The organism is Chitinophaga oryziterrae, from assembly GCF_009758125.1.
Lineage (GTDB): Bacteria > Bacteroidota > Bacteroidia > Chitinophagales > Chitinophagaceae > Chitinophaga > Chitinophaga oryziterrae.
The window spans coordinates 57,672-115,342 of record NZ_WRXO01000009.1; the positions used below are offsets into that span (position 1 = coordinate 57,672).

A 57,671-nucleotide genomic window follows, 5' to 3' on the forward strand; every position below is an offset into this window, starting at 1 on the left:
TAGTTCTCTGATGTAGCTTTGGAATATGGGCTCAGCATTTGTTTTTCAATTTAACTTCACCTAATATTCACGTCAGATAAGGTGTATTTATCGATCAACAACATCTGGCGCGAAGATTATGTAATCAACCTGAGGCACTACCGAAATTTTCACTATTTTCCAGTATAATAATTTTCAATATACTTTAATGTGTTGTTAATCAGTAATAAAAAAGCATTGAAACATTAATGACTACTGATAACCTATTGATACTCTGTGCATTCAGGTATATAACCCGTATATAAGCCCTATATAACCCGTATATAACAGGTATATAAGCCGTACTTATATAGATAGGGCTTATATACCACTTATATAGGGGTCTATTAACAGTTATAAAAAGTTTATAGGAAGGTTTATGCTCTTTCTCTGTTTTGTTTAAGACATATCAATACAAACAAAAAAGGCTCCCGAAGGAGCCTTTCAAATAAAGTAAGTTGCTGGTTAGTTATATGCCCGCGAACCGCGATACATTTCTATTTCCTGTACAATGGCCTCAATATCCTTATCCTCATCCCTGTCATATTCACTTTTGAGATTACCGCCAAAGAAGAAGGCGACGGTTTGCCATATGCGGGCAGAGAACCCACCTTTTAATTCTTTTATGATCTCATAACAGTTCTCCCCTGTTTCCCTGTTAATCAGTTTCATTAATATCTTCCCCTGGTAAACAGACAGGTTCTCCAGTTTATCTCCAAACTGGGCTTTCATCTGCTTTTCTATGGTAGCCAGGTAAGCTTTGCGCTCCCTTTTATCATGCAGGGAAGCCAGGTGGTTGTTCACATCTTTTAATATCTTGGCGGCCGCTTTTGCATATGGGTAGGTCACGTATACGGCATTCCTCAGCCTTGTCCATTGTTCCCGCTGTTTACGGAACTTTTTAGGCAGCTGGTCCACCACCTCTACAATCCTGAGCGTAATAGAAGGAATCGTATCCCCGTTCACTACGATGGCACTGACAGGGATGCTATCCACACCATGACGAACCTGGGCATTGGCCCCGACGCAGCATAGGATGCATAACAATATGGTAAGCAAGGAAATAGCAGATATCAGACGGCGCATAGTTCTTAAAATATTCCTAAACCTTTCATAAAACCATGCTAAAGTTAAGGTTTTTATGCTAGATGCGACTTCTTTACAGAACGGCAGGGACCAGCTTTAATTTCTTCTCTGCAAAAGCATCTATAGCCCTTTCCACACCCGGCACATCCTTAGATGTCATCGGACTGCCCAGCACATGCGCCCCCGCTCCAGGTATCGCAATCGCTTCTTTCAGGCTATCGGGGGTACCCAGTTGTTTCTCCATCCGGAGAATAGCAGATACACGCACCGTTTTATCCTGGTGCTGAGGGTCCTTATAATAATAGAGATTGAGTACAGGTTGTTTTACTTTCCGGAAAGTGGCAGGGTCCATGGTCGTTTCCAGCAGGTTCTCCAGTTCACCTACTGCTTCCAGCCGGTAACGGCGGTTCCAGTATTTTGCTCTCAGCGTATCCTCGTCCTTGCTGACATTATACTTACTTTTCTTTGCTAATCGGGAGATTTCCAGCCCCCAGGGATTGTTGGTCAGGAAAACAAGATTATCATTGATCTCGATATTGGGAGACATATTAATGATGGCAAAGATGTCATTAGGATAAGTGGCTGCCAGTTTCAATGCCAGCGTTCCACCGGTAGAAGTCGTCATCAGGATGACCTTCTCACCCAACACCTTGCCAATGGCCAATGCCTGCTTGGCATCTTCCCAAAGGCCATCAGCGGTCATTGTTGCTAAAGGATCACTGGTATCTATGCCGTGGCCGTCCAGCCGGGAAAGGTATAAGTTACAGCCATAACGCCGGGCAAAATTCAGGTGAACAGGATCACCTTCTTTCTGACTGGCAGAGAACCCATGCAGGTACACCACGCTGTACCTGGTCTTGCGGGGAACAGAGTCGTACCACACAATATGGGCTCCATTATCCGGCTTCAGCCTGTGCCGGGCTTCTTTGCTGTTAACATATTGTTCCAGCAAGCCAGCTTCCTGTGGTACCACAGGAAGAATAGGGTCATATACCGGTACTTTGGGACGGGGACCCAGGTAATAAATAATCACCAGGACCGCCACCACCATCAGTAATATGCGAGGCCATTTACGCTTCATAGGGGATATATTTCAAAAACGTTATTTCTTCCTTAACGCTTTCACTTTCTGATAAATGCTCATCAGGAAACCTGCGATCATTACCAGCACTCCTATCCACAATACATTGATAAACGGAAATACAAATGCTTTCATTACAATATAATCTTTAAATGTGGCAGATTCTTTCACCTGCAACTCGATCTTATTGTCTTTAGGCAGTATTTTGTTGAAACGTACATACAATGACAGCGGAGATACGGTATCAGGTACATTGTACTGATAACTGCTGTCACGGATATAATACACCGGCTCCATGGTATATTGCTCGTTGTTCTTGGTATAGACTTTCAGTCTTGCCCCCACTGCCAGGTCGCCCTTTTCAGCAACATAATTATGATTCGCCGGCTGAGGTACCAGGGATTCCAGAATAAAGAACCCATTGGAGAAGAATACGGAATCACCCGGCTGTATTTCGTGCGATGTATACTGTGCGGTATCGCTGGCATCATCTTTAATAGGCACAGCCGTGATATAGGTAAAGATATCCTTGGTAAGATAATGTTTTGAATCCGGGTTAGGCGTCAGTGCCTGTTCTCCCCTGTTACTGAGGAACGCGTCCGGATGCAGGGTAAAGCTTTCAATCACTTTACCGCTGGATGGTTCCCTGCGCTCGTAGCGTACCAGGTAATAAGTTTTGGCATCCCCTTCAGCCGTAGAGTCACCTGCATAGGTAACATGGTAATCGCCCATCTGTACCGGGAAGTGCGTAGGCAGCATCAGGTTCTCCCGGGGATTCTCCTTGCTGTCTTTCCCAAAGAAACCACCGTCCAGCATCTTCATCCTGTCTATGGAAATCACTTCCTTTTTGGAAGAGGTGATGAGGATACCCAGTAATACCAGCCCGAAACCGATATGTGCTACAGAAGCTCCCGCCACTCTCAGTTTGCCTTTATGCACAATGAAGATATAAGACACATTGGCGATCACTGCGTACACACTGGCAAACAGCATGAGGTAAATAGCCACCAGGAACCCGGCGCCATATGTATCATAGGTGATATGTCCCAGCCAGCCGATCAGTCCTGTAGCTACCAGGCTGATGATAGTAGGGATGGCTAATTTTTTGGTCATCTCCCCTCTTGGCGTATCCTTATATTTCAGGTACTGCACCATAGCGGTAAGCAGGCCCAGTACAATAGCGATCCAGATCTGTATCTTATTATAATGGAATAATGGATCAGAAGGAGGAGCGATATCATGGTCCATATTGAATACCTTCTTAAGACCAGTGAGCTTAAGCAGTGTATTCCATACGGGAATAGAAGTAGTAAAGCTGATCTGGATAGCGGCTACCAGTAATATCAGTGCGCCGATGAACAGCCAGAATTCTCTTGAATAGGTGCTTTCTTCTTTTACGATAGTCGGGATATCCTTACGTCTGATGAACATCAGACCGAAAGCCGGGATCACGAATATCGCCATATATACCAGCAGCTGTCCGCTCATTCCCAGATCTGTAAAGGAGTGTACGGAAGTATCGCCCAGGATACCGCTACGGGTAAGGAAGGTAGAGTATAATATGAGGATAAAGGAGATAAAGAAGAAGAAGAAAGTAGCTTTCAAAGCCTGACCGGTAGCCCGGAAAGCCAGCAGGGTATGGATACCTGCTACCAGCGTCAGCCAGGGTACCAAAGAGCCGTTCTCTACAGGGTCCCATGTCCAGTAACCCCCAAAGGTCAGGGATTCATAGGCCCAGGCAGCGCCCATCATAATACCTGTGCCCAGCATCATAGCGGAGAACAGTGACCATGGCAGTGCAGCTTTGATCCATTCTTTATATTCTCTTGTCCATAAGCCGGCGAAAGCAAAGGCGAATGGCATAATAGTAGAAGCAAATCCCAGGAATAGTATGGGCGGGTGTATCACCATCCAGTAATTCTGCAGGGAGAGGTTTAAGCCATTACCATCTTTTACAAAGGTGAGGTAATCCGGACGGGCTACCCATGGCAGGCCCTGGTTCTCTTCTGCAAAACGTAGCAGCAGGAAAGGGTTGCTACCTACTTTATATCCAAGGATGAAGATCCCGATGATCATGCTGGACAGGCAAACCTGTGCCAAAGACAGCACGGCCATTACCGGCGCTTCGAATTTCTTAGCAGTACGCATCACTACCAGTCCGAGGATACTCTGCCAGATGGACCATAAGGTGAAACTACCTTCCTGGTCGGCCCAGAAACTGGACAACAGGTAACTTACCGGCAGGCTGCGGGAAGAGTTACGCCATACGTATTTATATTCGAAGTAGTGATTATAAAGGGCAAAGTATAAGCAGGTGAATACGGCAAATACGGAAGCCGCCTGGATAACGAAAGCCCAGCGGCCCAGTTTTTTCCAGGAGGTTTGTGACGCGATGTCTTTATTCTGTACACTTGCTACAAAGCTGACGGTGGCTACCATGGAGGCCACAAATGCCAGCACGGAGAAGAAATGTCCTAATTGTCCGGGTAATAAATGTTCCCCTATGTATTTTGTTTCCAATACTAAGTCACTAATAAGTTAAAATATGGGCTGGATTATACCTTATTGCCTGTTACTACCTGATCGTTCTTATACTTGGAAGGACACTTCATCAGGATCTTACTGCATTTGAACTCACCGTTTTCGGCCATTTTGCCGGTCAGTACCACGCTTTCTGCCTTTTCAAAGTCAGTAGGTTTAGTACCATAGAATATTACGCGACGGGTTTCTCCCGTTTTATCTTTTACATAAAAGCTAAACAGATTCGCATCCCTGATGGGATCATAGTGCATAGTCTGTGTTGTATCCAGCTTCCCGATGATCTGGAACTCCTTTCCTTCTTTCTGTCGTGCCGTAGCAAATGTTTCATAAGTACTGAAATCTCCAGCCACCGTCACAATCACTCCTATGGCTACAGCAATCAACACCAGCAGAACAATGTTTGATTTCTTCATATCGTAAAAATATTAAGCTTCTTATCTTTCGCTGCGCAAAATTAACTCAAAATGACCTTCGGAAGTCATTTTTTATATAAATGGAAACATGATTCTTATCATTTAATATATGACAGCCTCTTGCGGAACCCGAAAAGCAAGGTGTTGAACCTATAAAGTACTATCTTTGCCGCCGAAATATTGAATAGAACAACAATATCATGGCCGATTTAACTCAATTCGATCCCAATTCGGTAAGCCTGGTATCCAATAACGTCTTTGGGTTACCTTTTTCTGAAGAAGATGCCGCACTCGTACTGGTGCCGGTTCCATGGGAAGTAACTGTTTCTTATACCCACGGAACTGCAAGAGGTCCGGAACAGATTTTCAGGGCCTCCCTACAGGTAGATCTGTACGATGCGGATGTAAAAGACGGCTGGAAAAGCGGCTTTTATATGCGGGAACAGGATAAACATATGCTGCTGCGCAGCGATTACCTGCGGAAAGAAGCTGAGTTATACCTTAAATTCCTGACAGAAGGCGGGAATATTTCCGAAAACGTGTTCCTGAAGAAAACGCTGGTAGATGTAAATACCGGTACTAAGCTCATGAACGAATGGGTGTACAGCCAGACAATGGAGCTGCTGAACAGAGGAAAACTGGTTGGATTGATTGGCGGAGACCATAGCACTCCCCTGGGTTTCTTCAAGGCCATTGGTGAAAAGAAAGGTGATTTCGGAATTTTGCAGATAGATGCCCATTGCGACCTTCGCAACGGATATGAAGGATTTCAGTACTCTCACGCCTCCATTATGTATAATGCACTGAATGAAGTGCCTCAGCTGACCAAACTGGTACAGGTAGGTGTGCGCGACTACTGCGAGGAAGAACTGGACTACGTAAAGAACAGCAACGGAAAGGTAAAGACCTTCTTCGATAAAGATATTAAAACCCGTCAGTACGAAGGAGAAACCTGGAAAGCCATCTGCGATGATATCATTTCCGGCCTGCCACAACAGGTATATATCAGTTTTGATATCGACGGACTGGACCCTAAGCTCTGCCCCCATACCGGGACCCCGGTAGCCGGTGGTTTTGAAGCAGAACAGATGTACTACCTGTTCAAAAAAGTGATAGACAGTGGTCGCAAACTCATCGGATTCGATCTGATGGAGGTAAGCACTTCCCATGATGAATGGGATGCCAACGTGGGCGCAAGAGTGCTTTTTAAACTTTGTAACCTGCTTGTATATTCTAATAAATAATGAAAAAGTACAAATTACGTATACTTCATCCGAACACACTTACACGGCTGCGCCTCCAACCGGTAATGCATATGCTGATAGGCATCCTGTTCCTCCTGAACGGGATAGGTATCTATAAAACGCCTGTACCCAACTGGGGCATGGCGGTGTTTTTCCTGGTACTGGGATTTGCCAGCATTGCATTCCCCTTCTTCATGAAAAAGTTCAGCAATATACAGGCCGCCAACAGCCTCACCCGCATGATACAGGCTTTTACCTGTTTTACCGGATGTCTGTACTTCCTGGAGAATAAAGAGCCGCTCATAGGCTTACTGTTGCTGCTTACTGGCGTTGCATCCGCCTATATCGGTTATGCAGAATACAAGATCTTCCAGCCGGCTTTTGCCAGGATAGATACCATGGGGATTACCCTGCCGACCACTTTTTCGGAACGTCTGATTGGCTGGAACCAACTGAATAACGTAGTTTTGCGGGATGACCTGCTAACGCTGGACTTTAAGAATAATAAAGTAATGCAGCTGGAAGTCCTGGATGAAACAGGGCTGGTAACAGCAGAAGAAATGAATGCGTTCTTCAAAAGCAGGCTCTGATAACATTAAACGAATCAACTCATTTTGAAACAGTCTCCATACATACTATACTCAGACGGGAAAGGGAATATTTTCGAGGACCTTACTATGCACACCACCGGCCGTAGTGGCTGGGATGCATGGCCTATTGATCCGGATGAATGGATAGAACTGCCCGAAGGTGGTTCTCTCTATGAATTACCCGGCCGTCGTGGGATCGGTTTGAATGCCCTGACCGGCGAAATGGAACTGTGTGATAAAGGATGGGCCGTAGCCGCCTTCATCCCCCCTGCACATACAGGATTTTACCTGGCAGCCTACGAAACCATGCCGGACGCACCTACCCTGCCGCTGTTCTGTTATACGGCTGTGGGTTGGTTAGATGGCAAGTTTTATGTGCCTGCTACCCGTATTGAAGAAGATATCCGCCAGGAATGTGCCGGTTTTGACGACAAGAAGGTAAAGGAAGGTGTGAAAACCTTAGTGGAAGCATATCCGCATAACCGCCTGGTACAACACCTGGCAGACAATTGCGCCCTGACATACCACTGCCCTGCTGCCCGCAACTATTTTATGGGACGCTGGGAATGCCCGATCCCTTCCTCTCCGGCCTGTAATGCCAATTGTATCGGTTGTATCTCTTTCCAGCCGGAAGAAGAAAGCATCGTATCCACCCAGGACCGTCTGCGCTTTAAACCAACTGCACAGGAGATCGTGGAATATACCGTGCCTCACCTGGAAACAGCGCCTTTCCCGATTGTGAGCTTTGGTCAGGGTTGTGAAGGGGAACCCCTGTTAATGTGGGAAACCATCCGCGAATCCATTATAGAAATACGCAAGCATACGCCTAAAGGCAGTATCAATATTAATACGAACGGCAGTAAACCTGATGCGGTAAGAGAACTGTGTAAAGCAGGGCTCAACAGTATCCGTGTAAGTACCAACTCTGCCCGTGAAAAGATCTACACTCCTTACTATCGTCCCAATAACTACACTTTTGATGACATCGTTGAAAGCCTGAAAGTAGTACGTGAATTTGGTGGATGGACGTCCATCAACTACTTCGTGTTCCCGGGCATGACGGACAGTGCGGAAGAATATGAAGCACTGCGTAAGCTGATCCGTGATACGGACCTCAACATGATACAGTGGCGCAATTTCAATATTGATCCCGACTGGTACATGGGCCGTCTTGGTATCACTGATTCCGGAGAATGCCTCGGCATCAAACAATTACAGGACCTGATCCATGAAGAATTCCCTCACCTGAAATATGGCTATTTCAATCCGCCTATTGAAAGGATTAAAGGGGATTACTCACAGGATTTTGCACACCTGTAAGTTTCCTGAATAACAGGTAAAACCCAATCCCTGTTGATGCACATATTATTGCTGTTGTATACCACCAGGTGGTAAATCCGAAATGCTCTACCATGTACCCGCCTAAGGTGGGCCCTATGATGGTGCAAAGCGCATATGCAATGGTGTATAGGGAAGCGTATTGCCCGCGGTTATGTGTTTTACTGCGACTGATCCAGAAAGAGTTCATGAATGGCAGGCAAAGCATTTCTCCGGCCGTAAATACCAGTATAAATATGGCAGGTCCCGGCAAAGCTAAGGGGAACAGATTAAGGCAGAGAAAAGAGAGTCCGCCCAGCAATACCCCCCATGTGATAAACTGTAACGGATGTCTTTTCCCTTCCAGTTTATATACCATCACCATTTCCAGGAAAGCAATGATCAACCCGTTTGCCCCCAGCGTGATCCCTATCCTGGCTTCCTCCATGTGAAGCACTTTGGCAAAGTACAGCGGTACAATATTGGATAACTGGAAGAAGCCAATGGCAAATATTGTTATCAGTACAATGAAAATGAGATAAACACCATCTTTATAAACACTATCTCCTTTTACTTTTACCGGCGCAACATGTTTTTCTCCTTTATATGCCTTCATCGGTGGCAGGAAAATACGCATGATCAATACAGCAAGGACGCAGGTAGCCCCATCTGCCCAGAACAATAAATGATAACTGTAACCAGCCAGGATACCACCGATGGCAGGGCCTACAGACCATCCCAGGTTCACGGCCAGCCTGTTTAATGCATAAGAGCGGGTACGGTTGCTTTCTGAACTGTAATGTGCCGTTGCGGCGGAGTTAGCAGGTCTGAAAGCTTCTCCCACAGAGCTTAATATGAAAATACAAATGCTGATCTGGGCCATAGTTTCCATCTGCCCCAGTACCATGAATAACAATCCCTGAAGGAATAAACTCCAGAACTGTACCTGGTAAAACCCTATTTTATCAGATAATCTTCCGCCTATGAAAGCGCCTATTACAGAGCCTGCCCCAAAACAGGCCATCACCCATCCCGCCTGTTCTATAGTAAAATGAAGTCGCTGTGTGAGATATACCGTCATAAACGGGATCACCATAGTACCACTACGGTTAATTAATAATACAACAGATAATAACCAGGTAGAAGCAGATAATCCGGAGTAAGCCTTTTTGTACAAAGAAACGAGCGGGAAGTTCATGATATGGGTCTCAGATTTCAAAAGACAAAAATAAATCTTAATTTTGATGTATGCAGAAAAAAGAGAACAATACAGATAAACAGATCAAAGCCTTGGGGGTGACTATTGCCGTACATGCTTTAGTGTTAGTAGTGCTGTTCCTTGTAGGCTTCTCTGCACCGCCACCATTACCAAACCAGGACCTGGGAATGGAGGTGAATTTAGGTACTTCGGATGAAGGCATGGGTGATGAACAACCGATGAACCCGAATCCGCCCAGCAGCGGCGCTGCTACGGCTTCCACGCCACAGGCGGAGCCTGTTGTTGCCAATACGAATGCTCCCCAGCAGGATATTGCCACACAGGATGAAGAAGACGCACCTGAAGTTACCAAGCCCACAAAACCAGTAGTGGAACCTAAAGAATTTCCTAAAACGATAGAGCCTAAACCGGCCAAAACACCAAAGAAACCAACTGAAGCGCCTCCTGCTCCGGTCCCTCCCGCACCTAAACCCAAAGCGGTTTTCACAGGTGGTACTTCCAACAGCAGTGCCAGTGGTAACAGTGCAAATGGTTCCAATACTTCTACAGGTGAAGGTAATACCGGCAAACCCGGCGACCGTGGTTCCATCAATGGGGACCCTAACGCCAGCGGTTATACAGGCAGCGGATTAGGAGGTGGTAAGTCTGATTTCCGTCTGAACGGACGCTCCCTGTTAAGTCGTCCTTCCCTCACATATGACGGAGATGAATCCGGTTATATTGCTGTCAATATTAAAGTTGACAGACAGGGAAATGTAATTGAAGCGACACATTCTTTAAAAGGATCTACCCTTAATAATCCCCGTCTCATAGAAATCGCCAAAAAAGCAGCCAGAGAACTGAAATACAATGTAAACAGCGATGCCCCCGAAGTACAGTTCGCACTGATAAGATTCTATTTTAAAGTGCAGTAAGCTTCTAATTTCCAGGTCATTCCCAATAAGATAAATCTCATCTATTATATATTATTTTAAAGTAAATAATATATTTGAATATATTTGCACTTGTTATTCTTTTGTAGCGCTTGCCAATATATGGCATCTTTTTGCGTTATAGGGGGGAGAAACCGAATTGCCAACTAATTAGAGTTATGCCTTTTAGAGTAATGCTTTCAAGAGCCGCAGGCTTCCTATGTATTATTACCATTTCTTTACTGCAGCCTCATAAGGTGCAGGCACAGTTGTCCTTTGGAGGATATGCCGGTAGCCACTACGCTGGTATTCACGGTGTTCCGTCCAATCCGGCATCAGCCGCAGCCACCCATTATAAATGGGATGTCAATATTGGCGGCCTGGACGCATCTGTTGGTAATACATATGCACGCTTTCCCCGTTCCATCATCTTACATCCTCCTGATTCAACAGGGGCGATGAAACGCAATGTGAATTATTTCCTGGATTCTGCTGCTAATCCCGGCAAGAAACAGTTTGGCTGGGGTAATATGGATGTAATGATGCCTTCCGTATTATACTCAATAGATGAAAATCAATCTGTTGCCTTCACATGGCGGATACGTGCAATGGGTAATGTAGGGAATGTAAAGACAGATGTTGCTAACTTCTTCGGGCTGGACTTCCCCAACAAACAACTGATTGGTCAGAATTATGATATGGAACTGGCCAATGGCAGCTTTCACTGGTGGAACGAGTTTGGCTTTACCTATGCCTCTGTGATCAAGGATGACGGCGAACACCGTCTGAAAGGGGGCGTTACCCTTAAACTGCTCTCGGGTATCGCTGCCGGTTATGCACAGGTAGAAGGTGCTTCTTTTGTGATGAACGCCGCCCACTCTGCAGATATCACCCGTGGTACAATGAAAATGGGTTACAGTCAGGGTTTGAACGACTGGGAAAAGCCTACCCTCAGCAACTACAAGATGTTCGGGAACCTGGGCTTTGGGATGGACCTGGGTATAGTATACGAATGGCGCGACGAAGTAGATGGTTTACAGGGATACGATGATGACCAGTGGAATCCTGAAGCCGACGATTACAGAATGCGTTTAGGCGTTTCCATCACCGACCTGGGAGGTATTACCTATAAGAAAAACCCAAACAGTAAAGATCTTGATCTCCGTACTACCGGCATTGATCCTTCAAATATTGGAATAAAGAAAGGCGAAGGCTGGCAACAGTATTACCGCCGTATCAGTCAGTACTTCACTCCTATTGCTTCTAAAGACAAGTTCACCATGAACACTCCGGCTGCATTGAATGTAATGCTGGATTATAACGTGGATGGCCGCATCTTCGTGAATGCGAAAGGTGTGATGGCCCTTACTTCAGGTAAATCTGACCCCAGCAAAACATACGCGATGACACAGTTACAGGTAACGCCGCGTATCGATGGTCAGCATTTCGGGGCTTATCTGCCACTGGAAATTAATGCTCATGGCCAGTTTGATGCAGGGGTAGGCTTCCGTGCCGGTCCCCTGGTAATCGGTTCTTCTACCATGTTGTCCAACCTGTTCCAGAAGAACAAGAACCGTATGGATGGATTCATTGCCCTGCGCATTGTACCTATCCGCTTTGGTCAGACCAAACTGGGATGCCCTGCTGCACAGTTCTAAACAACTACAAAATATTAATAGTAAAGGGAGAAAGGGTAATGCCTTTTCTCCCTTTCTCTTTTCTACCTATATTTGTCCTGCATTCAATGTATATGGACTACCAACAAACTCTGGACTATCTATACGAGCGTCTTCCCATGTTTACCCGGGTGGGCGCAACTGCTTTCAGAAAGGACCTGCATAATACCATAGAACTCTGTGAACAACTGGGCAATCCCCAGCATAAGTTCAAATCAATACATGTTGCCGGTACTAACGGTAAAGGTTCTACCAGTCATATGCTGGCAGCTGTCTTCCGGCAGGCCGGTTATAAAACAGGACTTTACACCTCTCCTCATCTCAAAGATTTCCGGGAACGGATAAGGATAAACGGAGAGATGATACCCACTACTTTTGTAACGGAATTCGTAGAACAGATGCAGCCTTCCATAGAAGAGCTGGACCCTTCCTTTTTCGAACTTACCGTAGCAATGGCATTCCAGTATTTTGCGCTGGAACAGGTAGATATCGCTATCATAGAAGTAGGACTGGGCGGGCGTCTGGACAGCACTAACATCATCACTCCCGAACTCTCTGTGATCACTAATATCAGTTATGATCACATGAATATACTGGGTAATACTTTACCTGAAATCGCATCAGAAAAAGCAGGGATCATTAAAGCAGGGATTCCTGTAGTAATATCAGAAACCCAAACTGAAATCGAATCCGTTTTTATTGATAAAGCCGCTTCGTTAAATGCACCTATCCACTTCGCAGACCAGGAATGGGTCATACAGGAAAATGAATTATCTGCCGGTCATTTGCAATTGGGTATTCTTCCTCACAAAGGCGGCTATATGAGACGCCTTTCCTTAGATCTCAGCGGACAGTACCAGGTGAAGAATATTATGGGCGTATTAAGTGCGGTAAAAATACTGCAACAGCAGGATTGGAAATTGCCGGATGCTGATGTGGAAGAAGCATTATCTCACGTTAAAAAACTAACGGGATTACGCGGACGCTGGGAAGTGATCGACAAACATCCTTTAACTATTTTAGATGTAGGACATAATGAAGCAGGTATTACAGAAATTGTAGAACAACTGCGGCATATGGTATACCGGCACTTACATATTGTAACCGGCTTTGTAAAAGATAAAGAGGTAGATAAAGTGTTATCGATCTTCCCTCCTGCTGCAACTTATTATTTCTGTAAGGCACAGATCCCCCGCGCACTCGACGAGAATATATTAGCGGAAATGGCTGCTGCCAAAGGATTACGGGGACATACCTACAGCAGTGTGCAACAGGCGTTCATGGCAGCGAAGCAACATGCGCATGAAGAAGATATAGTGCTGGTATGTGGTAGTTTCTTTATAGTAGCGGAAGTGATGTAACATTCCTGGGTTTTGCAGGGCTTCACCCTGCAAAACCCAGGAATGATTATAATATCTGTAGCTCTTTCAATTTAAGCAACGCATAGAACAGGCAGGTTACATGCAAACTTTGTAACAGCTTATTCTCTTTCAATAACTCTTCCACATCTTCCATTTCCATCATCACTATTTCTATCTCTTCATTATCATCTAAATGCTGCTCCTGCACTTTCTTTCCACCTGTTGCCAGGAACATATGTGTGAGGTTATTACTCGATGCCGGGTTAGGCGCTACTGCCCCTAAAGGGATCAGTTTTTCGAAAGCATATCCTGTTTCTTCCAGTAACTCACGGCGCATAGCAAATTCAGGGTCAGGATCTGTATTATCCATTGAACCACCGGGAATCTCTAATATTGTTTTACCTATTCCGTGACGGTATTGCCGGACCATGATCACACGACCATCCTCTGCAATAGCCACACAGTTGACCCAGTCGTTATATTCCAGTACGTAATAAGGTGTTACGATCTTACCCTGTGGGGTGATGCATTTATCTTTACGTGCAGTTAACCAGTTGTCTTTGAAAAGATATTCTGATTCAAGTAATTTCCAGTCTAATGATGACATATTCTATTATCCAGTTTAAGTTACCAGTTATTCCTTTCTATCAGATTTTCTATATGTGCCAGATGATGTCTGGAATGCCAGGAGTAGTTAGCCGCCACTACTTTCAGTGTAGGCGTGGTCTTATTGGCAGGATGTGTGTATGTACGCGCCCATTGTTCTTCTGTCAGATTATCTAACAGGTTTACCCAGCGTGTATGCAGTGCAAATAACAAAGTGATGGATACATTGATGGGCGTCTTCTTTACATCGGGTAATTCCGCCCATAACTGTTCTTCGTAAGGTTTGATAGTGGGATTATCCTCTGTAAGCGCCCATTTAAAGCGCGTTAAGGCGTTCATATGGCTATCGGCCAGGTGATGTACCACCTGGTTGATTGTCCAGCCACCGGGGCGGTAAGGCGTCTCCAGTTGATGTTGGTCCAGTTTCTGTACGGCCAGTTCTACCGAGGCAGGTAAATACCGGATATCGTTGATGTACTTTTCCAGTTGTGCCGCAGAAACATTCTCTGGTGGAGTGAAGCGTCCTATCGGGTATTTCAGTTGTTCAAGATCGTCCATTATGCTTAGTTTTCTCTGAGTTCTTTTCCTGTCATATGAATAAATACATCTTCCAGATTGGCTTTCTTCACTTCTTTCTTTCTCTCAAAGCCACCTGCCACTAACTGATCTATTAGTGTATCCGGAGATTCCAGGGCAATGATTTTACCGCTGTCTACTATCGCGCAACGATCACATAAAAACTCGGCCTCATCCATGTAATGTGTGGTGATGACCACGGTAGTACCCTGGGAACGAACCTTCTGGATTAAATCCCAGAGGTTACGGCGAGCCTGCGGATCGAGCCCGGTAGTGGGTTCATCCAGGAATATGATCTTAGGTTTGTTGATGAGCGTGGTAGCGATGGAAAAACGTTGTTTCTGTCCGCCGGAAAGTTCTTTGAACTTAGCTTTGGCTTTATCTTCCAGGTTAAACACTGCCAGCAGTTCTTTGGCATCTGCTTTCTGGTTATATAATCCGCAGAAGAGGTCTATCAGTTCTGTGAGGTTTAATCCCGGGTAATAACCGGAACTCTGTAACTGTACGCCTATTAATTTCTTAATGGTTTCCGGGTCTTTGTCGAGGTCTATCCCATCAACGATCACTGTCCCGGATGTTTTCTCCCTCAATGTCTCTATGATCTCCAGGGTAGTGGATTTCCCTGCACCATTGGGGCCTAACAGGCCGAAGATCTCATTTTCATATACATCAAAGCTGATGCCTTTAACCGCTGTAAAATCTCCGTATTTCTTTACCAGGTCCCTGACTTCGATTATCTTCCTCTTTTCCATAGGACTAAATTACACAAAACGGATAAAGTTTTATGTAAATAAAAAAGCCGGCTTTTGAAAGCCGGCTTTTTCAATATTTAGTGTTTAATAAATAGCTGTGTAAAATAGATGATCCGTCCTTTGCCCTGGGCATACCCGATACCGATCAGGTTAAAATTCCCCAGCATGTTTTTCCGGTGACCAGGGCTGTTGATCCATCCATCCACCACTCCTTTTGCATCCAGGGTACCATAAGCTACATTTTCAGCAGCTCCGGACATTCCCCCCAGTACTTTGCCAATAGCAGCAGCACGAACTTCGAAGCCCTCATGACCAAATCCCGTCCGGCCGGCAGCCATGTCCTGGCTATGTTTTTCCGCCAGTAAGCTGCAATTGATCTCCATTTTTAAAGGTGGTAATCCTTTGGATGCACGGAACTGGTTCGTGTAATACAGGATCTGGTCGTTCATATTCCCGGATACAGTTCCCGGTACAGGCCCGGATACCTTAGCCGCCGCTACAGAATCCTTTTCAGGAACAGCAGCACGGGTACAAGCCATTATCTGAAAAGTCGTAAAACAGGTTAGTACCAATAAAGTAAGCTTGCGTGTCATAGTGTATTCAATAATAAATAATAAATAATCTAACATTATACTGCAAGTTTAGCAAGAGTTATACCAAAAACCTATTATATGACTTTTCTGTTTAACTATTTACTATCCGCTGCCATACATCCATCATGTTTTTGGAACCGAGGAAGACGGGAATACGCTGGTGTAATTTGGCAGGCTTCAGCTCCAGCAGGCGTTGACGGCCTGTAGCCATAGCCACCCCACCGGCTTTTTCCATGATAAACGACATTGGGTTGCACTCATAACATAAACGTAAACGTCCCCCTGCATATTTTCCAAAAGACGGATACATGAAAATTCCCCCCTGTATCAGCGTACGATGTACCTCTGCCACCATACAACCCACAAAACGGTGGCGGTAGATCTTACCATATTCGTCCTTAGCCAGGAAATAATCGATGGCCTTGCGTACTTTTTCCTCATATAAGTGGTAATAACCAATGTTTACGGAGAAAATATCACTTTCAACAGGGCATTTCAGGTTAGGATGTGATAAACAGAACTCCCCTATGGACGGGTCCAGGGTAAAGCCCTGCACACTGCGCCTGGTAGCATATACCAGCATGGTAGAAGATCCATAAATAATATAGCCCGCCGCTATCTGCTTATAGCCCGGCTGCAGGAAGTCTTCCAGCTCGCAGGGACTACCGATAGCCGTCAGTCTCTTATAAACGGAAAAGATGGTACCAATTGATACATTCACATCAATATTTCCTGAACCATCCAGAGGGTCCAGCAATACAATGTACTTTGAATTACGGGAATGCTCGTCATCAAAAGCAATAAAGTCCTCGTTTTCTTCAGAAGCCACCCCACAACAGTAGATACTGCCTTGCAACGACCCTATGAACTGGTCATTTGCAAACTCATCCAGCTTCTTCACGGACTCTCCCTGTACATTGATCCTTCCGGCTTCACCCAGAATATCGGCAATACCGGCCTTATTCACCTCCACATTCACTCTTTTGGCTGCCAGCCCGATATCCCTTAACAAACCTGATAACTGGCCTGTAGCCCCCGGGTAATTCCTAAGCTCCTGGATAGTAAATTCATCCAGCGTCATTACTCTTCTTTTATTATTCATATATAATGGATTAGTTTTCCAAATGGAACCGTTAGCTAATTTACCGGAAATCGGGTTATTTTAATGGAACTGTCATTTTATTCCAAACAAATTTTAAAACGAATTCAAAGTTAACTTACTTTGCCCCGTATTTTTTTAACGGAAGATTATTTCATATGAAGGTTTTCAAATTTGGTGGTGCAAGTTTAGAAAGTATTGAACGCATACAACTGGTAGCTGCGATCCTGCAGTCATATCCCGACCAGCAACTGCTGATCGTCATATCGGCCATGGGGAAAACCACCAATGAACTGGAAAAGGTAGCGCAGAACTTCTATATGCGTAAACGTGAAATAGCAGCCCAACTGCTCCATAACATAGAACAGCAGCACCTGGACGTTGCAGAAAAACTGCTGGGCAACCGCAATAACCCGGTATTTGAACAGTTACAGCAATTCTTTACAGAGGCCGAATGGACCCTGGGAGAAAAGCCGCTCCGCCAGTATGATTATTACTATGATCAACTGGTTAGTCTGGGTGAACTGCTCAGTACCGCTATCATGAGCGCTTACTTCAATTTGGCCGGCATCGCCAATACCTGGCTGGATGTACGCGATATATTCCGCACAGACGATACTTTCCGGGATGCCAATATCGACTGGGACTGGACCCAGCGCAATGTAACAGAGAAAGTGCTCCCCCTGTTCAAACATACCAACATCGTTATTGCACAGGGTTTCATTGGCAGCACGGACCAGAACGAAAGCGTAACCCTGGGCCGTGAAGGCAGTGACTACTCCGCCGCCGTATTTGCCAATTTACTGAACGCCGAAAGCCAGACCATCTGGAAAGATGTGGAAGGACTGAAAAACGCAGATCCCAAACTCTTCCCCAATACTATCAATATCCCTGAGATCAGTTTCAGCGAAGTGATAGAAATGGCTTATTATGGCGCACAGGTAATCCATCCTAAAACCATTAAACCGCTCTATCTCAAGCACATACCACTATATGTAAAGAGCTTCCTCAATAAAGACCTCCCGGGTACGGTCATCAGGGAAGATGTTGATGTAAAACAGCTCCCCCCTATTATCGTTCTCAAAAAGAACCAGGTATTACTCACAATTACTTCCAGGGATTTCTCTTTTATTACAGAAGACAGGATCAGTGATATCTATGAGATGTTCCACAAGCATAAAATAAAGATCAATCTGATGCAGAATGCCGCTATCAGCTTCTCCTGCTGTATAGATAACAGCTCTGAGAAAATAGAATTGCTGATGAAAGCATTACATGATGACTTTAAGATCGCTTATTTCGAAGGCCTCGAACTACTCACTGTCCGTTATAATAAAGACGGATTACTGGAAGAGCTGAGTAAAGACCGTACCGTACTGCTGGAACAACGTTCCCCGGTAACGATACAGCGACTGCTAAAATAATTCCGTATTCTTCTGCAACCTTTTTTCCATCCCTTCGTCTTTTAGTTAAAGTAGCCAACAACTTGCTTCTTTAACCCGTCGAAGGTTTTGCTTATGGAGAAGATAATTTTATTCGTACTGTTTGCATTTGTAGGTACAGAGATCACTTATGCGCAGAAGATAAATATTAGTATTGCTGACAGTAAGGGACAACCACTGCCCTACACCAGTGTACTATTAAGACAGATAAAAGATTCCTCCCTGGTAAAAGGAGAACTAAGCGATGCATCAGGCATCTGTACTTTTGATAAGATCAGCGATGGTCGTTATTTTATCCAGGCATCCCTGATGGGGTATACAACAACTTCTACACCTGCTTTTTCTGTTGACCCGGAACATAAGAATATTAAACTTTCCCCGCTCGTATTATCACAGGCTTCCAAAAGCCTGCAGGGTGTTACCGTATCTGCACAGAAGCCTTTTATTGAAAGACGGAACGGAGCTACTATCTTAAACGTGGAAAGCAGTGTGGCTGCTTCCGGCGGTACCGCCCTGGATATTTTACAAAGAGCCCCCGGGGTACAGGTAGATCAGGATGATAATGTGTTATTGAAAGGCAAGAAAGGTGTCACCATTATGCTGGACGGAAAGCTCACGTATTTGTCCGGAGAACAACTGGCCAACCTGCTGAAAAGCATGCCTGCGGAAACCATTTCCCAGATAGAAATTATTACCAGTCCTTCTGCCAAATACGATGCCGCAGGCAACACTGGGATCATCAATATAAAAACTAAAAAAGGGGTTGTTACAGGTATCAACGGTTCTGTTACTGCCGGTGTCGGTGCCGGACGTTATCCCATTTATAATACCGGGACCAATTTCAACTGGCGTACAGAGAAATTCAACCTGTTCGGCAACTATGATTACAATAACCGGAAGTTCTTTAATAACCGTAAGTTTATTAGAAATATAAGCGGAGATATTCCACAGACTTTTACCTCTGATATATTTGCGCGAAGGAATTTTACGAGTAACGGTTTCAAAGCCGGACTGGATTATTTTATTACCCCGAAACATACGGTGGGTGTACTGGTAAATGGTTTCCGGAATGCATTTTATAGTAATTTATGGAACAGGACAGCCATTACAGGCGCCGGTCAAAAACTGGATTCCGCTTTACAAACCTATACTAATAACAATGACCGCTTTCGTAATACCACCGTTAACCTGAATTACAAGGGACAACTGGATACGATGGGAACGGAAATCAGTATGGATGCAGACCTGGCCAAGTTTCATTACCACAGGAACGTACACCTGAATGATAGTATGTATCATCCGGAAGATCCTGCTGATAATAACCCTCATGCTATCCGTAATAATACTTTTACGGACATCACAATAAAAAGTATCAAAGCAGACCTGGTACTGCCATTTAATAAAACACTAAAACTGGAAGCAGGTGTAAAAGGTAGTTTTGTAACGACGAATAACGTACTGTTGTACGACTCTTTGCGACAGGGAAAATATGAGCCGGCATTATCACAGAGTAACCAGTTTATTTACAAAGAAAATGTACTGGCTGCTTATGCCACTATCAAAAAGAGTTTTAAAGGAACAGATGTACAGTTAGGTTTGAGAATGGAGCAAACAAATTCGGACGGAGAATCCGTTACTTTGCAATCCAGGGTAAAAAGAAGTTATCTCGATTTCTTTCCCAGCATGTCTGCCGATCATACTTTTAATGAATCACACAAAATGGGGATCTCTTATTCCAGGCGTATCAACCGGCCGGATTACGATAATCTCAATCCCTTTGTTTATTTCCTGGATAAATATACCTATGGCAAGGGCAATCCTTATCTGAACCCGGAGTATACCAATACGGCAGAGCTGAGTTATACTTTTAAACAGAAGTATATAGCCACACTGGGGGCCAGTGTAACCAACCATGTTATACTGGAATACCTGGACCAGGACGATGTGACCAAAGTAACCACCAGTTATGAAAAGAATTTTGAACGGAGTAATGGTTATTATGCTACTGTCACTTTACCCCTGGACCCCACAAAATGGTGGAATATCACAAATAATATCAACCTTAATTATAACAAGTTTCATATTAAAGATACCTCTATCAACCTCGCCAGCTCTATTGTAGCGATGAATTATCAGTCTACCCATACATTTACCCTTCCGGATAACTGGAAGCTGGAGCTGAACGGGTATTATAATACTCCTTTTGTATGGGGGATTTTCAGGGGACGTTCCCAATTTAACATTGGCGCAGGTGTACAGAAATCCTTATTTAACAAAAGAGCCACCTTTAAGCTGAATGTGAGCGACATATTCTATGGAGAGCAGTTCAGAGGAACTGCCAAATACAACTCACTGGATATCAATATCCACAATCGCTGGCAAAGCCGGAGAGTGAATTTCAGTGTAACCTGGAACTTTGGTAACAGCGCAGTAAAAGGCGCACGGGAACGGCAGACGGGAACGTCTGAAGAACAACGCAGGACTGGCAATTAGCGGGTACCTTTGATGTAGCCTTCGAGGTTGTTAATGATGAAGCGTTGTTCGTCTATAATGTGCTTTACCACGTCGCCTATAGAGATCATACCCAGCAACCGGTTTCGTTCGTCAGTAACTGGTAAGTGGCGGATGTGTTTGTCCGTCATTTTCACCATGCAATCTTCGATGGAATCCTTTTCTGTGACAGTGAAGGGGTTTTCTGTCATAACTTCATTGATCCGGGTGTCTTTGGAGGCCCGGCCTTTTACGATCACCTTACGTGCATAGTCGCGTTCTGAGAAAATACCCACTACCTCATCATTGTCGTTCAGCACCATCAGTGCTCCCACATTTTTTTCCACCAATACGCTTAATGCTTCAAAAACGGTGTTGTCCGGATGGACAGAGTAAACTGCATGGCCCTTAACCTGCAGTATATCACGTACTGTTCCCATAACGAGGCCTTTAAAAGTGAAGAATAGAATACCGTGTTTCCTAAGTTAAGCTTTTAAAACCGGATAAAAAAGGAGAAATCCAGACTCAAATTATTATTAATTTCCATAAGAAATCTTGCATAACGCATTTTTATATATTACTTTACGCGATAGTTTACAAAAAAGGTACAATGTAAGCACTCTAAATTATTTTCATGAGGACGAATAAACGGGCAATGAAATCTGTAATAACTGCTGCTGTAGCGATATTGCTCCCATTTGGAGCTGTGAAATCGCAGAAAATTTTTAAAGACTGGCCTCTCGGCACAGATCCTGCTGCTATCGGTAGCTACGTCGCTAACCACTATGCGGCCTCTCAGTTCGACAACTTTGGAGCTTCCACGCCTACGGAAAGTATTACCTATCCAGAAGTATGCACCTGGTACGGGGCATTAAGATTTGCCAAAGCTACCCGTAACAAAACCCTGCTGGAAAAACTGGTTGGGCGTTTTGACCCGCTGCTGGCACAATCCCAGAGTCTGGTGCCTAAACCCGACAATGTGGAGCACAGCGTATTTGGCGTCGTACCCATAGAACTATACCTGCAAACCAACCAGAACAGGTACCTGGCGCTGGGACAACCTTTTGCCGACCAGCAATGGGAACAGCCCGAGACCATCCGTCCTGAACAACAGAAATACAGCAACCAGGGGTTATCCTGGCAAAGCCGTATGTGGATAGATGATACGTACCTTATCACCCTGTTACAGGTACAGGCATTCCGCGCTACTGCCAATAAAAAATACATGGAGAACGCTGCCAGGGAAATGGTGGCCTACCTGGGCCTGCAGCAGTCGAACGGCCTTTTCTACCACGCACAGGACGCTCCTTTCCTCTGGGGAAGAGGTAATGGCTGGGTAGCCGCCGGTATGACCGAATTGCTGCTCGAATTATCTATCGACAATCCAAACAGACCACGCATACTGGATGCTTATAAAAAGATGATGGCTGGCCTGAAAGCAACACAGGACAAAAACTTCATGTGGCATCAGTTGCTGGATGAACCGGATGCCTGGACAGAAACCTCTGCTTCCGGTATGTTCACCTATGCACTGATAGTAGGTGTGAAGAAAGGCTGGCTGGACGAAAAAGAATATGGTCCTGCCGCCAGGAACGCCTGGATTTCCCTGGTAAAATATATCAATGAAGCTGGTGATATCAAAGAAGTATCTGAAGTCACCAACAAGAAAAACGATAAACAATATTACCTCAACCGTAACCGTGTTGTAGGTGACCTCAACGGACAGGCGCCGATATTATGGTGCGCTACCGCATTGTTGTCTAATTAAATTATAAGAAAGCCCACGATCGCGATCGTGGGCTTTCTCTGTTTACTCCATTTTCTTCTCTCCTGTTATTTTTGCCTCGTTCAGTTTATGCAGGTCAAACACCACTACTGAATTCTCTCCTTTATTCAACCAGCTCGCGGGGCAGTATAAACGGAATTGCGGGCCTATTTGCCAGTATCTTCCTAAATTATGACCATTCACCCATATTACGCCTTTCTGGAAGTCAGAAACGTCTATAAATGTATCTCCTGTTGTATTTAAAGTAAAGGTCCCTTTATAGAACTGTCCGGGCCTGTTTGTTTTATCACTTGCCTTTAATTGCTGAATAAAATCATTCTTCATCGGCAGGCTATATACTTCCCAGTTCATCAGTGTCATATTATTCAGGGTAACCCTGTCTGTAATCCCTTTACGATCTATCAGTTCCTCTCTGAAGTTTATACGACCCATTCCTTCCACCAATATCTCCAACACGGGATTCTTTACATCTGTCTTTGGTAATTCTATGCTGTTTTCACCCAAACGGCGATCTATCTTTCCAATGTATTCTCCATTCAGGAATACGGTGGCATAATCATGTACGGCAGTAATATTCAGCGTACCGCTTTTATGTCCTATCAATACTGTTTTATAGACCATAAAACCATAGTCCTGTCCGTAAGCTTCAAAAGGTTTAGGCTGAACGGACGGTATGGCTGTGGGCAGATTAGCCCATACACTGGTAAAAGGTTTCATCTCTACCGCGGGGATAGTAATGGTGGGTATCGCTGCTGGTAAAGGTGGTAATTTCTTTTTCTTGTCACAATTGATCACATCGCGTAACAGGAAATATTTTTCTGTAGGATTACCCTGTTCATCGATAGGTGCATCATAATCATAACTGGTAAGGTCAGGTTCATATCCTTTACCACCAGCATTTGCGCCGGCAGTAAAACCGAAATTCGTACCCCCGTGAATGACGTACAGATTAAAGGAGCGGTTGGTCGTCATCAGGAATTTCACCTCTTTTGCGATTCCTGCTTTGTCCGGGCGCTGCCATTTCTCGCCCCAGTGTGTTAACCAGCCGGGATAGGATTCGCTGCTGAAGCTGGGAACCTCAGGATTGTAGTTGTGAGCCGCGGTGAAGTCGCCTTCAGAACTGCCGGAATCGAGTCCTACCGCAGCCCCTGGTACGCCACCGGCTTCCAGTAAGGCAGCCACGGGGCCGTCTGCGGTATAGAAAGGAATGTTAATGCCATCCTCTTCCCAGATCTGTTTCAGCTTATAAAGGTATTGCTTATCGTTACCAAAGCTACCATATTCATTTTCTACCTGCATCATGAGGATTGGTCCGCCGTTGGTCACCAACAGCGGCTTCACCTGTTCGCTGAGGGCTTTTGCATAACGGGTTACGGCTTCCATATAACGGGGGTCCAGGCAACGTACTTTAATATCGGGGGTACGCAGCAGGTAAGGCGGTAATCCCCCGAAATCCCATTCTCCACATACATACGGGCCCGGGCGTAACAGTACCCACATCCCTTCTGCCTGTATCAGCTTAATGAATTCTGCTATATTGCGGTTCTCCGATGTAAAATCAAACTGACCAGGTTCCTGTTCATGATAGTTCCAGAAAACATATACGGCGATAGTATTACATCCCATAGCCTTGGCCATCTGGATACGGTGTTTCCAGTATTCTTTGGGAATACGTGCAGGGTGCATTTCCCCGCTGATGATCTGGTAAGGTTTCCCGTCCAGTAAAAAGGCAGTTTTCCCCAGCGCGAAGGAATGTTTAGCCTGCCCCTGTACCATGACAATACAGCAAAGCAAAGCAACGGCGCTCATGATTAACATTTTTCTCATTGTCCCTGTAACATTGATTAAGCAGGTAAAATAAGCAATGTAATATTAAAATGAAATCCTGTTAACAATAATCTACCAGACATTGTGAACATCATATTACTAAAGAAGACAACATTATCCCGCTTTCATGTGTTTCACTATATGCTGATAATCTTAACTTTATCAGGTACCCCTTTTTATTCTATCCAGTACAACTTTCATATCATGAAAAGAAACTTGTGTATTCTCCTGCTTATTGTGGCTTCGATAAACGCCATAGCACAAACTGATATTGGTATCAAAGCAGGACTTAGTATTCCCAATCTCACTTCCGGTGACTCTAAAAACCCCATCAACAACGGTTATGGCTCCCGTCTTGGGCCGGATGCGTCCATACAGGCGGAGTTCCATCTTACCAGACGTTTTTCCATCCAGCCTGAAATACAGTACAGTTCTCAGGGTGGCAAGAAGAACGGCAACCAGGCTTTTTCTACTCCACCCGAATTAGCGGCTATGTTCCCGGATGGGCAGGCCCCCCCCTATCTCTATGCGAATTATAAAAGCACGGCTAAATTCAATTATCTCATGATTCCTATCCTCGCGAAATATCATTTCTTATTACGTAATCATTGGGACCTTTATGCAGCCGTTGGCCCTTTTGTAAGCTTTGTGCTGAATGCTAAAAATATCACCAGTGGCAGCAGCACCATCTACCTCGATGAACAACATACCCAACCCCTCCCCGGAGGAGAGCAATCTTTTGACAGAACGGAGAATATCAAGAAAGATCTGCATGCTGCCAATGCGGGTGTTAACGGGCATGTGGGTGTTGCTTATCATTTGAAGAATAGTAGCATATTCTTAGAAGGTGGTGGCAACTATGGGTTTGTGAAAATTCAGAAAGGCAATACGAATGGGAAGAATAATACGGGGGCTGCGGTGGTAGTTGTGGGGTATGCGATGAGGGTTTGTCGTAAGTAATAGTAAAGAGGCTGTCAAAAGTAACTTTTGCCCGATTTCATTCGGGTACCAGATGGAGAGAATTTTCGTTTACGCAATTCTCAGGCCCATCAAATTACTTTTGACAACCTCCTTTACATTCGTTTCATTAATACAATATAAATTAAGGATACGGATACTTAAATCCCTCCATGTAATACAGTAAGGCTTTGGAAAGAGGTCTCTTTATATTGGTTGATAACTGTCATGACGCTGCAACACTAGTGTTTATTGTAAAAGTAAATGGTAGGGACAAAGGCTTCAACTACGATTTAATGAATAAGAAAAAAGAAATAGTAGAAGGGGCAAAATTTGATCGCTGGTTGAAAGCTATTATGACTGATAGTACTTTTTTACATACAGTTAAACAGGATCGTGAGTACGTTTCTCATGATGCGAGTTTTTTTGTATCCTTTGATTATCCGAATAGCAGATTTACCGAAATATGTTATTCACAGTTGGCGCCAATAACTCTAACATTTTGATTGTATTGTTTTTTAAGCTTACTGGCAATACTATCAGCCTTAAATATATACTTCTCAATTTTATAATGAGAGGCATAATTACAATTACACACCGGATTATTCTGAGCCTTTGTTTGAATTAGTATAGTCAAAATGAATAAGACGATAAAATATGCTTTTCTCATATTACTTTTGAATCGTATCAAGTGTCCAATTATTTTTATTTATATAAATGTTATAAGATCCTCCTTTTTTGATCCATACTACAGATACATTGGGTAATAAATATAAAACGGTAGCAACTTCACTTTGCGGCTCATACTGAATAGTAATCTTTAAGATTTATGCATATATTCTGATTCTTTCTTTCAATAAATTATAAAAGACATTTAGCTCAGATGAGAATGTGTCAAAATCGAAACCCTGATCAAAATTTTCTTTAACTCGCCGTAATCCGTCCATATAATACATTAAAGCTTTTATCAACGATCTGACAAGCTCACTTAACAGTCGTTTATAATTTGAAAAAGATCAGAACTATTTGTGATTCTCCCACATCTCTTTTTGAGATTATAAAGTTGCAGAAATTTTTTCTATTTTAAATTCATTAGTGATTATATAAGATTCACCAATCAATAATACAGAAAGATTTTGCAATGCTGACACCGTTCTGCTGCCATTCCAATAAACGGGTTCCCTCTCATTAGTTATTGAGCTTTTGATCCCATTTTCTTCAAGGCATTCAGCAAATTTAACTAACAAATTCTTAGGACCATTAGCTAGTAATCCATAACCAGACTTCAGCAATTTGTCTAATTGACCAACTTCATTTAAATACTTATCTATTGTATTATAAGATCCATATAGAGATGTATGAATATTATGCAAATCCCAATAAAGTCTATAAAAATCATCTGGTTGTCCATTAAAATATAAACTGGCCTGTATATTATTATAGTCCCAAAGCAGGGGGTGATCTTTTTTGAGATCAACGTAAAAAGAGGTAGCCGTGGATATGTGCCCTGAAAGATAACCAATTAAATATATCCGCCACTTTTCTTCCCTTGTTTCGTCCATCTCAATTCGAACTGTAATGTTCAAATAAGGGTTTTCAACCCTAAAGTCAGCGCTATCAATTGATAATTGGACCTCTTCAGGATCATATTCATTCAATTCTAATACAATATTTTCTAAAGAAGTACTGTTCATCTGTATATAATTTGTTTTTAACGGTGATGAAGCTATCATGATTATTCATACCACTGTCTGCTTTTAAAAATCATGATGGTTTCATAATATTAAAGGATTTTATTCGCCAGTTAACCACTGCAGAAATCTGTTATTTCTAGGATATTCATGTGGCCGGGGTGCGCGAACTCCATTTGGAATTTTATTCCCTTCGGCATCAATTTTCTGATTTACGTGAGGTGTAGGAAGTCCTCCATGCGAGGCTACCATCTTTAAACTCTCCACTCTGCAGCTCCTTCCCGTTATACCTCATCCTATTCTCAGCATAACTCTTGCCCTTCAATGCTTTAGAAGAAATTCCTGCTATGGTTAGGCCAAACGGATAATAATGTGTTTCTTCCAATAGAGGCCCACCATTATGCACAACTACCAGATTATCAAAGAACACATCCTCTCCACTCTCATTACTGGTATAAATATAGAGAAATCCAGTCTTCTTTATTATCATTCTGTCTGTACCCAGTGTCTGCAACTGATCAGGATTACCCTGCACCTGTTTCACACCACTATTTTTATTGACTATGCTGAATCTATCATCAAATAAGGCATAGTTCAGGTAGGATTTGCGGGTGTTAACGGTATATCGGTGTTGCTTATCATCTAAAGAATAGCAGCATATTTGTTGAAGGCGGCGGCAACTATGAATTTGTGAAAATTCAGAAAGGCGATACGAATAGGAAGAATAATACAAGCGCTACTGTGGTAGTAGTGGGATATGCGATGAGGGTTTATCATAAGTAATAGTAAAAGCCGCAGGAAATACCTGCGGCTTTATTCGCTATAAACAATTCACGGGTGGTACCCTGCGGCTTCCTTATACTGATCAATTCATTTTGATACTTTCAATAAACTTCTTTAATAATAGGTCCCGCTTATCCTCCTCTCCTTTATTCCTATAACCATAAGACATAAATACAGTAACCCCTCCTGCTGTAGTATTAAATACCATAAGTTTTCCATGCCATTTTGCCATTTCAAAACCCGGATTGGAAAAATCACATGAAATGAGTAATACCGGTCTGTTATTAATCGAAAGTATTTCTTCACCTGTTATTTTTTTATCCAGACCATCAGATTTCCCTAATAATAATTTCTTCTCATAACTCATATTCCCACGTAAACCGATTATCTGTTCATAGCCTACATTAATCAGGATCTTAATACTTGAATCTTTGTTAAAAAAATGACGGTCATATTTATAGTCTTGACGTGTAGATATTAACGGCCCTTTCTCATTTAGATACTTTGGTACTGAAAAAACAAATTTTCCATTAAACAAATTTATCTCTCTGAGATCTTCCTGTTTATCTTTCTGTAAAAAAATAAGCAGGAAGAGAATAGTAGTATACTTCATTGTTTTATTATTTTATTATCTGAATACCTGGATTAGGTGCTGCCAAATGATTACCAAACCTAAGAAGATAATAATTCTTTATCACACCTTGATTCTCAGTTGCTCTTGTCAAATCAGTTAACTGATTTAATGTTTGTCCCAAGGAACTTATACCGGGAGTGCGTGCAGTTCTATAACCAATTACCGCATTACCATCAGACATTACACCGTATTGGGGTATTATTTCTCGACCTATCATATCATACATATCATGCGGTTTCGGTCTGATTAAATCAAACATATTAAATGATGGCCATAGTTGTCTTGGCGCCACAGAACCATTATTACGATCATGTCTAAGTCCAGCACTATGCCCTGCACCATGAGCAATACTTAAAGCAGCTACACTCTCATATGTAGAGTGTGCCAGCTCTCCATACTCCTTCATTGCTTTAGCATTAAGAGTAATAACATTGCCTTCTATCGGGCTAACTTCCGGAGTATCTGATTCACTATTTCCACTATACTCTTTTTCAATTTCGTCAGTATATTCTGACTTCTTTTCTCTCAGAAAGTCTACAATATCTCCCACCTTTCCTAAAACAGCAAAAGCATCCGTTTTGTCCATTTTTGATATATCAAAACTCTTGCTGTCTGCCATCATAACACGTGTATTCAATCCCATGTGTTTAAAATGCTGATTAGCCTGGTTTATAATTTGCATTGCCTGAGTATTGTTAACACCTGAATTTTGAAGGTTCATGAAATAAATAACATTATCCTTCCCATCCGGATCAACAAACAGGACAGGATTATTCATACCATAAGCATAAGGGCTTAGCATATTATACTTTTCAACCTTAGGATCAATCACCCCCCATCTGCCAATCTGCGCATCATACATCCTTGCGCCATAGTCATATAACTCCAGTCCACTACCATCTCCAAATTCTTTATTCTGCAATTCCTTCCCGTTATACTTCAGTCTGTTCTCCTCATAATTTGCTCCTTTCAGTGCTTTTGAAGAAATTCCGGCCATTGTTCCTCCAAATGGGTAGTAATTACCGTCTTCCTTTTACAATCTTCAAAGAACTACTAATACCCTAAAAATAACGGTTTCTTTTTTTTCAATTGAATAAAAAAAATCCAGGTCTGTTTAAGACCTGGATAGCTATTACATCATCGTAAAGTCAGACGCTATTGCCCGGATTCCCCGTTTAATAACTCGCCGTATTTAATCAGTATCTCCTGTATACTGCTTCCTGAAGCGATGATTTGGTTACTATACGTGGCATGGAAGGAGGCTTCATCTGCGGGTTTTACCTGCATAATCTTTAACTCGCCTTCACTTGTTTTGATCAGGTAGTTATTCATAATTGTTTAGGATTATCAAGTTAATAATTAACCTTACTATGGTACTTTTATTGGGGAACTGCCTTATTTCATGGGATGATATCTGCGAAGAGAACTTTGCAGATCTTCCAGATGGCTGACCTGGTAACGCTGTGTACTGCTTACATACCGGTGACCTGCCATATACTGTACCTGCCGCAGATGATGCGGCTTTAGCCATGCGGTAATCACACTACTCCTGATCTGTTGTGCATTGATCAGCTTAGGATTAAGCTGTCGTAACTGGCGCATCATCCAGTTTACCTGGCAAACGATGTTGTGTTTTCCGATGATTCCGTTTTTCTCTACGGTGAACAGAGGACCAGCCTTGAACCTGTTAACTTTCAGATACTCCTGCAGATGCAATACCTGTAAAGGTTCCAGCTTCAACCATCTTTCATTACTATGACGGCTGCCACCGATATTTACCTTGCCTTCCTGTAAGTAAAAATCCGCTGCCTCCAGCCGTCTCAACTCTTCTACTGTGATGCCCTGATAGATCAGTAATCCTAACATGATCTTTTTAACAACCGGTACATGCAGCTGGATATTATACTGCTCATACAACTGCTGCAACTGCTCCAGGCTTAGCAGATTCCCAGGTAATCGACGGGTGATACCTTTGAGGAACAAGCCTGCTGCGGGATTATCAATGCGTTCTCCTGTTACTATCAGGTAGTTAAAGTAATGACGTAATGGGCATAGAATATGCTGTATTAAGGCGTTTTTTTTACCCTTTTCCTGTAACCACCGTATATATTCCAGTAATCCGCTGTAAGTGACCTCCGCTGCTGTTAGTAACTCCACTTCCAGCCACTGTGTAAAGTTTTGCAGGTATTTAGTATACGTGGTAATTGTAGCGGGACTGTAGTTCTTCTGTGCTAAATAAGTGTTAAACGTCATCATACTTCATTTGTAAGGTGAGTATAGATTTGTGTGCTGTCTAATCCTGCATGTCCTAAAAATGCCTGGATCTGTTCCAGTACCATCCCCGATTGTAACAGATGGGTAGCAATACTATGACGCAGGGTATGGGTACCTATATTCTTTAAGATTTCCGCCTTTTTAGCCAGTTGTTTGATCCGGACGTATAAACTCTGCTTCGTCAACCCTTCGCCCTTATTTGCGCCTATAAACAGCCTTTGTGTGGAAGTTTGCAATAACTGTGGACGCCCATCGGTTATATATAACTGTAACAGGTCCTGGGATAACCTGCTGATGGGTACATACCTTTCCCGGTAACCCTTACCATTGCGTACATACAGCAACCCCCGATCTGTTAACAGATCACCGGTTTCCAGGCTCGCGCCTTCATTTAACCGTAAGCCACAACCATAAAAAACAGCCAGCATGGCACGGTCACGCATACCCAACACACTATCATCGGTGGCAGCATATAATTGCTGTATTTCCTGCACTGTCAGCCAGGCTGGTTTACCACGGATGTCTGCCACCCGTTCCACGCTAAAGCCTATCCCGCATTTACCCGTTTCCCGGATGTAGCGGCTGAACAACAGTAAAGCCTGTATGTATTTGTTGATGTGACCAGCACTGTAACCACGACCCGTACGGATCCCTATCTTTTCTTTCATCTGAGTGATAAAAGCAATCACATCACTGGCCTGTAGCTGTGATAAGGTCGTTTTACCATGCTGTTCCTGGTAGTACAGGAACTCTCCCGTATGACGGGGAAGATTATAGACACTGCTCTCTGCATAGCCCAACGTTTGCAGCCACACCTTAAAACCAGCACATAACAACACATGCTCATTACTGTGTAATAAGTAAACCGTTTCCATAATAATTTGTAATAGAAGAAGGAGAGATAAATTTTACTACTATAGTCTTTGGGGCTGTCGTAGTTGTCGCAGTAGCATAAACCCTTAACCGTAGCTGCTCTTACTGCGACAGTAACTTACTGTCGCACTACTGTCGCAGTAGACGCAGTAGCTGTTATTTTAGATAGTATAACCTGTAATTGTGCATCTATCTCACTGGTGAGCTGATGGTATTCACCATTGTCGGCTATACTGTATTCAAAGCCCTTACGATGCTTATAACCAGTTACCTGCCGCAGATAGCCATACTGATGCAGTTCCCGGATATAGCGTTGTAAACTACGGGGATGTAACCTGAACTGTTGGCGGATCTGCTGTGGCGTAAAGCTTTCCTGGCCATGCTGCTGTAAATATACCTTCAACTGTTCTAAAAAGTTTCGCGTAGCATTCGCCAGCTCATCACCCTTACTAAACAGCACTTCTTTTAACAACTGGAACGCCGCTGTTATATCCGCTGGCGTGGAGACAATATAAGACTGACCCTGCCCATCACGTTTCACTTCCCGCTGGTACTGATGATAAAAGGTAACCGTTTCTATAAACGATAACAGCAACGTCATCGTACGACGGGGCTTAAAAATCTGTTCCGGTAACTGTATATAATGCGCGTAAGGATTGACCACCTGTACCGGTTGTAACACCTGCTGTATGTTTCTATACAGCGCCTTAATCGCATGTTCCCCGCTATGGTTGATCACTCCCGCACTTAAACGCGTCTGGTAGTCCATAATGGCTTTGTCCTGTTCTTTACTGCTATCTACATACAACAACAGGCAACGGTTCGCATTATCTTCATACAGCTTTTCCCGCGTCGTACAACCACTCACACTAACAGGGCCTTCCACCGTCACAGTAACCGTTTTCAGGTTCCCTTTACTATCTTTTAAAGTAACTGTTTTACTGATCCGCTTCTTACTCTGCAGCTCCCTCAACGGATATAGGGAAGATTCTGCACCATCAAGATCTTCTATCAGCAACAGCTTATGTTTTAATTCCTCCTGCTTAAAATAATAAAACGCATTCTCTGTGATCTGGGTGATCTCTATCTTATCTTCTGCGGGTATCAGCGAAGATACCTTTTCCTGCAGGTAGGTTTTCCCGCTGGCACTCGCTCCCAGGAACATCACATGCAACGGGGTAGCTTGTTTACGGCTGCTGTACACCAGGTAAGCTATCAACCGGTTGACCGCTTCTCCTACAATACCGGATTTACCGATATCTGCATTCGTCTGTTGCAATAAATTTTCCTGCCGCAGGTAATTAATCGCTGCCTGCCGCTGCGCGGCTGTCAGCTCTGGTCTCACGGCTGCTCTAGGTTGCAGGCTTTCTATCCGCTGCACCCGGTAACCTTCCAGGGCGCTGGTCAGTTGTCCTATCACTCCTGCCACTACCTGCATACTCATATCGAACAACTCTGCTATCTTACTGATCAGTTGTTCTGTATGACCGTGATTGTACAGATCAAGATTGTGGCGCAGCGGTAACAACTGCTTCTGCAGATGTGCTACTTTCAGCGTCACCCGCATCCGGTCTAATCCTGTTACTTTTATACCGCCTAAAACAGTGAGCTGTAACAGGCCGCCATCATAGATGAGTAACTCCGCATTAACCGTATTCAAACGGTTATCAGAGGGGGCTGATACTGGTACGGTAGGCATCACAACAGTCAGTTTTTTTTCTTCAATTGAAGAAAAAAAACTGACTGGCTGCCGCTGATCTATCAGCGCTGCCAGGATACGGCTGTCATCATGGGTCTGTAACACACTGTTGATATCCTCATCAGCGGGAAGCGCTACGGTACTGATCAATAAGTGGGGCAGTAGTCCTGCCAGTGTCTGCGCATGTTTTACCGTAGCTGCCTGACCTGCAGCATCCCCATCCAGCATCAGGATGATTTCAACTAAACCACTACAACTCATAATCGCCTGCTGGTGTTCTTCCGTCAGCCCATTCGTACCATATAATGCCAGTACACTATACTCCATGCTGATCTCCGGTTGTTGTAACAGACTGGCCGCATCTATCATGCTTTCTGTCAATATCAGCCGTGTAGCAGATCCTTGCGGATAACCCGGATAAAGGCCACTTCTCCCCATCAGGTAAAAGTGCCGTTGATCGCTGTCATTACTGATACTGCGACCATAAAACGATACGATCTTATTGTCCCCATTCCGCAATGGGAAGATCACACAGTCTTTTGCCCATACGTTATAACCTCCCGCAGGACGGGGTTTCAGCAGTCCATACTTGACCATACTGCTCACCAGGTAATGGTTTTTACTTTCCACATGCAACCCACCACTGTTGTAGCCTATTTCATGTAAAGGGTACGTAATCCCTCTGCCTTCCAGGTATTCAACTGCTTTCTTGGTAAGCGGTAACGCTTTCTTATAAAAATTGAACACTTTCAGCAGCAGTGCTTCCTGCTCCAGCACTTCCTCTTCAGCATTGACTACTGGTGCTGTGACTGGCTTAACAGGGAGCGTTGCACCTGCCACAGTCAGCAACCCTTGCGCTTTTATAAGCGCTTCATGTTTGTTGCATTTTTCCATCAACTGGATAAACTGTATCGCATCGCCTGTTCCTGCATTACAGTTACTGCTAAAGCAGCAGTAAGTACCCGTTTTCGGATACAACTGAAGCGAAGGGGTTTTATCTGCATGGAACGGGCAATGCAACCGGTAATGCGCATCCGGATATAATCCATAATGCACCACCACTTCCAGTAGTGACAGCTGCTGCTTAATCTCCTTTATCTCCATGAACAGCCTTCTTTTTTATCTTCAACGTTTTACTCCCTACCGTGATCTCCAGCTGATCACCTACCTTAAACCCTGCCTGTTCCAGCCATAAACCGCTTACATTCAACCACGGCACATCTCGACCATGATTCCAATGATTACGGACTAACTGGTATTTACCATGCAGCTTGACTAATCTTGTTTGCTTTGCCATGTGGAAAAATATTTTATAGTACCAATTGGTGATAAAAACAATCAATTGGTTTTAAATAAACAACACCTTTTTGTTTTGCAAAGCACAAATAAGTGGCTTAATTTTACCTGGATCCTTTATTTAAGGACGTTTAAAGCACTTTTATATGACTTTTGGAGAACAGACCGTATTGCTACGCAAACAGCTTAAAATGTCACAGGATGACCTGGCTAAAAAGGTGGGGACTTCTGCGCCCATCATTGGCAGGTATGAACGCAATGAGATTAAACCCTCTATTGAGACGGCTAAAAAAATAGCGGATGAACTGGGTGTTACGGTCGACTACCTGATCGATGGAACGGCTAAAATGGTATTGGATAAAAAGCTCCTTAAACGAATAGAAGATATTGAGGCATTACCCGAGGAGGAGAAAGAAAAAATCTATTACTTTATTGATATGGCCATTACTTACAACAATACTAAAAAAGCTTACTCAAGATAAAAAACAAAGTCGCAAGGATGGTTAATCCCTGCGACTTTATAGTAATAGACTCTGATATTACCAATTATCTTCTTTAAGTACTGAACCATTCGTTTTAAAATAAATCGTGTATCCATGTGTCAGTAAATGTAGCTTCCGTATATTACCATCCCTGTGCCCAAAATTGCCAACATCCAGGTCTGGACTACTAAACGTAAAATCGTAGTCTAGCAATATAGGGTATAATTTCCCATTTACTAATGCATACCGATTAGTGCTATTAACCCAATTCCTATCCAGAGTCTGATCGCTATCTTTAAAAGGAACAATAGTAAGACTATAAGCACCAACTGTATCCTTCCTTAAAAAGAAATAATATTTATTATCATTTCGAGTATTCAACACCATCCGCAGATGATTGTAAACCCGAACTTCAACACTGTCAGGAAGAATATACGTTATCTTATTCCCTTGAGAATAGCCTGCAAAATGACATAGAATAAATGCAACTATAAATATGTTTCTCATTTAATTTAAAATTTTGGTGTCCCACTTCTTCCCCAAATTCTTAAAGCATTCAACCCTATATTAAACCCTGCATTGGTATTATACTTGCCAGCACCTTGTGTCTTCCCAATGTTGTTAGTCTTTGTTCCATCAGGGTTAGCTCTGTTGATGTTTGCTGGCTTTCCTGTATTTCCACTACCATTCATTGCATCTATACCATAAATAGGGATTTGCATAGAATTTGAAGTATTTTGATCAAATTCGGACATTGCGCTTAACGTCTGCATTCCTTGCTCTGTTGTTTCAGGATGTCCATGAGCTTGGCCAATAATAACCGCTCCTCCTGGTTTATCTGCATACGAAACACCATAAGACTCCGATGGATAATAGCTTATTTCTGTTTTACTATTTGTTCCAGAAGGACCTGGAGATGCTGTAACAGTAGCATTGTCACGGTCTAATACTATTAAAATCTGGTGCTCGATTCCCTTGGTTTTAGAATCGTCTCTTAGTTGCTGTGCAGCACTATTTATTCCTTCTTTGTCAACTGTTATTTCTTTACTATTACTTGCATCCTGTAATTGTACTGTAGCTGTCCAAGTATTAGAACCACCACTTTCCTGACTGATTTGATTGAATTTATCTTCATCAATCAAACGATTAGTCGTTGATGCATATGCGTCACTCCCTAAATATTTACCATTCTTTTTACTATAATAGTCATCGTATGGAGCCATTCCATCAGGATCTGTAAATCTAATAGGATTGTCAAAAGCATAATTATAGGGAGAATATCTTCTCATTTTATCTGCAAGAGGATCTATTGTATGCCATCTACCTATCTGCGGGTCCTGCATCCTTGTTCCATAATCATACCACTCCAACCCTGATCCATCCCCGAACTCTCCACTTTGCAACTCCTTTCCATTATACTTCAATCTGTTCTCCGGATAATTCGCACTTTTCAGCGCTTTTGAGCTAATCCCTGCCATCGTCAGCCCAAATGGATAATAATGTGTTTCTTCAAGCAAAGGTCCTGTATTATATGTAACTACCAGATTATCAAAGAAGACATCTTGTGCACTCTCATTACTTGTATAAATATACAAAAATCCGGTTTTCTTCACCACCATTCTGTCTGTACCTAAGGTCTGTAGAGCATCCGGACTACCCTGAACCTGTTTAACACCACTATTTTCATTGACCATAGAAAAGCGGTCATCAAACAATGTATAGTTCAAATATGCTTTGGGTTTATCAGAAGCATTCTGTGTTGGGTCCTTTTGTTTTAACGCATCATAATCCGCACTGCTAAAATTAGTTGCAATTGGTGACGCTGCACCAGTTGCACTATGTGCGCCTTCACTTACACTACCACCGCTGAATGCCTGTAATAGGGCAGTCAGCATGTCGGAGGTAGTCGTTGCTGATGTACTGGCTCCCGTACTTTTATAAAAAGCTTTTACACCCATCTGGATAGTATCTCCTGCCATTACACGCAATACCAACGATGGACCAATCTTCTGACCATTGGAAGCATTCAGCTTAGCCACAAATGCATTAGGATTGGTCGTATTATCTGTAGGATAACCGGAGACCCCTGATACAGCAGTACGTGTATTGTCAATATTACTGAACAATGCATTTTCGTAAGCGGTAGCAGCGGTTTCCATCGTAGCAGCGTATTTGCTGCTATCACTCTGAGTACCTAATACTACACGGACATTGCCGAGGTGGTCTTTCTCAAAATAGTCGTAAGCAAAACTAAGAGGTACCCCTGTTTTGTATACCAGACGAATACGGCCTTCTTCATGAAATACTAATTGCAAAGTATCCTGTTCATATACAAATCCTCCGAGGTAATCAGTCACAGTAACTTTAGGTGTACTAAAAGTACTATCTGTCACTGTCTTCCTCAGTTTAGTACCGGTGGCATCGTATTTATAGGTGATAACACCTTTACCCTTTATTTTGATAACCTCAGGCCGGTTAAGGTAATTATAACTGATGCTACTGATTCCTTTATTAAGGTCCTGTATCATGTTACCATTTGCATTGTAACTATAATCATCACCAGTATTAGTACCATTTATGAAATCTCCCAGTTTGGCAGATGTAGTATTACTTGTATCTGCTACTGATAATAATTTATTACTGCCGGTAGGAGCATAAGAGTAACTAAGCTGATCTATTGTAGTGATAGCATTGCCAATCATCCCTTTTTGTGCCATGGTTTTAATATTACCATTCGCATCATAAGAAAGACCACTTACAGAGAAGTTTACTTTGTCCTGCATCCAATCTGTAGCTCCACTATTTTGCTGAGTAAAGTTGGCTGTTGTTAAACGGGTTGGTTTGTCATAATTAAAACCATAGGCACGTGCAATACCATCAGATCTGCTCTTCCATTTAGCACCGGAAATATTACCATTATATTGTGGAATGCTGAATCCGTAGTCGTAACTTAATTCTTCCCCAAACCAGTTATCATTGCTACCCGTAGTGTTTACAAACGATTTGTTTATACCAGATAACCAGCCTCGAACATTATAAGTATAACTTAATGTGTCCAACTGACCACCTGACTTCAGGACGCCTAATCTCTTTTGTTTAAGTTCGCCTAATTCATTGTAACTATTAGCTGCAATTATTTTCTCCTGGGTTGAATCACCATTTAACCGCTTGGTTGTGCTCAGTAAGCGACCGGCATGATCATAAGACATCATCGTTAAAATGGTAGTCTGCGGTGTAACTCCACTACGGGGATTCTTATGCCGGATAAAGCTGCTCAACAGCTTTCCGCTAAAATCAAACTGGTTGGTAGTGATATCTTTCCCACCGGCATTGTTATCTGACACTACCTGTACTACGCGGCCTTTATCGTCATAATAACTGGTAGTGGTTAACCATTGCTCTGTACCCAGCACTCTTACTTTATTACCGGTTATTAATCCACGAGTCATCGTACTGCCACCGGCAGGCTGTGTCTCGGCATATGGATTGTTACCCGCACGCAGATTCACAATTTCTCCACTTTCGTAATTCAATTTACCGGGAAAGTTATAATTATCATAAAAGATATAAGTAAGCGGAGTAAGAGCACCGGCAGTAATACCTGGTAATGGATTCGAAATAATAAGTGTTGTTGCTCCTGTATTAAGCGTGCTATCTATGTAAGCCGAAAACTCAGCACCAATCCCAGTATCAAAGCTATCCTGCATAGTGATGGTTTTGGTTGCAACATAAGCACTGCTTCCATCATAATTACCCAGTACCATGTCTGCTACAGCGGGAAATGTATAAGAAAGCGTCTGCGTACCGGAACTGACGGTATTCATACTTGCCTGCAATGCAGCTCTTGAAGTATTAGCCTTGTATATTGCCGTCATTGAAGGGCGATTTAGCTCATCATAAAACGTAACCAGCCATTCCTGTGGAGATTGCAGACGCTGTGTAGAGTCTTGCGTAAATACAACTCTGTCTCTTGTATCATATACCATATTAACAGGCCCCATTCCAGGAACTCTTTTTACGATCATCCTGTTGCGGTTATCATATTGATACTGAAAACAAAGTTCATTGGCAAGTAAAGTGCTTATACTCCAATTATTCCCCATTAACTTTTCAACTGCGAGTGGCGGAATAACGAAACGCAGATTATTAAAATTGTCATACACATAATAGGTACATAACCAGTTAGCATGAGCATTAACAGTGTCCACATTATCAGACAACTGCACTTTCTTCATTATTACATGATCTTCCTTGTCTTTATATTCAATAACCTGGCTACCAGCTTCATCGACCAATACATTTTTAAATAACTGCCCTGCTGCGTATATACCACCATCTGTTGGAATATTTGTGGAGAGGTTCCATATGTGTACTGAGTCAGATAATGCATTCAGCAGATACCTGTTTTCCGTAGGGTGATTTCCACCTTCTTTGGCCCAACTACTGCCAGGAGCATATATTTTTAATACCCGGTTTAAAGGAGATAATTCATATTCTGTCTGAACATAATAAATGCTGTCTCCTGTAACCCCGGGATTAAGTGCATCCGTGTTATAAAAAATTTTCTGACTCTTAAACGGATCAGACTTGAACCGGCCATCATTAAAATTACCAGTTTGTGGTACATAAGGAAGGTATTTATATCTTTCATGCCCCAGCGTATCATATACCAGGGAAGCCACCAGATCACGCAATTGAGAGCTTATACCTTTGGATACGGTTTGTAAAGGACGTCCCAAACCATCAACATACTGTGTGGTTTGTTTCACTTCGGTAATGGATCTTACGGAAGAAGAAACAACAGCGGTATCATTGCTGACCATTCCAGGCTCAAATACACGAATGAAATTAAGCGAAGGATTATTATACGCAGCCGGTACTGCAGCAGGCATTGCTACCGGCCGTGGGCTTGTTACCGGTGTAATCTGCGAATATGTCTTTCCTGATATGAACAGAATAACAATGAGCAGAATATATTTAGTTATCTTACTATTTTCTTTCATAAAGTAAAGGTTAAATCTGAGAATCGTCAAGGAAGATTTGTTAGCGGGCAAGCTGCTGTTTGCGACTCTGTATAATTACCACTTATTGAGCCGTCAGACCATAAGTAGTGATAAGTACACGTATAATTACTGCCTACAGGTGTACTGGCGGTAACAATTTTTTGTCCGGTTTCACATGTTAATCCAATCACTTTCTTTGATTCACCTAAACAATGACATGTACCATTTGCATTGGCATAAGTCTGATAATTTGCGTTCAGATCCATCATTGCTGTATCATTGGCGGCTTGCATACTCTCAGAAAAATACTTCATTGAATCCACAACATATGTTACAGTTGTACCGGAAAAACCAGATGAGCATTGTTTTATTCCTGTCATTGTCATTCTCTGGTTATAAAAAAGACAAGGGCTGCTTTTCTTAGCTTCCTCTAATTTAGCGGGAAGTGCAGCACGTGCTTTATCATTGGCATCCTGCTGGCTTTTATCAGAACCATACATCCCGGCTTCAACAGTACATACTACCATTTTAGCATATGCACCTGGATTACAGGTATTTCTGGCGGAATCGCTTTGTACTGTATTATAATAGATGTGTTCATTACAAATCTCCGTCTCTCCTTTATAGTTATAACAGATCATCTTTACAATATTCTTGTCCTGGTTCCGGACAATATGCAAACGGCCATAACTATCATACTCGTAATATACATACTGGTTCTTAGCATCACACTGACTGCTAATCCCAATATTGGGCAAATACGTAAATGTTGTTAGCTGAGCATTTACAGGGTATGCGCGTACCTCATCGATAAGACCAGTTCCTCTTATATTTACACCAAGAACATTTTGGACAGTATGTTCATAATATGTCCATCCATTCAGTGTTCTGCCGGTAATCATACTCACAGAACCATCTACAGTATAACTACCATTTTTACTCCAGTAAGATACAATGTGAGATATACTACTATTGAAACCACCTAATGAATGAGTCACTGTAAACGGGGTTGCAATGTTAATCTCATAACATTTAATGCCGGAAGGAGAAGTACTATCTGTTCTAAGATTCAGTGTGTTACCACAGGCAGGAGAATTATTCTCTTCAAAAGAGAAATAACGGATATCACCTACACCTGCATTCTGGGCTACTGCTGTAGGATAATGTCCAATACAATCCCACAAATAAGCAATTTTCCCTCCTCCTCTTTTGGTAGCTTCCAGCATATTCCCATATTGGTCATAACTATTAACAACTACTTCTGTATCAAGGCTATCTGTTATGCCCTGCTGTACCTGTGAGTATTGAGGAAGATATAATTTTTCAGGAGTTTTGAAATATACGGTATTCGTCAGGCGAAGTTGCACACCGTTCCTGGATTCAACCTGCGTAATAACTGGTGCATTTATATTACTATCAAGCATTGATTTATATATACCACCTGGATCTAAGCCTGCTAATACCTTTGTATAAGGATAACTAAATACTGATTTCAGTGTATCCTGTTTACTGGTTACAAATACACTTTCTGTAACTTTGTAATTATCATGTAATGTTGCTGAATCCTGCACACCTCTGTCTACGAAGTATTTATTAGATTGTATAGTAGTTAAATTCTGGGTTGTTGTTCCCTGCGCGTAGTTTACATCAGTAACTTTCTTAACTAACGGGGGTTTTATAAAATAAAAACAAAGAGACGACCTATATATCTGTACGCCCATGGATTCGTCCTCAAACCGGTAAATATTAGGCACCCTGTACTCAGAATTGGTAGTATCTATATTATACTCGATCTGACTTTCTTTTAATAATTCCTTATTACTATTATATACCTGGCTCGACAATGTCAATCCTCTGAATGTCTCCATGCTTGTAAATGCCTGCTCATCCCAGTTTGAATCAAAATTCTTGAACTCAACCAGGGGCAATTTATCCTGATAGCCATTATCATGATTACTATATTTATATACAGTATAACCACCGTCACTCTTTTCTGTTACTTCAGAATAAGTAATATGATTGCCATTAGTATTACTTAACTGCAGATAATTATTATCAAGTACATGTGAATACCATAATTGGCCTTCAACCATTGTACCGCCAACGTTAGTGTGAGTTACAATGGAGCCGGTATCTCCATAAAAAGGTTTCCCGGATAATATACCACTTGATCTTGTTCCTCCGCCCAAATAATTCTTTACATAGAAATATTCTTTGGTAACAGGCGTTGCCAATGAATCAGCAGCAATAGTCATTTTACTCACCCTCAGTCCACCAGCTATGCTATCACTAACCTGTGATTCATCAATATCAAATGGGAACTGGCGTGCTATTTTAGCGTAATAATGGGGCTGATATTCAAGCTTCAAATAACCTCCGGTAGGATAGGTTATCTTCTCCAGTATTTCAGCTTTCATGAAAGTTTCATCCGGCACTCTGCTAACATAGTAATTGATGCCATAAGCATATGTTCTTCCATTATAATACCCCCAATGATCAGCTTTCCTTGCATTATATGGAGGTAATATATTTGAATTGTAAGCAAAGGAAAATTTTTGTATTGTTCTGTCAAATGCTGTTTGCAATTCAACACTGCTTAACTGCAAGCGCCGGGTTATTTGCTCCAGATAATTAAACTTTATTTTCTTTACACCCACTATATCTATGACATCCAGTTTTTGCCAGAAACTTGAATCCCTTCCTTCACTGACTGTGTTTCCATTTATCTTAATAAAATCCTCATTTAAAATGTTATATCTTAATTCATTACTCTTAGAACTACTGAAATTAATTACCTGAGAAGGAGTTTTAATGGATGTCAGATAAACCGGGTTATGCGAAGAAATAGCAAATTTCTCCCAGGTACTATAATTAGTTATATTTTCTTCTGTCTTGGCAATTAAAAACAAAAATTTACCTGATATAGAATGGTTTCCACTATATTGACAAACATTCCGTTGTAATGTCTGAGTATATGTTCTACCTACTCTTTTATAATCAAAATTGATTTTATAACCTCCCGGAGATTTGATTTCGGTAAGATACCATGCACTGGAAATTGTACTATATACATCTGTATAATTTCCATTATTATTCAATTCAATAGAATTATCAGTACCTCCGAAAATATACTGGTTCCCGGCTTCATCAGTAATTCTGATCTTATAAATACTCCTTTTGACGGAATTGGTTGTTAATACAGTGCTAAATTCCCCCAGGGGCAAATCGCCGTAAGACATGTTATCCCTGACTTCCAGGATATCTGCCTTTAACTTATAATTTCCGTTACTCCTGATCTTTATTTGTACGGAATCTGTAGGAGACGGTCTTGTTATAAAAAAAACACCCGAATAACCGTTGAAATTAAATATAAATTCATCAGGACTCGCATCATATTGATATTTAAGTAAACTATCTACAGATTGGTATCCCCCCAAAGAATAACTTGCCAGATAGTTGGGGTTTAAATATTTCTGGTTAACAGTACCACAATTGTATAAATATCCTCTTTCTGCTTCATATAATTTCGGAATCTCATCATTCAAACCATTCACCTTTCGATAAATTGCACCTCCGGCTTGTAATGACCATCCTAAGCCCGTCCAACCCGGATGTTCATCCGTTTTATTTCCTTTGGTTGTATACATTAATGCTATGGGAACAGATAAATCTTTATAAGATAAATTGTACAACGGAACAGAAATATCTGCCTGCCCCGTAAAAGGAGTGGCAGGTACCAGTCCAAAATTGCCTAATGCAGCTACTTCCGGACTTGGAGAGGTTTTACTGCCATTTATTCCCGCCTGAGTAGTAGCGATAGAACTTGCCTGCCCTAAAGTTGTTTGTGGCAATAGCATCATCTGCATACACTCGAATAAAATGAATATTAATGCCCAATACCTTTTCATAAAACCTCGTTATTAAATTGTTCCAAACTAAAATATTGCTTACTCATTTTTTCAACCCGATTATCAGATTTCCCACCCAATGTTTCCATAGAAAATGGTACATCAGGCAAATGCCTATTAACATTTGCCTGATGTACCATTAAAGATGGTAACTGATACTGATTTACTTCATGCATAGGTGAATTGGAGAAAAAAGATCATACAGATAATTCTATATTCAACATAACATTAAAAGTATTTGCATTCCTCCTGACATCTGCCAAAACATAAGAATAAAGTAATGCTCATCGATTATTATCGGTTTGCGTGCTCCAACGCTTCCATCCTTTTCATTAAATCATTATTTTCTTTCTTCATCTCTATCAGATACAACGTCAGCTCCTCCACCTTCTGCAACAACACTCTATTCATCTCTCCCAGATCCTGTCCATTCTTTTCCACTTCTTTAGCCGATGGCACATCAGGCAAATGTTTATTAACAGTTACATAATTTTCAATTTCCCGCAAAGATGGTAACTGATAGGAAGGATCAAATACAAAGTCCGGCCAGACAATAGCCTGGGTAACTTTAACTCTCCTGGCTGCAATAGTACCCTCAACGGCTAGTCTGTTACTACCGGGAGTAATTGTTCCTATTCCTACATTCCCATCCACATTGATAGAAATACGTGGAAGCCTGTTTGTGAATAACTTGATACCTGCATAACTACCTGCCCACAAAGTAGGTCCTGCGGGACTCCAGCTATCATTGACCCATTTCATACCATAATTTGGCAGGTATTTACTGTCATAGATAGCGCTGTCGGATAATGCCATTCCAAAGGAGTTCCCTATTCCGAACATGATGTTACCATTGACAAATAACTTCTGTGATGGAGCAACATTGCCAATTCCAACATTCCCACCTGAAGTAATAGACATAACATCTGTCCAGTTAGGAGTATTTGCCCGGGTAGCAAAACGAAGGTCAGTTCTGGTCCCTGCATCAAAACCATAAATTTTGTGTCCATAATTGGCAACCGGAGTGAAAATTAATGCCTTATTAGTTCCTACATTGGAATACAAGCTGTCAAAACCCTGAGAAAAACAGTTAATAGCAGCAAAAAAAGTGCTTGCCGCTGCAAGCAGTAAAAATTTCTTAGTCATGTCCCCAAATTAAATGTATGTTAAAAATTATACCCCATCCTCAACTTAAGAGGACTCGTTGATGGTACGTTCCTGCTAGCCAGAAAATCATACAACACCATAATATTCCCTTTCAGCTTTGCACTGATTTTATACTTCTTGCTGATACCTATTAATGCACTCCCCTGCCAGCCTTTCCAGCTCTTTAACTGTTCCACATGAGAAAACGTTGACAGGTAATTCTCTTCAAAACCACCATTGACAAAAAAGGTCCCTTTTAGCTTCCAGTCAACGAAACTTCTCAAACCTACTCCCTGGTGACTGATAGCAATATTATTCCAGCCGGTACCTAAGCCCAGCTTATAAGAGATCCCAACACCGGCGCTCCCGTTCTTATGGAACTTATAGGCCACCTGACCAGCAATATCTGATGTAGTAGGATAATACTTACTTGATTTCTGGAACTGCACATTCCCGCCAAACTCCAAACGCTGCAAAAAGCTTTTCGTCTTCATGGGATTGGGTTTGAAATCAGGCATGTCACCTGCATTGTCCAGCTCAGGGAACTTGCTTTTCAATTCGCTGAACTGCGATCTTGCCTGCTCCATCTGCTGGCTCACCGCCGCCTGCGCAGAAGGGCTACCACCAATCCGCTGCTGAACCAGTTGCTCCACCTGTGAACGGGTTTGCAGACCTTCCAGGCTTTGTGCCGTATTACTGGCAGCAGAAAGGTTGAACAAACTGGCCAGTTGTGAATGTTTCTGAATGAAATCATTATAGGCAGGTACTTTCTTTAACATCTCTACGGCTTTGGCCTCTGCCTTTTTTTTATCTTTGAGCAAAGATTTATATTCATTGAGCTGCTGCCCATAATAATAAGCCTCCTTATTCATCTTTTGCAGGTCTTTACCAAACCCACTATACTGCGCCAATTGATCCTTTAATTGCTGTCTGCGTTCACGGATATACGCCTTTATCTCCTCTGCCTGCTGTAATTTTCCCTGTAAGTCCTGCACACTTTGAGTAGCACTGCTAAGTTTATCTTTCGATGAACCCAGCAGGTCTTTAGACCCATCCAGGAATTTCAGGGAGTTTTGTAAAGTATCCAGGTCTGCATTGCCTCCTAAAGGTACATTACCCGGCACCTTATTCCTAAGGCCTGATTTTAAACCATTTAACTTATCAATGGAGCGTGTGAAGATGTTCTTTGCTGCTACAGAATCTACCTTCCACAATTTGGCCTGCATCTTCTTTTCCTGTTTGGCAAACCTGTCCAAAGCCTTTTTGCTTCGTTTGTTTACCTGCTCTTCTACATGATGAGATTTATGCTGTACCTGTGACAGGTATTTCTCTGGTAGCTTTGTGACAGTACTGTCTGCGTCAATAGCAAAAACAGGAAGAGATGATAAAATAACAAACAATGTAAAGAGTAAAAATTGTCGCATAGAGGTTATATATTTCGATATATAGGTGATAGCTGGAGTAAATACTCACAACTTTTGTGTTTACTTCTAATTATAGTATTAGAATTTACTTAACAATGCATTCATATTGTTCATTTTATGCTATAATAGGAATAAGCAGCAAAAGTATTTATACTTCTCCAGATCGATAATAACACTTTCGTGTAGATAATAATATCATAACACAATAGTACAAACGTACTGCGCAACCTATCTACGCACATAAAAAAAGCTACAGAAGAAATCTCCTGTAGCTTTTTTAAAAATTCATGTACTCACTTACACATTCCCTTTCTTCAGCTCTTTCACCGCATGATCAACCGCCCTCGCTGTTAATGCCATATAAGTGATAGATGGGTTCTGACAGGCAGATGATGCCATACAGGAACCATCCGTAATAAACACATTCTTTGCAGCATGTACCTGGTTCCATTCATTAAGGACAGATGTTTTGGGGTCGCGTCCCATACGTGCTGTTCCCATTTCATGGATACAATGGCCCGGAGGCGGCATGCTATCATAAGTACCCACGTTTTTGATACCGGCAGCTTCCAGCATCTCTTTCGCGCTTTCCAGCATATCCTTACGCATTGCCAGCTCATTCTCTTTGAATGAACAGTCAATGTCCAGGGTAGGCAGGCCATACTTGTCTTTCTTGTCTTTGTTGAGTGTTACCTTGTTATCGTGATAAGGCAGGTGTTCTCCCCAGGCGCCAACGCCCATGGTCCACATACCTGCTTCTGTCTGCACTTCTTTCAACGTAATACCAATGCCATCAAAGCTGGTCCCGCGGTTACGGTCCGCTCCGCCCTGATAACCAAACCCACGCACATAGTCGCTACGTTTAGTAGCTTCACTGATATTGCGGAAGCGCGGAATGTATATGCCATTAGGACGACGCCCGCTGTTATAATACTGGTCCTGGAAACCATCGAACTCTCCTCCGGCACCTACACCGAAGTGATGGTCCATCAGGTTATGCCCTACTTCTCCGCTGTCGTTACCGAACCCGTTAGGGAAGCGGTTTGATACAGAGTTTAACAGCACTGCAGTGGTACCGATAGTAGACGCATTTAAGAAGATGATATTGGCATAATATTCCGTTGTTTCCAGCGTATGTGCGTCCATGATACGTACACCTTTGGCCTTGCCTTTCAGCTCATCATAGATCACTTCCAGCACGATAGAATCCGGACGCAATGTAAGATTACCCGTTTTGGCGGCTGCCGGTAAAGTAACCCCGTTGCTGCTGAAATAACCGGTAAAAGGACATCCTCTCGCACACAGGTTACGGAACTGACAAGGACCACGGTCATGATGCTTTTCAGTCACATGTGCTACACGGCCAATGGTTACGATACGGTCCTGGTACTGCTCTTTAATACGTGCTGCCACATGTTTCTCCAGGCAGTTCATTTCCATCGCTTTCAGGAACTTCCCGTCGGGTAATTGCGGCAGACCTTCAGCCTGACCACTAATACCTATATAAGATTCGACATAATCATACCATGGCTCTACATCTTTGTAACGGATAGGCCAGTCAACACCATGACCGTCCTTTGCGTTGGCCGTAAAGTCTACATCGCTCCAGCGGTATACCTGCCTTCCCCACATCAGTGAACGGCCGCCAACATGATACCCGCGAAGCCAGTTGAATGGTTTCACCTGGTTATAAGGGTTCTCCTTATCGTTTACCCAAAACTGTTGTGTTGCTTCGTCGAATGCATAACACTGGCTCTGAATGGGATGGTTCTCCCTCATTTCCGATGTATGGTTCAAACGGTGCGGAAACTCCCAGGGCGCCATCATGGCGGTAGTGTAATCTTTCACATGCTCCACGTTGCGACCCCTTTCCAGTACCAGCGTTTTCAATCCCTTTTCACACAGCTCCTTGGCTGCCCATCCCCCGCTGATCCCTGAGCCTACAACAATGGCATCATAGGTATTCTCCTTCTCTGCTCTGATGTTGAGATTCATATCTTAATTAAATATTTCCTTTCTTCATTTCTTTCACAGCATAATCTACTGCTCTTGCTGTCATGGCCATATAAGTAAGAGATGGATTTACACAGGCTGCAGACGTCATACTGGCGCCATCTGTTACAAATACATTCTTCACTGCATGCAACTGGTTCCAGGAGTTTAACATAGACGTTTTAGGATCACGACCCATACGTGCAGTACCCATTTCATGGATAGCCATACCGGGATAAGAACCGTTGTCATATGTCTTTACATCCTTCAGACCTGCTGCTTCCAGCATTTCTGCTGCATCGTTCATCATATCCACACGCATCTTCTTCTCATTTTCCTTGAACTCTGCATCAAACTTCAGTACCGGCTGTCCCCAATCGTCTTTTACGGAAGTATCCAGCGTTACTTTATTATCTTCATAAGGTAAACACTCTCCAAAACCTCCAAGTCCCATACTCCAGTCGCCCGGTTCTGTCAGCATCTCCTTGAAATCTTTACCTACTCCCATTTCAGCAATACCACTTGCCCAGCTTCCACGGCTCGCTCCTCCCTGGTAACCAAAACCACGGATGTAATCACGTTTATCGCTGCCAATGTTACGGTAACGCGGAATATAGATACCATTTGCCCTGCGGCCAAAGAAATACTTATCATCAAAGCCTACGGCCTTACCGGAAGCCCCTGTACGGAAGTGATGGTCCATCAGGTATTTTCCAAGTACACCGCTATCATTACCTAATCCATTCGGGAAACGGTGAGAGATAGAGTTCAGCAGTACAAAAGTAGTTCCCAGCGTAGACCCGTTCACAAAGATGATCTTTGCATAGAATTCGGTCATCTGCTTGGTGTGTTTATCGATTACTTTCACACCGGTAGCTTTGCCTTTCTGCTCATCATAAATAACAGAATTCACAATACTGTCCGGACGTAAAGTAAGATTCCCGGTAGCTACTGCTGCAGGTAACGTAGATGACTGTGTGCTGAAATAAGCCCCGAAAGGACAACCACGGCTACACAGGTTACGGTACTGACAATTGGTACGGCCAGGTAATGGCTGTGTGATGTTAGCCACACGGCCCATCGTCATGATACGGCCCTTATATTGCTCTTCTATGCGTTTCTTCACGTCTTTCTCCACACAGTTCATTTCCATTGCTGGCATAAACTGGCCGTCTGGCAACTGTGGCAATCCTTCTGCCTGTCCGCTGATACCTGCGAAACGCTCTACATAATCATACCAGGGCGCCAGGTCCTTATACCGGATTGGCCAGTCAACCGCAATCCCATCTTTCAGGTTGCCTTCAAAATCAATATCGCTCCAACGGTACGACTGCCTGCCCCACATAATGGATTTACCACCCACGATATCAGGACGATACCAGTCGAAACGTTTTACTTCATTATATGGACTTGTAGAATCATTGATCCAGAACTTTTCATTATGCTCGCTGTATGGATAATCGCGGCTTAATTTAGGATGTGTTTCCCTTTGTTCTACCGTAATACGGCCGGCATGTTTAAACTCCCAGGGATCCTTGGTTGCCGTATCATAATCCTTTACGTGTTCTAATGGTTTACCACGGTCCAGCATCAATACCTTCAGACCTTTTTCTGTAAATTCTTTGGCTGCCCAGCCACCGCTTACACCGGAGCCTATCACAATTACATCGTAAGTGTTTTGCTCCTGAGCTTTCATATTCAGATTCATGGAATTACTTTATTTGTTGTTACGAACTAATTACATCGCCCATGCCTTATCCCCTTTCTTATAAGGGATACAGCCTTCATATTTGCCTGGTACGGCAACATAACGCAGGGCTTTGGTGGCGCCTGGTTCAGAAGTGAAATAGCCTAATAATGTCAGCTCTTTCAGCACCTGGAAGTAATGGGTTGGATCGCCTTCTTTTTTGTTATCCCGCTTGTTATAAGCCACACGTTCCTTATCTATTTCAGTCAGTAACGCAGTCTTCTGTTCTGCAGTAATATCTACAAAAGGCTTTTTATATTGCTTTTCACTGGCTGCATCGATCTTCTTCATACCATCCAGCACTACCTGCTGATCAGTGGTTTTGTAACAATCGTTCAGCATCGTAACAATAAAGTCTTCGACCTTTGCCTCTTTGGCGCCGGGAGTATCTGTTTTTGGTATGATGGTTTCCGCGATCTCTGCTAATAAGCTCTTTGTTTCAGGCGCCTTGAGAGCATAATTCTCAGGAGCCTTTGGGTTACAGCCTTCCAGTGCGGATAATGTGGAAGCGGATATGGCAGTCCCTAGTAACAGGGCTACATTCCTGATGGCATCTCTTCTGTTCATAACGATAAAATTATTTGACCTTAACTCAAGGTTCGAAAAAAAATCGACTTTTCATAGAAAAATTAATTAAACGGCAAAAAGAAAGGGACTGGTTTATAACCGTCCCTTCAATTAAACAATTTATCAGTAATGGATCACATAATATATTTGCCCTTGCTGTCTACCATTACTACCGGTAAACGGTGATGTCTTTCGAAATAATCATACGCCCCTTTCAGATCTACCCAGAAACGCTGGGAAGTACTGTCTGTAAGGGTTACACTACCCAGATAGTCCATAGAACGCATGTTGCCGAACTTGATCGGGAACACATGCACAGGGATGAAATCCTGCCCTGCATTCTTGGCATTGACAGCCAGGATATACACTTCATCTATGAATTCGTCTGTCAGCGGGATACAGCCGATGGTGAGGCAACTGCCGTGAATGTAGATCTCCTTACCCGGCTTTTTAGGGTCACTCAGCACCTTATCCGAAATGTTGGGATAGTTGATACCCAGAGAAAGGTGATAGTTACTGTTAGGGTTGAAATCATTGATATAATAAAACCCCTCCGGTACCTGCATATCTCCCTCTTTACGCTTAGGCCCCATTTTACCTGAAAGTGTACATACCCGGTAGGACTTAAATAACCTGAAAGTGTCTGCGGCATTATTCTTTACCCAGATTTCCAGCTCACTGTCCAGTTTAAAAGAGCGGAGGAAAATGTATTTGGCAGGATATACCAATCCCTTCTTCTCAAACTCCTTCTTTAACTGCTCTTCTTTATCCCTGTAAGCATATACTACTTTGGGAAACATCTTCTGATTATCCAGAAATGATTGCTGGGCCTGTAGTTTACCAAACCCCAACAACATCATTGCTGCTAAAACGACCTGCTTCATAGATAATTTAACACAATTTTACAAGTTCACTAACTGTGTTCTGTCCTTACAGGAACACTTTGAGACGGCTGCATAGTAAAAGTCCTGTATGCAAGATAGAACAATAACATGGCAAAAATAGCATATATCACCATTCCAACCTTACGATTTGCAAAACGTAAAATATAGTGTCTCTCCCCCTGGAAGATCAATACAGCGGTTATACACTGAAAAATCCCTCCTAAAAGAAATAAGACACCCAATAAAGTTTGTACTCTCATAAACAACGATCTATTATGCAAATTATTTCAATTTTTCCGACAAACACATACCCTGAATGTGCGATATATGCAAAAAGGCCGTTCCGGAATGGAACAGCCTCTTTTAAAGGTTAAAATGGCGGATCTTACAGGTTGCCCCTCAGCGCCTGCTCTCTTTCTATCGACTCAAACAACGCTTTGAAGTTACCCTTGCCGAACGACTGGGCTCCTTTGCGCTGGATGATCTCAAAAAATACAGTGGGACGGTCCTGTACCGGTTTGGTAAATATCTGTAACAGGTATCCCTCGTCGTCGCGGTCTACCAGTATGCCCAGTTCTCTTAAAGGCTGCAGGTCTTCATCTATTTCACCTACCCTGTCCAGCAGTGTGGCATAATAAGACTCAGGTACTGTCAGGAACTCTACGCCCCTTTTCTGCAGCTCGGTAACCGTCTGGATAATATTATTGGTGGCGATAGCTACATGCTGTACACCAGGACCGCCGTAAAAATCAAGGTATTCTTCTATCTGTGATTTTTTCTTGCCTTCTGCAGGTTCGTTAATAGGGAATTTAACACGACCATTCCCATTACTCATCACCTTACTCATCAGGGCAGAATATTCAGTAGAAATATCGTTATCATCAAAAGATAACAGGTTGCGGAAACCCATTACTTTTTCGTAGAAATCCACCCAGGTATTCATCTCATTCCAACCCACATTACCCACGCAATGATCTACATACAGTAACCCGGTCTCAGCAGGGTTATACACGGTTTTCCATGGTTTAAAACCAGGCAGGAAAGGTCCATCGTAATTTTTACGTTCTACAAAGATGTGAACGGTATCTCCATAGGTATGAATACCACTGCGTACCACAGTACCATATTCATCCTTTTCAGTTACCGGTTCCATGAAAGCTTTCGCCCCTCTTTTCATGGTTTCCTCAAAAGCGGAACGGGCATCATCTACCCACAGCGCCAATACTTTTACCCCATCTCCATGTGCCTGGATATGCTTTGCAATATCACTATCCGGGCCCAATGGTGTGGTGAATACAAAACGCAGTTTGTTCTGGGTAACTACATAGGAAACTCTGTCTTTTACGCCTGTCTCAGGACCAGAATAAGCGGCAGACTGAAAGCCAAATGCTGTTTTATAAAAGTGAGCCGCCTGTTTGGCATTCCCAACATAAAACTCAACGTAATCCGTACCATTTAATGGTAAAAAGTCCTGCGCATTTGCGCGTGCTGCTGTAGCGGCAGTATCTGTAACGGTATGCATAAGATTTTAGAAAGTTTTGGTGTATGACCGTAATTTACAATGCACACGGCATTGAGTTAAAAAGCGATTATAGCAAGATGTAGTGGTAAAAGATCAGGCGAGGGGCGAATCCATTGCCAGCGTGGCCATGAGGAAGTAGTATTCACTCTGGAGCTGGTTTGATTTAGTATGATATGTGTGTAGTATAAGCATTAAATAGTTGCTATTGCAATATTAGCAATTCGGTCAGCAATAACCAAATAAAAAAACCGGAGCGATCGGCCCCGGTTCTATTCCCTGTTCTATATTAATTATACGAGTTCCAGCTTGTACAGCCTGTCATTAATATACCTGGTCTCTTCAGCCCCCAGTTTTATATTGATAGCCCTTGCGTTCTGTATAGCCTGTTCCGCATTACGGGCACCTACCAGCGCCACTGTAATTCCGTCACGGTCTATCGTCCAGCGGATCACCAGTTGAGCCAGGGTAACGCTCTTGCTTTCAGCTACAGGACGGATCTCGTCCAGGAAAGCATTGATGCGGTTCAGGTTCTCCGGCTGATAGAATTTAGTGGCAGGGCGATGGTCACCTTCTCCAAAATGATGACCTGGTTTGATTTTACCACTCAGGATCCCTCTCTGCAAAGGACTGTAAGCCAGAATACCTTTGTTATTTTCTATGCAATAAGGGACCAGCTCATTTTCAATCCCTCTTTCTACCATAGAGAAAGGCACCTGGTTGGAAGCCAGTTTAATCACTTTATCGGCCCTTTTCATCTGCTCCACATTATAATTACATACGCCTGCTTCACGGATCTTACCCTGTTCTTTCAGGCGTAATACGGCCTCAAAAGTTTCTTCAATCGGGGTCGTTTCATCATTCCAATGGATCTGGTAGAGGTCTATGTAATCTGTCCCCAGTCGTTTCAGGCTGTTCTCACATTCCAGGATCACACTTTCTTTGCCTGCATATTTATGGATATTGATGTCTTTACCATCGTTATCCTTGCTTTTGAAAGCCAGGTTACCCTTTTCAAGGTCCCAGCGCATACCGAATTTGGTCAGGATCTGTACCTTACTGCGGTCTAAGCCTTTCAGGGCTTCCCCGGTCAGTTCTTCACTTAATCCCATGCCATATACAGGAGCCGTATCAATAGAAGTAACACCCTCTGCAATAGAAGCACGGATAGCTTCTACGGCGTCCTTACGTTCTGTTCCTCCCCACATCCATCCACCAATGGCCCATGCGCCAAATGTAATAGCAGATACTTTCAGTTCGCTTTCTCCTAATTGCCTGTATTCCATAATTGTGCTGATTTTAAAATAAGGGGCAAAAGTATTGAATAATTAACGGTTGCACATACTAGCAATTTGGATAGCTGGTGATGAGGTGGCACGATGTTAGTGGCCTTTTATCGATAAAAACGATATTATGGCACAAAAAAAACCAGCTGGTCCGGCAGATAAAAAAGAAAAAGATGTACAGATTTCTGATGATGGATTGAAGAAAGATGCTACAGAAATTTATATGGGAGATAGTATACTGCAAACTCCGGAGGAACATCAGGAAGATGCGAACACAGACCCTGAAAAAGATGATGAGATTACCCTCGGAAATGCTTAAAGAATAAAGCGCTTCTTTTTCCGGAAGAGAAGCGCTTTATTCTTATTATTCAGCCCAGCTCATCACATAATGTCCGTCCTCAATTCCCAATGCATCTTCCGTGATCTGTAAAGGATGGAACGTATCTACCATCACAGCTAATTCTTTCGTCTCTTTCGCTCCTATACTCCTCTCCACAGCACCCGGATGAGGACCATGCGGGATACCACCCGGATGTAAAGTGATCATCCCTCTTGTTACATGTTTACGGCTCATAAAATCTCCATCCACATAATACAATACTTCATCACTGTCTATATTACTGTGATTATATGGAGCAGGAACAGACTGCGGATGATAATCGAACAACCTGGGGCAGAAAGAACAAACCACGTAATTACCGCCTTCGAAAGTCTGGTGTACCGGCGGTGGCTGATGCACCCGTCCTGTTATCGGTTCAAAATCATGAATGGAAAATGCAAACGGATATTCACAGCCATCCCAGCCGATCACATCAAAAGGATGATGTGCATAGTGAATAGGGTACATCACCCCTTTCTTTTTGATCCTTATTAAAAAATCTCCTGCTTCATCAATTGTTTCCAGGTTCTCCGGCTGGCGGATATCCCTTTCACAATAAGGAGCATGTTCCAGTAATTGTCCGAAATGGCTGAGATAACGTTTAGGATAACGGATAGGACTAAAAGATTCCAGGATGAATAAGCGGTTATCAGTACCGTTAAAGCTGATCTGATAAATAGTCCCCCTTGGTATCACCAGGTAATCTCCATATCCGAAAGTCAGTTCCCCGTACTGTGTGCGTAATACGCCCGCACCTTCATGTATGAAGATCATCTCATCAGCATCTGCATTCTTGTAAAAGTAGCTGGTCATGCTTTCGCGTGGAGCAGCCAGTACAATATGGCAATCGTTATTCACCAGTACAGGCTTCCTGCTTTCCAGGAAATCATTCTCGGGTTTGATGTTAAAGCCCTGGAAGCTGCGGTGTTTCAGCATTTTCTCTTCCGCCACTTTTGGCGCTACATTGTAAGGTTCATCCACCTTTACAATTTCCGTAGGCGGATGGCAATGATATAATAACGTTGAATTGGAAGAAAAGCCTTCGGTAGAAAATAACTGTTCGGAATATAACGTACCATCCGGCTTGCGGAATTGCGTATGACGTTTATGCGGGATCTTTCCCAGCTTATGATAGTGAGGCATGAGTATGTTTTGATGTATGGAATATAACAGAGCGTGTCTACAGGATTTCTATACCCCTTTCTGCAGGGCGGCAAGCAGGAAACAATATTTCCATTTGCGCTTATCTATATAATATGTGAAGTTCCGGAAATACGGCATTATGTAACGTGGTTATTACAAATATAAGTAAATTAGAGATAAGCACCTGAACAGGTTCCAAAGAGCTGCTGAACAGGTTCTAAAGAGCTTCTGATAAGGTTCATCCTACGTTTATCCTACGTCTTTTAACGTAGGATAAACGTAGGATGAACCTTATCAGAAGCCTGTCAAGTGCTATTATGAACCTTGTCAGAAACCGTTCAGGTGCTTTTCAGTGCCTGTTCTCCTATAGCAGTGATCTCCAGGTATTTGTCCCGATTCTCTCTATACCCGTATTTTTTCACAAATAACCGCATCTAAATTTAAATAATTTCAAAACTTTGACAATTCATTTGTTAATTCCAAAGAAATCATGCATTTTTGTTTGCGAAAAGTAAATTAAACAATAATAGTGCTACATTCTTCTACATACTTCTCATCTGCGATCTGCGCCTTCTCCGGCACAGGCTTCAGCACTATTACAACAACTACAATTACCCCGTTACGGGGTTAATTTCACATATCATCCAACGACCACCTAGTGGTACCACCGGTAAAAGGGATAGGAACTTTACGTATTAATATCATTATACAATGCAAGTATTAAAATTTGGCGGAACTTCCATGGGAAGCGCCCAGGCGATAGAACAGGTTTGCAATATCATACAAAATAAAAAACCAAACGGGCGCTTTACCATCGTTGCTTCCGCTATGAGTGGCATTACCGACAAACTGATCCAATGCGGACAGCTTGCCGGACAAGGACAGGAACAATACAGAAGTGTATTGCAGGAAATTGAGAACAAACACCTGGATACCATCCGCACCCTCTTCCCGATTACCGTACACAGTGGCCTTATCAGCCAGGTGAAAAAGAGACTCAACACACTGGAAACCCTTTGCGACGGGATATTCCAGGTGGGAGAACTCAGTGCCAGGTCGCTGGACAAGATCATGAGCTTCGGAGAACTGGTATCCTCTTACCTGCTTGCCGAAAAGCTGAAAGTAAACGGGCTCAAAGCCATATGGAAAGACAGCCGTGAACTGATCGTTACTGACAGCCACTTCGGCAATGCGGCCGTAAACTTCCTCGCTACAAATCATCAGGCTAACCAATATTTCCAGCAGGAAACTGCCGACTACTTCGTACTGCCCGGCTTCGTAGCCGCCAGTGCTGATGGCGAAACCACCACCCTGGGCCGCGGTGGGTCCGACTATACCGCTTCCATCATCGCTGCT

Annotated in this window: 45 protein-coding genes and 1 pseudogene (1 of these 46 only partly in view); 14 read left to right on the plus strand and 32 right to left on the minus strand. The window is 42.8% G+C overall.

Features of this window, described 5'->3' with window-relative positions; genetic code table 11:
* Positions 1-483: 483 nt before the first annotated feature.
* From GO495_RS24695 to GO495_RS24710, 4 genes are all read right to left on the minus strand, one after another.
* Positions 484-1,104: a DUF4294 domain-containing protein gene (locus GO495_RS24695; RefSeq protein ID WP_157302629.1), complete on the minus strand. Its 621-nt coding sequence runs from the start codon at positions 1,102-1,104 to the stop codon at positions 484-486.
* A 73-nt stretch (positions 1,105-1,177) separates the two neighbouring features.
* Positions 1,178-2,185: an alpha/beta hydrolase gene (locus GO495_RS24700; RefSeq protein WP_157302630.1), complete on the minus strand. Its 1,008-nt coding sequence runs from the start codon at positions 2,183-2,185 to the stop codon at positions 1,178-1,180.
* 21 nt (positions 2,186-2,206) lie between these two features.
* Positions 2,207-4,705, minus strand: coding sequence for a cytochrome c biogenesis protein CcsA (gene ccsA / locus GO495_RS24705; protein ID WP_240915321.1), 2,499 nt, complete (start codon positions 4,703-4,705; stop codon positions 2,207-2,209).
* Between the two features lie 35 nt (positions 4,706-4,740).
* Positions 4,741-5,139, minus strand: a complete 399-nt coding sequence (locus GO495_RS24710) for a cytochrome c maturation protein CcmE domain-containing protein (protein ID WP_157302631.1) — start codon at positions 5,137-5,139, stop codon at positions 4,741-4,743.
* Positions 5,140-5,339: 200 nt separating this feature from the next.
* Here GO495_RS24710 and GO495_RS24715 point away from each other — a divergent pair, with 200 nt between their 5' ends.
* Genes GO495_RS24715 through GO495_RS24725 form a run of 3 tightly spaced genes read left to right on the plus strand, consistent with a single transcriptional unit; the run spans position 5,340 to position 8,293 of the window.
* Complete coding sequence (locus GO495_RS24715; protein ID WP_157302632.1) at positions 5,340-6,383, plus strand: agmatinase family protein; 1,044 nt, start codon at positions 5,340-5,342, stop codon at positions 6,381-6,383.
* Positions 6,383-6,973: a hypothetical protein gene (locus tag GO495_RS24720; RefSeq protein WP_157302633.1), complete on the plus strand. Its 591-nt coding sequence runs from the start codon at positions 6,383-6,385 to the stop codon at positions 6,971-6,973. The genes GO495_RS24715 and GO495_RS24720 overlap by 1 nt, the downstream gene beginning before the upstream one ends.
* A 24-nt stretch (positions 6,974-6,997) precedes the next feature.
* Complete coding sequence (locus GO495_RS24725; protein ID WP_157302634.1) at positions 6,998-8,293, plus strand: radical SAM family protein; 1,296 nt, start codon at positions 6,998-7,000, stop codon at positions 8,291-8,293.
* Here the strand turns inward: GO495_RS24725 and GO495_RS24730 are convergent.
* Complete coding sequence (locus GO495_RS24730; RefSeq protein WP_240915322.1) at positions 8,256-9,509, minus strand: MDR family MFS transporter; 1,254 nt, start codon at positions 9,507-9,509, stop codon at positions 8,256-8,258. The genes GO495_RS24725 and GO495_RS24730 overlap by 38 nt on opposite strands.
* A 29-nt stretch (positions 9,510-9,538) precedes the next feature.
* On the opposite strand from GO495_RS24730, the gene GO495_RS24735 reads away from it, so the two are divergent.
* The 3 genes from GO495_RS24735 (at position 9,539) to GO495_RS24745 (ending at position 13,457) form a co-directional block, all read left to right on the plus strand.
* Positions 9,539-10,423: a hypothetical protein gene (locus GO495_RS24735; RefSeq protein ID WP_157302635.1), complete on the plus strand. Its 885-nt coding sequence runs from the start codon at positions 9,539-9,541 to the stop codon at positions 10,421-10,423.
* Positions 10,424-10,599: 176 nt separating this feature from the next.
* On the plus strand, positions 10,600-12,078 hold the full coding sequence (locus GO495_RS24740; RefSeq protein WP_157302636.1) for a DUF5723 family protein: 1,479 nt from the start codon (positions 10,600-10,602) through the stop codon (positions 12,076-12,078).
* A 92-nt stretch (positions 12,079-12,170) separates the two neighbouring features.
* Entirely contained in the window at positions 12,171-13,457 is a 1,287-nt protein-coding gene (locus tag GO495_RS24745; protein WP_157302637.1) for a bifunctional folylpolyglutamate synthase/dihydrofolate synthase, read from the plus strand.
* 46 nt (positions 13,458-13,503) lie between these two features.
* Here the strand turns inward: GO495_RS24745 and GO495_RS24750 are convergent, their stop codons facing one another.
* The 5 genes from GO495_RS24750 to fbp all read right to left on the minus strand — a co-directional run bounded on the left by GO495_RS24750 (position 13,504) and on the right by fbp (position 17,086).
* The gene (locus tag GO495_RS24750; RefSeq protein WP_157302638.1) at positions 13,504-14,064 is read right to left on the minus strand and encodes an NUDIX hydrolase; all 561 of its coding nucleotides are present in this window, start codon (positions 14,062-14,064) and stop codon (positions 13,504-13,506) included.
* A 20-nt stretch (positions 14,065-14,084) separates the two neighbouring features.
* Positions 14,085-14,621: a YfiT family bacillithiol transferase gene (locus tag GO495_RS24755; RefSeq protein ID WP_157302639.1), complete on the minus strand. Its 537-nt coding sequence runs from the start codon at positions 14,619-14,621 to the stop codon at positions 14,085-14,087.
* A 5-nt stretch (positions 14,622-14,626) separates the two neighbouring features.
* Positions 14,627-15,391 (minus strand): ABC transporter ATP-binding protein, encoded by a 765-nt coding sequence (locus GO495_RS24760; protein ID WP_157302640.1) that lies wholly within the window; start codon positions 15,389-15,391, stop codon positions 14,627-14,629.
* A 77-nt stretch (positions 15,392-15,468) separates the two neighbouring features.
* Positions 15,469-15,984 (minus strand): CAP domain-containing protein, encoded by a 516-nt coding sequence (locus GO495_RS24765; protein ID WP_157302641.1) that lies wholly within the window; start codon positions 15,982-15,984, stop codon positions 15,469-15,471.
* Positions 15,985-16,075: 91 nt separating this feature from the next.
* Positions 16,076-17,086 (minus strand): class 1 fructose-bisphosphatase, encoded by a 1,011-nt coding sequence (gene fbp, locus GO495_RS24770; protein ID WP_157302642.1) that lies wholly within the window; start codon positions 17,084-17,086, stop codon positions 16,076-16,078.
* Positions 17,087-17,241: 155 nt separating this feature from the next.
* On the opposite strand from fbp, the gene GO495_RS24775 reads away from it, so the two are divergent.
* Positions 17,242-18,507, plus strand: coding sequence for an aspartate kinase (locus GO495_RS24775; protein WP_157302643.1), 1,266 nt, complete (start codon positions 17,242-17,244; stop codon positions 18,505-18,507).
* A 93-nt stretch (positions 18,508-18,600) separates the two neighbouring features.
* Positions 18,601-21,018: an outer membrane beta-barrel protein gene (locus tag GO495_RS24780; RefSeq protein WP_157302644.1), complete on the plus strand. Its 2,418-nt coding sequence runs from the start codon at positions 18,601-18,603 to the stop codon at positions 21,016-21,018.
* Here the strand turns inward: GO495_RS24780 and GO495_RS24785 are convergent.
* On the minus strand, positions 21,015-21,455 hold the full coding sequence (locus GO495_RS24785; RefSeq protein ID WP_157302645.1) for a CBS domain-containing protein: 441 nt from the start codon (positions 21,453-21,455) through the stop codon (positions 21,015-21,017). The two genes, GO495_RS24780 and GO495_RS24785, sit on opposite strands and share 4 nt — an antisense overlap.
* A 194-nt stretch (positions 21,456-21,649) precedes the next feature.
* Between GO495_RS24785 and GO495_RS24790 the strand changes: the two genes are divergently transcribed.
* Positions 21,650-22,783, plus strand: coding sequence for a glycoside hydrolase family 88/105 protein (locus GO495_RS24790; protein WP_240915323.1), 1,134 nt, complete (start codon positions 21,650-21,652; stop codon positions 22,781-22,783).
* A gap of 42 nt (positions 22,784-22,825) precedes the next feature.
* On the opposite strand, the gene GO495_RS24795 is transcribed toward GO495_RS24790, so the two are convergent.
* Positions 22,826-24,628 (minus strand): glycoside hydrolase family 35 protein, encoded by a 1,803-nt coding sequence (locus GO495_RS24795; protein WP_157302646.1) that lies wholly within the window; start codon positions 24,626-24,628, stop codon positions 22,826-22,828.
* 204 nt (positions 24,629-24,832) lie between these two features.
* On the opposite strand from GO495_RS24795, the gene GO495_RS24800 reads away from it, so the two are divergent.
* Both GO495_RS24800 and GO495_RS24805 read left to right on the plus strand, forming a co-directional pair.
* The gene (locus GO495_RS24800; protein ID WP_157302647.1) at positions 24,833-25,588 is read left to right on the plus strand and encodes a porin family protein; all 756 of its coding nucleotides are present in this window, start codon (positions 24,833-24,835) and stop codon (positions 25,586-25,588) included.
* 188 nt (positions 25,589-25,776) lie between these two features.
* Entirely contained in the window at positions 25,777-26,091 is a 315-nt protein-coding gene (locus tag GO495_RS24805) for a hypothetical protein (RefSeq protein ID WP_157302648.1), read from the plus strand.
* A gap of 549 nt (positions 26,092-26,640) precedes the next feature.
* Here the strand turns inward: GO495_RS24805 and GO495_RS24810 are convergent.
* The 9 genes and pseudogenes from GO495_RS24810 to GO495_RS24850 all read right to left on the minus strand — a co-directional run bounded on the left by GO495_RS24810 (position 26,641) and on the right by GO495_RS24850 (position 34,836).
* Complete coding sequence (locus GO495_RS24810; RefSeq protein ID WP_157302649.1) at positions 26,641-27,279, minus strand: hypothetical protein; 639 nt, start codon at positions 27,277-27,279, stop codon at positions 26,641-26,643.
* A gap of 196 nt (positions 27,280-27,475) precedes the next feature.
* The gene (locus GO495_RS24815; RefSeq protein WP_157302650.1) at positions 27,476-27,820 is read right to left on the minus strand and encodes a hypothetical protein; all 345 of its coding nucleotides are present in this window, start codon (positions 27,818-27,820) and stop codon (positions 27,476-27,478) included.
* 321 nt (positions 27,821-28,141) lie between these two features.
* Positions 28,142-28,672, minus strand: coding sequence for a hypothetical protein (locus GO495_RS24820; RefSeq protein ID WP_157302651.1), 531 nt, complete (start codon positions 28,670-28,672; stop codon positions 28,142-28,144).
* Between the two features lie 7 nt (positions 28,673-28,679).
* A pseudogene (locus tag GO495_RS24825) lies at positions 28,680-29,699 on the minus strand (RHS repeat domain-containing protein); the annotation flags it as partial.
* A 149-nt stretch (positions 29,700-29,848) separates the two neighbouring features.
* Complete coding sequence (locus GO495_RS24830; protein ID WP_157302653.1) at positions 29,849-30,025, minus strand: hypothetical protein; 177 nt, start codon at positions 30,023-30,025, stop codon at positions 29,849-29,851.
* 63 nt (positions 30,026-30,088) lie between these two features.
* Positions 30,089-30,949, minus strand: a complete 861-nt coding sequence (locus GO495_RS24835) for a tyrosine-type recombinase/integrase (RefSeq protein WP_157302654.1) — start codon at positions 30,947-30,949, stop codon at positions 30,089-30,091.
* Positions 30,946-31,842 carry a tyrosine-type recombinase/integrase gene (locus GO495_RS24840; RefSeq protein ID WP_157302655.1) on the minus strand — a complete coding sequence of 299 codons (897 nt, stop codon included), beginning with the start codon at positions 31,840-31,842 and terminating at the stop codon, positions 30,946-30,948. The genes GO495_RS24835 and GO495_RS24840 overlap by 4 nt, the downstream gene beginning before the upstream one ends.
* Before the next feature lie 116 nt (positions 31,843-31,958).
* Positions 31,959-34,643: a CHC2 zinc finger domain-containing protein gene (locus GO495_RS24845; protein ID WP_157302656.1), complete on the minus strand. Its 2,685-nt coding sequence runs from the start codon at positions 34,641-34,643 to the stop codon at positions 31,959-31,961.
* Positions 34,624-34,836 (minus strand): SymE family type I addiction module toxin, encoded by a 213-nt coding sequence (locus GO495_RS24850; RefSeq protein ID WP_157302657.1) that lies wholly within the window; start codon positions 34,834-34,836, stop codon positions 34,624-34,626. Before GO495_RS24850 ends, GO495_RS24845 begins: the two co-directional genes overlap by 20 nt.
* Positions 34,837-34,981: 145 nt before the next feature.
* Here GO495_RS24850 and GO495_RS24855 point away from each other — a divergent pair, with 145 nt between their 5' ends.
* Complete coding sequence (locus GO495_RS24855) at positions 34,982-35,317, plus strand: helix-turn-helix domain-containing protein (RefSeq protein WP_157302658.1); 336 nt, start codon at positions 34,982-34,984, stop codon at positions 35,315-35,317.
* Between the two features lie 512 nt (positions 35,318-35,829).
* Here GO495_RS24855 and GO495_RS24865 read toward each other — a convergent pair.
* The 10 genes from GO495_RS24865 to GO495_RS24910 form a co-directional block, all read right to left on the minus strand.
* Positions 35,830-40,320: a DUF6443 domain-containing protein gene (locus tag GO495_RS24865; protein WP_205691324.1), complete on the minus strand. Its 4,491-nt coding sequence runs from the start codon at positions 40,318-40,320 to the stop codon at positions 35,830-35,832.
* Between the two features lie 26 nt (positions 40,321-40,346).
* Positions 40,347-44,228, minus strand: coding sequence for a DUF5977 domain-containing protein (locus tag GO495_RS24870; protein WP_157302660.1), 3,882 nt, complete (start codon positions 44,226-44,228; stop codon positions 40,347-40,349).
* Positions 44,229-44,522: 294 nt separating this feature from the next.
* Positions 44,523-45,374, minus strand: coding sequence for a tail fiber protein (locus GO495_RS24875; protein ID WP_157302661.1), 852 nt, complete (start codon positions 45,372-45,374; stop codon positions 44,523-44,525).
* A 20-nt stretch (positions 45,375-45,394) separates the two neighbouring features.
* Positions 45,395-46,798, minus strand: a complete 1,404-nt coding sequence (locus tag GO495_RS24880; RefSeq protein WP_157302662.1) for a GumC domain-containing protein — start codon at positions 46,796-46,798, stop codon at positions 45,395-45,397.
* A gap of 297 nt (positions 46,799-47,095) precedes the next feature.
* Positions 47,096-48,793, minus strand: a complete 1,698-nt coding sequence (locus GO495_RS24885; protein ID WP_157302663.1) for a GMC oxidoreductase — start codon at positions 48,791-48,793, stop codon at positions 47,096-47,098.
* Between the two features lie 7 nt (positions 48,794-48,800).
* Complete coding sequence (locus GO495_RS24890) at positions 48,801-50,498, minus strand: GMC oxidoreductase (protein ID WP_157302664.1); 1,698 nt, start codon at positions 50,496-50,498, stop codon at positions 48,801-48,803.
* Positions 50,499-50,528: 30 nt separating this feature from the next.
* Positions 50,529-51,104, minus strand: coding sequence for a gluconate 2-dehydrogenase subunit 3 family protein (locus GO495_RS24895; RefSeq protein WP_157302665.1), 576 nt, complete (start codon positions 51,102-51,104; stop codon positions 50,529-50,531).
* A 134-nt stretch (positions 51,105-51,238) separates the two neighbouring features.
* Positions 51,239-51,988, minus strand: a complete 750-nt coding sequence (locus tag GO495_RS24900) for a L,D-transpeptidase family protein (RefSeq protein WP_157302666.1) — start codon at positions 51,986-51,988, stop codon at positions 51,239-51,241.
* Positions 51,989-52,373: 385 nt separating this feature from the next.
* A complete protein-coding gene (gene hppD, locus GO495_RS24905; RefSeq protein ID WP_157302667.1) occupies positions 52,374-53,510 on the minus strand; it encodes a 4-hydroxyphenylpyruvate dioxygenase in 1,137 nt (378 codons plus the stop codon).
* Positions 53,511-53,800: 290 nt separating this feature from the next.
* Complete coding sequence (locus tag GO495_RS24910; RefSeq protein WP_157302668.1) at positions 53,801-54,793, minus strand: aldo/keto reductase; 993 nt, start codon at positions 54,791-54,793, stop codon at positions 53,801-53,803.
* A gap of 127 nt (positions 54,794-54,920) precedes the next feature.
* On the opposite strand from GO495_RS24910, the gene GO495_RS24915 reads away from it, so the two are divergent.
* Positions 54,921-55,112, plus strand: a complete 192-nt coding sequence (locus GO495_RS24915) for a hypothetical protein (RefSeq protein ID WP_157302669.1) — start codon at positions 54,921-54,923, stop codon at positions 55,110-55,112.
* Positions 55,113-55,157: 45 nt separating this feature from the next.
* On the opposite strand, the gene GO495_RS24920 is transcribed toward GO495_RS24915, so the two are convergent.
* On the minus strand, positions 55,158-56,315 hold the full coding sequence (locus GO495_RS24920) for a homogentisate 1,2-dioxygenase (RefSeq protein WP_157302670.1): 1,158 nt from the start codon (positions 56,313-56,315) through the stop codon (positions 55,158-55,160).
* 711 nt (positions 56,316-57,026) lie between these two features.
* Between GO495_RS24920 and thrA the strand changes: the two genes are divergently transcribed.
* A protein-coding gene (gene thrA / locus GO495_RS24925; RefSeq protein WP_157302671.1) for a bifunctional aspartate kinase/homoserine dehydrogenase I crosses the window boundary here: on the plus strand, positions 57,027-57,671 show its beginning. Its footprint extends 1,803 nt past the window's final position; only the first 645 of its 2,448 coding nucleotides appear in the window; its start codon is at positions 57,027-57,029; its stop codon lies off the right edge, out of view.

Excerpts from the sequence above, each read along its gene's own strand:
- GO495_RS24855 (WP_157302658.1), top strand. The coding sequence starts at position 34,982 with ATGACTTTTGGAGAACAGACCGTATTGCTACGCAAACAGCTTAAAATG.
- GO495_RS24800 (WP_157302647.1), top strand. The coding sequence starts at position 24,833 with ATGAAAAGAAACTTGTGTATTCTCCTGCTTATTGTGGCTTCGATAAAC.
- GO495_RS24695 (WP_157302629.1), bottom strand. The coding sequence starts at position 1,104 with ATGCGCCGTCTGATATCTGCTATTTCCTTGCTTACCATATTGTTATGC.
- GO495_RS24795 (WP_157302646.1), bottom strand. The coding sequence starts at position 24,628 with ATGAGAAAAATGTTAATCATGAGCGCCGTTGCTTTGCTTTGCTGTATT.
- GO495_RS24810 (WP_157302649.1), bottom strand. The coding sequence starts at position 27,279 with ATGAACAGTACTTCTTTAGAAAATATTGTATTAGAATTGAATGAATAT.
- GO495_RS24845 (WP_157302656.1), bottom strand. The coding sequence starts at position 34,643 with ATGGAGATAAAGGAGATTAAGCAGCAGCTGTCACTACTGGAAGTGGTG.
- GO495_RS24710 (WP_157302631.1), bottom strand. The coding sequence starts at position 5,139 with ATGAAGAAATCAAACATTGTTCTGCTGGTGTTGATTGCTGTAGCCATA.
- GO495_RS24880 (WP_157302662.1), bottom strand. The coding sequence starts at position 46,798 with ATGCGACAATTTTTACTCTTTACATTGTTTGTTATTTTATCATCTCTT.
- GO495_RS24765 (WP_157302641.1), bottom strand. The coding sequence starts at position 15,984 with ATGACACGCAAGCTTACTTTATTGGTACTAACCTGTTTTACGACTTTT.
- GO495_RS24890 (WP_157302664.1), bottom strand. The coding sequence starts at position 50,498 with ATGAATCTGAATATGAAAGCTCAGGAGCAAAACACTTACGATGTAATT.
- hppD (WP_157302667.1), bottom strand. The coding sequence starts at position 53,510 with ATGCATACCGTTACAGATACTGCCGCTACAGCAGCACGCGCAAATGCG.
- GO495_RS24750 (WP_157302638.1), bottom strand. The coding sequence starts at position 14,064 with ATGTCATCATTAGACTGGAAATTACTTGAATCAGAATATCTTTTCAAA.
- fbp (WP_157302642.1), bottom strand. The coding sequence starts at position 17,086 with ATGAATAATAAAAGAAGAGTAATGACGCTGGATGAATTTACTATCCAG.
- GO495_RS24715 (WP_157302632.1), top strand. The coding sequence starts at position 5,340 with ATGGCCGATTTAACTCAATTCGATCCCAATTCGGTAAGCCTGGTATCC.
- GO495_RS24790 (WP_240915323.1), top strand. The coding sequence starts at position 21,650 with ATGAGGACGAATAAACGGGCAATGAAATCTGTAATAACTGCTGCTGTA.
- GO495_RS24850 (WP_157302657.1), bottom strand. The coding sequence starts at position 34,836 with ATGGCAAAGCAAACAAGATTAGTCAAGCTGCATGGTAAATACCAGTTA.
- GO495_RS24735 (WP_157302635.1), top strand. The coding sequence starts at position 9,539 with ATGCAGAAAAAAGAGAACAATACAGATAAACAGATCAAAGCCTTGGGG.
- GO495_RS24830 (WP_157302653.1), bottom strand. The coding sequence starts at position 30,025 with ATGAATAACTACCTGATCAAAACAAGTGAAGGCGAGTTAAAGATTATG.
- GO495_RS24755 (WP_157302639.1), bottom strand. The coding sequence starts at position 14,621 with ATGGACGATCTTGAACAACTGAAATACCCGATAGGACGCTTCACTCCA.
- GO495_RS24700 (WP_157302630.1), bottom strand. The coding sequence starts at position 2,185 with ATGAAGCGTAAATGGCCTCGCATATTACTGATGGTGGTGGCGGTCCTG.
- GO495_RS24915 (WP_157302669.1), top strand. The coding sequence starts at position 54,921 with ATGGCACAAAAAAAACCAGCTGGTCCGGCAGATAAAAAAGAAAAAGAT.
- GO495_RS24720 (WP_157302633.1), top strand. The coding sequence starts at position 6,383 with ATGAAAAAGTACAAATTACGTATACTTCATCCGAACACACTTACACGG.
- GO495_RS24920 (WP_157302670.1), bottom strand. The coding sequence starts at position 56,315 with ATGCCTCACTATCATAAGCTGGGAAAGATCCCGCATAAACGTCATACG.
- GO495_RS24870 (WP_157302660.1), bottom strand. The coding sequence starts at position 44,228 with ATGAAAAGGTATTGGGCATTAATATTCATTTTATTCGAGTGTATGCAG.
- GO495_RS24740 (WP_157302636.1), top strand. The coding sequence starts at position 10,600 with ATGCCTTTTAGAGTAATGCTTTCAAGAGCCGCAGGCTTCCTATGTATT.
- GO495_RS24875 (WP_157302661.1), bottom strand. The coding sequence starts at position 45,374 with ATGACTAAGAAATTTTTACTGCTTGCAGCGGCAAGCACTTTTTTTGCT.
- GO495_RS24745 (WP_157302637.1), top strand. The coding sequence starts at position 12,171 with ATGGACTACCAACAAACTCTGGACTATCTATACGAGCGTCTTCCCATG.
- GO495_RS24840 (WP_157302655.1), bottom strand. The coding sequence starts at position 31,842 with ATGGAAACGGTTTACTTATTACACAGTAATGAGCATGTGTTGTTATGT.
- GO495_RS24895 (WP_157302665.1), bottom strand. The coding sequence starts at position 51,104 with ATGAACAGAAGAGATGCCATCAGGAATGTAGCCCTGTTACTAGGGACT.
- GO495_RS24775 (WP_157302643.1), top strand. The coding sequence starts at position 17,242 with ATGAAGGTTTTCAAATTTGGTGGTGCAAGTTTAGAAAGTATTGAACGC.
- GO495_RS24785 (WP_157302645.1), bottom strand. The coding sequence starts at position 21,455 with ATGGGAACAGTACGTGATATACTGCAGGTTAAGGGCCATGCAGTTTAC.
- GO495_RS24835 (WP_157302654.1), bottom strand. The coding sequence starts at position 30,949 with ATGATGACGTTTAACACTTATTTAGCACAGAAGAACTACAGTCCCGCT.
- GO495_RS24820 (WP_157302651.1), bottom strand. The coding sequence starts at position 28,672 with ATGAAGTATACTACTATTCTCTTCCTGCTTATTTTTTTACAGAAAGAT.
- GO495_RS24885 (WP_157302663.1), bottom strand. The coding sequence starts at position 48,793 with ATGAATCTCAACATCAGAGCAGAGAAGGAGAATACCTATGATGCCATT.
- GO495_RS24865 (WP_205691324.1), bottom strand. The coding sequence starts at position 40,320 with ATGAAAGAAAATAGTAAGATAACTAAATATATTCTGCTCATTGTTATT.
- GO495_RS24760 (WP_157302640.1), bottom strand. The coding sequence starts at position 15,391 with ATGGAAAAGAGGAAGATAATCGAAGTCAGGGACCTGGTAAAGAAATAC.
- GO495_RS24780 (WP_157302644.1), top strand. The coding sequence starts at position 18,601 with ATGGAGAAGATAATTTTATTCGTACTGTTTGCATTTGTAGGTACAGAG.
- GO495_RS24900 (WP_157302666.1), bottom strand. The coding sequence starts at position 51,988 with ATGAAGCAGGTCGTTTTAGCAGCAATGATGTTGTTGGGGTTTGGTAAA.
- GO495_RS24910 (WP_157302668.1), bottom strand. The coding sequence starts at position 54,793 with ATGGAATACAGGCAATTAGGAGAAAGCGAACTGAAAGTATCTGCTATT.